At 68.2% G+C, this 57,139-nt stretch carries 49 protein-coding genes and 2 tRNA genes (1 of these 51 running past the window's edge); 23 read left to right on the top strand and 28 right to left on the bottom strand.

Annotation, left to right across the window (positions count from 1 at the left end; all coding sequences use genetic code 11):
- The 7 genes from K2L43_RS08805 to gltS all read right to left on the bottom strand — a co-directional run.
- Positions 1–885 carry the 5' portion of a pirin family protein gene (locus tag K2L43_RS08805; RefSeq protein ID WP_220638893.1) on the bottom strand. Its footprint begins 21 nt before the window's first position, so 885 of the gene's 906 nt are visible here — the first part of the coding sequence; it begins with the start codon at positions 883–885; its stop codon lies beyond the left edge, outside the window.
- Positions 882–1,286: an OsmC family protein gene (locus tag K2L43_RS08800; protein WP_220638892.1), complete on the bottom strand. Its 405-nt coding sequence runs from the start codon at positions 1,284–1,286 to the stop codon at positions 882–884. The genes K2L43_RS08805 and K2L43_RS08800 overlap by 4 nt, the downstream gene beginning before the upstream one ends.
- A gap of 361 nt (positions 1,287–1,647) precedes the next feature.
- Positions 1,648–4,170, bottom strand: a complete 2,523-nt coding sequence (locus tag K2L43_RS08795) for a penicillin acylase family protein (protein ID WP_220638891.1) — start codon at positions 4,168–4,170, stop codon at positions 1,648–1,650.
- A gap of 90 nt (positions 4,171–4,260) precedes the next feature.
- Entirely contained in the window at positions 4,261–5,247 is a 987-nt protein-coding gene (locus K2L43_RS08790; RefSeq protein WP_196995488.1) for an LD-carboxypeptidase, read from the bottom strand.
- Positions 5,240–6,325, bottom strand: coding sequence for a tRNA adenosine(34) deaminase TadA (gene tadA, locus K2L43_RS08785; protein WP_220638890.1), 1,086 nt, complete (start codon positions 6,323–6,325; stop codon positions 5,240–5,242). Before tadA ends, K2L43_RS08790 begins: the two co-directional genes overlap by 8 nt.
- Positions 6,326–6,378: 53 nt before the next feature.
- Positions 6,379–6,615 (bottom strand): hypothetical protein, encoded by a 237-nt coding sequence (locus K2L43_RS08780; RefSeq protein WP_015913150.1) that lies wholly within the window; start codon positions 6,613–6,615, stop codon positions 6,379–6,381.
- 28 nt (positions 6,616–6,643) lie between these two features.
- Positions 6,644–7,858, bottom strand: a complete 1,215-nt coding sequence (gene gltS, locus K2L43_RS08775; protein ID WP_220638889.1) for a sodium/glutamate symporter — start codon at positions 7,856–7,858, stop codon at positions 6,644–6,646.
- Between the two features lie 205 nt (positions 7,859–8,063).
- Here gltS and K2L43_RS08770 point away from each other — a divergent pair, with 205 nt between their 5' ends.
- Positions 8,064–10,067: a U32 family peptidase gene (locus tag K2L43_RS08770; protein ID WP_220638888.1), complete on the top strand. Its 2,004-nt coding sequence runs from the start codon at positions 8,064–8,066 to the stop codon at positions 10,065–10,067.
- Positions 10,068–10,359: 292 nt separating this feature from the next.
- Positions 10,360–11,640 carry an O-acetylhomoserine aminocarboxypropyltransferase/cysteine synthase family protein gene (locus K2L43_RS08765; RefSeq protein WP_220638887.1) on the top strand — a complete coding sequence of 427 codons (1,281 nt, stop codon included), beginning with the start codon at positions 10,360–10,362 and terminating at the stop codon, positions 11,638–11,640.
- 68 nt (positions 11,641–11,708) lie between these two features.
- Here the strand turns inward: K2L43_RS08765 and egtB are convergent, their stop codons facing one another.
- From egtB to K2L43_RS08745, 4 genes are all read right to left on the bottom strand, one after another.
- The gene (gene egtB / locus K2L43_RS08760; protein WP_220638886.1) at positions 11,709–13,073 is read right to left on the bottom strand and encodes an ergothioneine biosynthesis protein EgtB; all 1,365 of its coding nucleotides are present in this window, start codon (positions 13,071–13,073) and stop codon (positions 11,709–11,711) included.
- A 19-nt stretch (positions 13,074–13,092) separates the two neighbouring features.
- Positions 13,093–14,094 carry an L-histidine N(alpha)-methyltransferase gene (gene egtD / locus K2L43_RS08755; protein ID WP_220638885.1) on the bottom strand — a complete coding sequence of 334 codons (1,002 nt, stop codon included), beginning with the start codon at positions 14,092–14,094 and terminating at the stop codon, positions 13,093–13,095.
- A 246-nt stretch (positions 14,095–14,340) separates the two neighbouring features.
- Positions 14,341–14,928, bottom strand: a complete 588-nt coding sequence (locus K2L43_RS08750; RefSeq protein ID WP_011805496.1) for an OmpW family protein — start codon at positions 14,926–14,928, stop codon at positions 14,341–14,343.
- 153 nt (positions 14,929–15,081) lie between these two features.
- The gene (locus K2L43_RS08745; protein WP_220638884.1) at positions 15,082–16,080 is read right to left on the bottom strand and encodes a DUF808 domain-containing protein; all 999 of its coding nucleotides are present in this window, start codon (positions 16,078–16,080) and stop codon (positions 15,082–15,084) included.
- A gap of 115 nt (positions 16,081–16,195) precedes the next feature.
- Here K2L43_RS08745 and K2L43_RS08740 point away from each other — a divergent pair, with 115 nt between their 5' ends.
- Positions 16,196–16,627 (top strand): hypothetical protein, encoded by a 432-nt coding sequence (locus K2L43_RS08740; protein WP_220638883.1) that lies wholly within the window; start codon positions 16,196–16,198, stop codon positions 16,625–16,627.
- Positions 16,628–16,646: 19 nt separating this feature from the next.
- Here the strand turns inward: K2L43_RS08740 and purL are convergent, their stop codons facing one another.
- Positions 16,647–20,681, bottom strand: coding sequence for a phosphoribosylformylglycinamidine synthase (purL, locus tag K2L43_RS08735; protein ID WP_220638882.1), 4,035 nt, complete (start codon positions 20,679–20,681; stop codon positions 16,647–16,649).
- A 178-nt stretch (positions 20,682–20,859) separates the two neighbouring features.
- Between purL and map the strand changes: the two genes are divergently transcribed.
- Complete coding sequence (gene map, locus K2L43_RS08730) at positions 20,860–21,675, top strand: type I methionyl aminopeptidase (RefSeq protein WP_011805500.1); 816 nt, start codon at positions 20,860–20,862, stop codon at positions 21,673–21,675.
- 59 nt (positions 21,676–21,734) lie between these two features.
- Positions 21,735–24,389 carry a [protein-PII] uridylyltransferase gene (locus tag K2L43_RS08725; protein WP_220638881.1) on the top strand — a complete coding sequence of 885 codons (2,655 nt, stop codon included), beginning with the start codon at positions 21,735–21,737 and terminating at the stop codon, positions 24,387–24,389.
- A 58-nt stretch (positions 24,390–24,447) separates the two neighbouring features.
- Here the strand turns inward: K2L43_RS08725 and def are convergent, their stop codons facing one another.
- Positions 24,448–24,987, bottom strand: a complete 540-nt coding sequence (gene def / locus K2L43_RS08720) for a peptide deformylase (RefSeq protein ID WP_011805502.1) — start codon at positions 24,985–24,987, stop codon at positions 24,448–24,450.
- A 105-nt stretch (positions 24,988–25,092) separates the two neighbouring features.
- On the opposite strand from def, the gene K2L43_RS08715 reads away from it, so the two are divergent.
- The 3 genes from K2L43_RS08715 to K2L43_RS08705 all read left to right on the top strand — a co-directional run bounded on the left by K2L43_RS08715 (position 25,093) and on the right by K2L43_RS08705 (position 25,788).
- A complete protein-coding gene (locus K2L43_RS08715; protein ID WP_220638880.1) occupies positions 25,093–25,512 on the top strand; it encodes a YbaN family protein in 420 nt (139 codons plus the stop codon).
- Positions 25,513–25,584: 72 nt separating this feature from the next.
- A tRNA-Asn gene (locus tag K2L43_RS08710) sits at positions 25,585–25,660 on the top strand.
- A gap of 52 nt (positions 25,661–25,712) precedes the next feature.
- Positions 25,713–25,788 (top strand) — tRNA-Asn (locus tag K2L43_RS08705).
- Between the two features lie 123 nt (positions 25,789–25,911).
- Here K2L43_RS08705 and icd read toward each other — a convergent pair.
- A complete protein-coding gene (gene icd / locus K2L43_RS08700) occupies positions 25,912–27,171 on the bottom strand; it encodes an NADP-dependent isocitrate dehydrogenase (protein WP_220638879.1) in 1,260 nt (419 codons plus the stop codon).
- Between the two features lie 275 nt (positions 27,172–27,446).
- On the opposite strand from icd, the gene K2L43_RS08695 reads away from it, so the two are divergent.
- Both K2L43_RS08695 and K2L43_RS08690 read left to right on the top strand, forming a co-directional pair.
- Positions 27,447–27,710 carry a hypothetical protein gene (locus K2L43_RS08695; protein ID WP_015913128.1) on the top strand — a complete coding sequence of 88 codons (264 nt, stop codon included), beginning with the start codon at positions 27,447–27,449 and terminating at the stop codon, positions 27,708–27,710.
- Between the two features lie 86 nt (positions 27,711–27,796).
- A complete protein-coding gene (locus tag K2L43_RS08690; RefSeq protein ID WP_370567783.1) occupies positions 27,797–28,312 on the top strand; it encodes a DUF192 domain-containing protein in 516 nt (171 codons plus the stop codon).
- A gap of 221 nt (positions 28,313–28,533) precedes the next feature.
- Here K2L43_RS08690 and K2L43_RS08685 read toward each other — a convergent pair whose 3' ends face one another.
- The 3 genes from K2L43_RS08685 to xseA form a co-directional block, all read right to left on the bottom strand.
- The gene (locus K2L43_RS08685) at positions 28,534–30,768 is read right to left on the bottom strand and encodes an NADP-dependent isocitrate dehydrogenase (RefSeq protein WP_220638878.1); all 2,235 of its coding nucleotides are present in this window, start codon (positions 30,766–30,768) and stop codon (positions 28,534–28,536) included.
- Positions 30,769–31,111: 343 nt separating this feature from the next.
- Positions 31,112–31,693, bottom strand: coding sequence for a superoxide dismutase (locus tag K2L43_RS08680; RefSeq protein WP_135147742.1), 582 nt, complete (start codon positions 31,691–31,693; stop codon positions 31,112–31,114).
- Between the two features lie 145 nt (positions 31,694–31,838).
- A complete protein-coding gene (gene xseA, locus K2L43_RS08675; protein ID WP_220638877.1) occupies positions 31,839–33,176 on the bottom strand; it encodes an exodeoxyribonuclease VII large subunit in 1,338 nt (445 codons plus the stop codon).
- A gap of 376 nt (positions 33,177–33,552) precedes the next feature.
- Here xseA and K2L43_RS08670 point away from each other — a divergent pair, with 376 nt between their 5' ends.
- The 6 genes from K2L43_RS08670 to adk all read left to right on the top strand — a co-directional run bounded on the left by K2L43_RS08670 (position 33,553) and on the right by adk (position 37,429).
- Entirely contained in the window at positions 33,553–34,191 is a 639-nt protein-coding gene (locus K2L43_RS08670; protein WP_011805510.1) for a MotA/TolQ/ExbB proton channel family protein, read from the top strand.
- Positions 34,192–34,222: 31 nt separating this feature from the next.
- Positions 34,223–34,648 (top strand): biopolymer transporter ExbD, encoded by a 426-nt coding sequence (locus K2L43_RS08665; protein WP_011805511.1) that lies wholly within the window; start codon positions 34,223–34,225, stop codon positions 34,646–34,648.
- Between the two features lie 10 nt (positions 34,649–34,658).
- The gene (gene lpxK, locus K2L43_RS08660) at positions 34,659–35,675 is read left to right on the top strand and encodes a tetraacyldisaccharide 4'-kinase (protein WP_220638876.1); all 1,017 of its coding nucleotides are present in this window, start codon (positions 34,659–34,661) and stop codon (positions 35,673–35,675) included.
- A gap of 8 nt (positions 35,676–35,683) precedes the next feature.
- The gene (locus K2L43_RS08655) at positions 35,684–35,866 is read left to right on the top strand and encodes a Trm112 family protein (protein ID WP_011805513.1); all 183 of its coding nucleotides are present in this window, start codon (positions 35,684–35,686) and stop codon (positions 35,864–35,866) included.
- A complete protein-coding gene (gene kdsB / locus K2L43_RS08650; protein ID WP_220638875.1) occupies positions 35,863–36,651 on the top strand; it encodes a 3-deoxy-manno-octulosonate cytidylyltransferase in 789 nt (262 codons plus the stop codon). The genes K2L43_RS08655 and kdsB overlap by 4 nt, the downstream gene beginning before the upstream one ends.
- Before the next feature lie 121 nt (positions 36,652–36,772).
- Positions 36,773–37,429: an adenylate kinase gene (gene adk, locus K2L43_RS08645; RefSeq protein WP_011805515.1), complete on the top strand. Its 657-nt coding sequence runs from the start codon at positions 36,773–36,775 to the stop codon at positions 37,427–37,429.
- 87 nt (positions 37,430–37,516) lie between these two features.
- Here the strand turns inward: adk and K2L43_RS08640 are convergent, their stop codons facing one another.
- Entirely contained in the window at positions 37,517–38,488 is a 972-nt protein-coding gene (locus tag K2L43_RS08640; RefSeq protein ID WP_220638874.1) for an asparaginase, read from the bottom strand.
- A gap of 82 nt (positions 38,489–38,570) precedes the next feature.
- Between K2L43_RS08640 and lexA the strand changes: the two genes are divergently transcribed.
- The 3 genes from lexA (at position 38,571) to K2L43_RS08625 (ending at position 40,430) form a co-directional block, all read left to right on the top strand.
- Complete coding sequence (lexA, locus tag K2L43_RS08635; protein WP_011805517.1) at positions 38,571–39,245, top strand: transcriptional repressor LexA; 675 nt, start codon at positions 38,571–38,573, stop codon at positions 39,243–39,245.
- Between the two features lie 161 nt (positions 39,246–39,406).
- On the top strand, positions 39,407–39,808 hold the full coding sequence (locus K2L43_RS08630; protein WP_220638873.1) for a hypothetical protein: 402 nt from the start codon (positions 39,407–39,409) through the stop codon (positions 39,806–39,808).
- Positions 39,809–39,929: 121 nt separating this feature from the next.
- Positions 39,930–40,430 carry a pyridoxamine 5'-phosphate oxidase family protein gene (locus K2L43_RS08625; protein ID WP_135147814.1) on the top strand — a complete coding sequence of 167 codons (501 nt, stop codon included), beginning with the start codon at positions 39,930–39,932 and terminating at the stop codon, positions 40,428–40,430.
- A 231-nt stretch (positions 40,431–40,661) separates the two neighbouring features.
- Here the strand turns inward: K2L43_RS08625 and hrpA are convergent, their stop codons facing one another.
- Both hrpA and K2L43_RS08615 read right to left on the bottom strand, forming a co-directional pair.
- Complete coding sequence (gene hrpA, locus K2L43_RS08620; protein WP_220638872.1) at positions 40,662–44,687, bottom strand: ATP-dependent RNA helicase HrpA; 4,026 nt, start codon at positions 44,685–44,687, stop codon at positions 40,662–40,664.
- Between the two features lie 47 nt (positions 44,688–44,734).
- Entirely contained in the window at positions 44,735–46,075 is a 1,341-nt protein-coding gene (locus K2L43_RS08615; protein ID WP_135147813.1) for an NAD(P)H-dependent oxidoreductase, read from the bottom strand.
- Positions 46,076–46,369: 294 nt separating this feature from the next.
- Here K2L43_RS08615 and K2L43_RS08610 point away from each other — a divergent pair, with 294 nt between their 5' ends.
- Positions 46,370–47,557 carry a metallophosphoesterase gene (locus K2L43_RS08610; protein ID WP_196995631.1) on the top strand — a complete coding sequence of 396 codons (1,188 nt, stop codon included), beginning with the start codon at positions 46,370–46,372 and terminating at the stop codon, positions 47,555–47,557.
- A gap of 183 nt (positions 47,558–47,740) precedes the next feature.
- On the opposite strand, the gene K2L43_RS08605 is transcribed toward K2L43_RS08610, so the two are convergent.
- From K2L43_RS08605 to K2L43_RS08580, 6 genes are read right to left on the bottom strand one after another with little or no spacing between them, the layout of a single operon-like run.
- Positions 47,741–48,439, bottom strand: a complete 699-nt coding sequence (locus tag K2L43_RS08605; protein ID WP_103738749.1) for a nitroreductase — start codon at positions 48,437–48,439, stop codon at positions 47,741–47,743.
- A gap of 2 nt (positions 48,440–48,441) precedes the next feature.
- Complete coding sequence (locus tag K2L43_RS08600) at positions 48,442–49,611, bottom strand: thiolase family protein (protein ID WP_220638871.1); 1,170 nt, start codon at positions 49,609–49,611, stop codon at positions 48,442–48,444.
- On the bottom strand, positions 49,608–51,092 hold the full coding sequence (locus tag K2L43_RS08595; RefSeq protein ID WP_220638870.1) for an AMP-binding protein: 1,485 nt from the start codon (positions 51,090–51,092) through the stop codon (positions 49,608–49,610). The genes K2L43_RS08600 and K2L43_RS08595 overlap by 4 nt, the downstream gene beginning before the upstream one ends.
- Positions 51,089–51,673 carry a biotin transporter BioY gene (locus K2L43_RS08590; RefSeq protein WP_220638869.1) on the bottom strand — a complete coding sequence of 195 codons (585 nt, stop codon included), beginning with the start codon at positions 51,671–51,673 and terminating at the stop codon, positions 51,089–51,091. The genes K2L43_RS08595 and K2L43_RS08590 overlap by 4 nt, the downstream gene beginning before the upstream one ends.
- Positions 51,674–51,709: 36 nt before the next feature.
- Entirely contained in the window at positions 51,710–52,303 is a 594-nt protein-coding gene (locus K2L43_RS08585; protein ID WP_220638868.1) for an energy-coupling factor transporter transmembrane protein EcfT, read from the bottom strand.
- 17 nt (positions 52,304–52,320) lie between these two features.
- The gene (locus tag K2L43_RS08580) at positions 52,321–53,103 is read right to left on the bottom strand and encodes an energy-coupling factor ABC transporter ATP-binding protein (protein ID WP_220638867.1); all 783 of its coding nucleotides are present in this window, start codon (positions 53,101–53,103) and stop codon (positions 52,321–52,323) included.
- Here K2L43_RS08580 and K2L43_RS08575 point away from each other — a divergent pair.
- Positions 53,102–53,353, top strand: a complete 252-nt coding sequence (locus K2L43_RS08575; RefSeq protein WP_220638866.1) for a hypothetical protein — start codon at positions 53,102–53,104, stop codon at positions 53,351–53,353. The two genes, K2L43_RS08580 and K2L43_RS08575, sit on opposite strands and share 2 nt — an antisense overlap.
- A 68-nt stretch (positions 53,354–53,421) precedes the next feature.
- Positions 53,422–54,630 carry an MFS transporter gene (locus tag K2L43_RS08570; protein ID WP_220638865.1) on the top strand — a complete coding sequence of 403 codons (1,209 nt, stop codon included), beginning with the start codon at positions 53,422–53,424 and terminating at the stop codon, positions 54,628–54,630.
- 80 nt (positions 54,631–54,710) lie between these two features.
- Here the strand turns inward: K2L43_RS08570 and K2L43_RS08565 are convergent, their stop codons facing one another.
- A complete protein-coding gene (locus tag K2L43_RS08565) occupies positions 54,711–55,058 on the bottom strand; it encodes an ankyrin repeat domain-containing protein (RefSeq protein WP_011805530.1) in 348 nt (115 codons plus the stop codon).
- A gap of 168 nt (positions 55,059–55,226) precedes the next feature.
- Here K2L43_RS08565 and K2L43_RS08560 point away from each other — a divergent pair, with 168 nt between their 5' ends.
- Complete coding sequence (locus tag K2L43_RS08560) at positions 55,227–55,832, top strand: trans-aconitate 2-methyltransferase (RefSeq protein ID WP_220638864.1); 606 nt, start codon at positions 55,227–55,229, stop codon at positions 55,830–55,832.
- A gap of 100 nt (positions 55,833–55,932) precedes the next feature.
- On the opposite strand, the gene K2L43_RS08555 is transcribed toward K2L43_RS08560, so the two are convergent.
- Complete coding sequence (locus tag K2L43_RS08555; protein ID WP_103738335.1) at positions 55,933–56,907, bottom strand: tripartite tricarboxylate transporter substrate binding protein; 975 nt, start codon at positions 56,905–56,907, stop codon at positions 55,933–55,935.
- Positions 56,908–57,139 lie beyond the last annotated feature (232 nt).

The following is a 57,139-nucleotide window of genomic DNA, read 5'->3' as shown; positions in this document are numbered from 1 at the left end:
CGGCAGGGGAATGCGTTCGCTCTCGCCCGGGATGTGGCCCGTGGCGTCGCGCTCCCAGTCATCGGCGGCTTGCACGATGCGCTCCTTGCGGCTGGAAACGAAGTTCCACCAGATGTGGCGCGGGCCGTCCAGGGCGGCGCCGCCGATCACCACACACCGCGCCCCCGCCTTACCCGCGCGCACGCTGGTGGAGCGGCCGGGCTCCAGCAGCGCCAGCGTCTGCGCGGGCAACGCCTCGGCGTCCAGCCACAGCCCGTCGCTCACGGTGTAGAGCGCCATCTCGTCGGCGAGCGCGGGCAGGTCCAGCGCAGAACCCGGCTTCAGCCGCACATCCAGCAGCAGCGTGGGCGCAAACGTGGCCACGGGCGACTGGCAGCCGAAGGCCGCGCCAATCAGCACCCGCACTGCTGCGCCGCCATGCTGGTAGGCCGGGATCTGGTCCGCAGGGGTATGGGCGAAATGCGGCGCCGCTTCCTCATGCGCCTGCGGCAGCGCCGCCCAGAGCTGGATGCCGTGGTTCACATAAGTGCTGTGCGCCAGCGCGGGCGGGCGCCGCTCGGAATGCACGATGCCGCGCCCCGCCGTCATCCAGTTGATGGCGCCGGGCTCAATCTGCTGCAGCGAACCCAAACTGTCGCGGTGCAGGATCGCGCCCTCGAACAGGTAGGTGACCGTGGCCAGCCCGATGTGCGGGTGGGGCCGTACGTCATAGGCGGATGCAGGCGCCACCGTCGCGGGGCCGAAGTGGTCGAAGAACACGAAGGGCCCCACCGACCGGCGCTGCAGCGCCGGCAGCAGGCGGCGCACGGTGAAGCCGCCGCCCAGGTCCTTGAAGTGCCCGCTCAGGCGCAGCGAGGCCTGCGGCGTGGTGGCGCCGGCGCTCATGCGCGCTCCACCACGGTGGTGATCTCGGTGGTCACCTGGGTCATGAGCTTGTGCACGGGGCATTTGCCGATCGCGGCCTGCAGCTCGGCGATCTGCGCATCGCTCAAGTCGCCCTGCACTTGCAGCCGTGTGGCCAGGCGATAGGTACCGCTGCGCTCCTGCGAGGCATCACGCTCCACCACGGTGCGCACGTCCTGCACGTCCCAGCCCTTGCGTCGCGCGTACCACAGCAGCGTGAGCGCCTTGCAGCCGCCCAGCGCGGCGTCGTACAGGTCGTGCGGGTTGGGGCCGGTGTCGTCACCGCCTTCGGCGGCCGTGCCGTCCACCACCCATTCGTGGCTGCGGATGGCGAGGCGCTGGGCCATGGGGGTGCCCTTGATGCGCTGCAACTGGATGGTCATGGACGGCTCTCCTTCAGGGTTGTCCGTGCCACTGTAATGCGACAGGCGTGACAAACGTGACAAGCGGCACCGCGGCGTGCGCCCGCCCGGTGTCTAGGGCCTGTTCACACTATTTTTGCCAGATGCGTTGCGATCAAAAAGGGCCAGGCGCAAGGCGCCAAACGAAGCTGGGGTGCTACCCCAGCGAGGCTTGGCAACGCCGCGAATGGCCCTTTTTGATCGCAACCCGGAGGGAACGGAGTGAAAACCGCGCCATTCGTCGTTGCCCTCCTAGCCAAGGCCCCGGCCTTGGCGTCGTCACGCGCCTAGATTGGCGCGGTTTTCACGCCATTCGCACTGGCAAAAATAGTGTGAACAGGCCCTAGGGGCGCAGCTGCAACTGGTGCACGTAGCGGCGCGGCCGGCGCTGCAGGGGACGGTAGCCGCCGCCGGCCCAGGCCTGGGCCATGTCGGCGTGGCGCGGCGAGAACACCAGCCCACTCTGGCCCGTCTGGTAAATGAACAGCGAACGCTCCGGGTCCTGCAGGTCGTACAGCGCGCGCAGCGAGGCCGCGTGCCGGCTGGCGAAGGGCTCCACGGGCTGCGTAGCGTTGTACTGGCCCACGTTGACGCTGTACGCATCGCCCCCCGAGGGCACGCCCACGTTGAACCAGCGCGACAGCACGGGCACGCTGCCCAGCGGCTTGTGCACGGAAAGCGCCGGATGCGCCGCGCCCCACGCCCAGCGCTCGGGCTGGTTGCCATAGCGCGCGGCCAGGCGCTGCACGGTGCGCTCCAGCGCCGCGCCGGCATGGGCGGCGCAGCCGTGGGGCGGGCACCACCAAGTGTCGCCGCGCTCCAGCATGCCTTCCAGGCCCGCACGGAAGTCCCGCCGGCCGTAGGTGGCGGCAAAGCGCTCCTCACCCACGCGGGGCACGACCAGTGCGCGCGTGAGCTCGTCGGCCCACACCGACAGGATGAGCGGCGCCGCGCGGTCGGCGCGCATGTCGCCGTCAAAGCCGCGCAGCAGCGCCTGGGCCTGCCGCGCCAGCGGCTGCGAAACCGGAGCCGCCAGCAAATGGGGCAACAGGCGCAGCGCGGCGGAGGACACCGTGTCGCCCTGCAGCGCGCGCAGGGACGGCAGGTCGTGCAGGCGCCGTGCCTCCAGCTGCTGCTCTATGCGCTGGTAGCGGTAGGGCAAGGCCCAGTCCTGTGTCAGGAAGTGCGGATAGCCCGGCGCCGTGATGCGCTGGTTGGCCGTGGCGACCCAGCCGCGCGCGCCGCCGTCGTCCTGCGGCGCCTGCGCCAGGGGCAGCCAGCCCTGCCAGTCGTAGCGCGCCTCCCAGCCCAGCGCGGGGGCCACACCGCGCAGGTCGTTGCCGGCCGCACGCAGGGGCACGCGCCCAAAGGCCTGGAAGCGGATCGCGCCATGCACGTCCGCCGCCACCACGCTTTGCATGGGCGAGTGGTAGTGCGCCATGCCTGCGAAGAGCTCCTCCACCGAGCGCGCCTGGTTGCTCAGCAGGCCCGCCAGCACGGTGTAATTGTCGGCATCCAGTGCGCTCCAGCGCAGCGCGATGACATGGCGGCGCAGGTCCAGCACGCTGCCGTGCAGCGCGGGCTGCGCATCGCTGATCACCGGCCCATGGCGCGTGCTGCGCACAGTGTGGCGCACGTCGGGGCGGCCCTTCACGCGGATCACGTGCTCGCGCTGCTCGAAGGCCTGCCAGCCCTCGGGCGTGCGGTAGCGCGTGGGGTCGTCGGGGTGGATGGCCTCGATGTACAGGTCTTGCACATCGGGCGCGGTGTTGGTGAAGCCCCAGGCCACCTCGGCCGTGCGGCCCAGCACCACGAAGGGCAGGCCCGGCAAGGTGGCGCCGATCACGTCAATGGCCGCGACGGGCGTGCCGTCGGACGCCCTGCCCTGCGGCGCCTTCAGGTGCGCGAAGTACCACAGCGCCGGCGCGCCCAGGCCCAGGTGCGGGTCGTTGGCCAGCAGCGGCCGGCCGCTGGCCGTGCGCGTGCCGTCCAGCACCCAGTTGTTGCTGCCGCGCCCGCCGGGCGTGCCCAGTCCCGCCACGAAGTCCTGCGACCAGGCCTGGAGCGCCTGCGCCGCGCCTTCGCCTGCGCCTGCGCCTGCGGACTCGGCATCGGCCTGCGGGGCCGGTGCAGCCGCCTGCGGCGCGCGGTACACGCCCAGCGACCGGTACAGCGCCTGCAGATCCACCGCCGTCGCGGGTGCCTCGCCAGGATAGGGCGGCATGAGCTGCCACAGCCGCTCGGTGGGCAGCGCGGCCGCCAGCGACAGGCGCGCGAACTCGTTGCCCCAGTTGCCGCCCAGGTCCAGCGCCATCATCAGCGCCCAGGCCACGCTGTCCTCGGGCGCCCAGGCCACGCCCTGCGCACCGCCGGGCCGCGCACCCAGCAGCAAAAACTCCGGCGGCAGCGCCTGGGTCCGCGCCGCGTGGAAGGACTGGATGCCCCGGCTGTAGGCCTGCAGCGCCTCGCGCGCGAACGCGGGCAGCGCGGCGTACTGGCGGCGCGCCGCACCCATGATGTTCAGCGTGCGCATGAGCTTGTCGGTATCCAGCGTGGCGGGGCCGAGGATCTCGGACAGCTCGCCGTGCATCAGCCGGCGGTTGAACTCCAGTTGCCAGGTGCGCTCCTGCGCATGCACGTAGCCCATGGCAAACCACGCGTCCCAGGGGGTCTGCGCCTCGATGTGCGTCACGTCGGCTTCGTCGCGGCGCACCGCCACGGCGTGCTGCAGCCCGGCGGCGCGCAGTGTCCCGTCCAGTTGCGGGAAGCTGCGCAGCGCATACACCGCGGCCACGCTGCCGGCCAGCAGCAGCGCTGCCACCAGCGCCACCACGGCGCCCGCGCCGATGCGTTGCAATCTGCCCATGCCGCCTCCCCCGCCGTCGCGGCGTTTCAAGCCAAAACCTGCCATCGCGCCCACCCTTCAAGCGCTGGCAGCTCTTAAATCAATAGCATCTCAGTGGGCATGGCCCCAGTAGATGAGCGCGTCGCGCCCTTCGACCGACAGCGACACCTCCGCGCCCACGGGCAGCAGCACCTTGGTGGGCACATGGCCGAACGGCAGGTTGGTGAGCACGGGCGCCTTGATCTGCGTGCGCAGCCAGTCCAACACGCTCTGCAGCTTGAAGCCCTTGTCGTGCGGCGTGAGCTTGTATTCATTGAACTGGCCCAGCACCACGGCCTTTTGCTGGGCCAGCACGCCGGCGTGCAGCAACTGGGTGAGCAGGCGTTCGACACGGTAAGGGTGCTCGCCCACGTCCTCCAGGAACAGCACGCCGCCCTTGACCTGCGGGAAGTACGGCGTGCCCACCAGCGAGCACAGCACGGCCAGGTTGCCGCCCCACAGGGTGGCCTTCTTCACGTAGATGTCGCGCACGGCGGGCTGGCCGTCGGCGCGGGGTTTCTCGGCGTTCATGCGCCAGCCGCTGCCCTCGCCGTGGCCGGTGAGCAGATCGTCCAGGCAGGCCAGCATGATGTCGTCGGGCTCGCCCGGCACGCCCAGGTCTCCCACCAGCGCCGGGCCGGCCCAGGTGGTGGCGCCGGTCTTGGCCAGCAGCGCGGACTGGAAGGCCGTGAAGTCGCTCACGCCCACGAACTGGGTTCCGCGCTCCACCGCCTTGGCCACGGCCTTGTACTGGATGCCCGGCAGGATGCGCGTGAGGCCGTAGCCGCCGCGGCTGATCAACGCCACGTCGGCGCCGCTGGCGGCCGCGCGGTGGATGGCGGCCAGGCGCGTGGCATCGTCGCCGGCAAACCGCGTGTGGGACGCGAGCGCGTCCGGGTCCACCTCCACCTCGTGGCCCATGGCCTGCAGGCGGGCAATGCCGCGCTTGAACGCGGCCTTGTCGCGCACCGCGCCAGAAGGGGAGTAGATGTAGATGTGCCGGGGGCCGTGAGGGTGATCGCAGTGATCGTGGCCGCAGTCGTGGGGGTGGTTAGGCATAGCGGGTGAAGTATTCCATAGCGCGCAGCGCCGAGGCGGCGCTGGCGTCCGGCACGGTGAGGAGCGGCGCGGCATCGGCATCGGCAAAACGGGCGAAGGCGCGCGGCCCGGCGCGATGGCCGGCATCGGGGAACGGCGCGGCATCGCAGGGCGCGCCCCCCCGCACATGCAGCACGCGCACCAGGGGCGCCGACGCCGCATCAGGCAGCAGCGGCGCGCCGGGCTGCGCCACCTGCACCACGCCGCGCAGGGCCAGGCGCTGCACCAGCTCGGCCAGCACCTGTCGATGCCAGTCGAGGCGGTGGGCGGCTTCTTTCTTGGGTTTGTCGCTGCGGCCGAAGCCGATCAGGTCCGGCGCCACCACGCGGTGGCCGGCCTGCGCGAAGGCCGCCAGCATGGGCTGCCAGCCATGGCTCCAGCCAGGGCTGGCATGCAGCAGCAGCCAGGTGCGGGCGGCGTCGCGCGGGCCTTCGTCCAGGTAGTGCAGGCGCAGGCCGGCCAGCGCGGGCAGATCGCTCACGTAATGCGGCGCGGGGCCGTCCAGATGGGCGAACGCGGCGTCGGGCGTGCGCAGCGCGTCCTGGCGCAGCGGGTGGGCGGCCAGTTGCTGCGCCCGCTGGGCGCGGCGGCGGTCGCGGAAGAAGTCGCTGAGCAGCGCGCCACATTCATCGGCCAGCACGCCGCCTTGCACTGCGGTCTGGTGGTTGAGACGCGGCTCGGCGAACAGGTTGACCACCGAGCCCGCCGCGCCGGTCTTGGCATCCGCCGCGCCGTAGACCACGCGCGGCAGGCGCGCGTGCAGCATGGCGCCGCTGCACATGGCGCACGGCTCCAGCGTGACGTAGAGCGTGCAGCCGTCGAGCCGGTAGTTGGAGAGCTGCGCCGCGCCGGCGCGCAGCGCGGCCATCTCGGCATGCGCCGTGGGGTCGTGCCCGGCGATGGGGGCATTGCGCCCGGTGGCGATCACCTGCCCATCGCGCACCAGCACGGCGCCCACGGGCACCTCGCCCGCCTGCTGCGCGGCGCGCGCCTGGGCGATGGCCTCGCGCATCCAGTGGGCGTCGTCGGATTCGCTCATCTTTCAATAGCTGCTCGCGCTTGATGGGTAAGCGCTAGAGGCCATTTTGGCCATCAATCTTCGGGCAGGGTGCGTGGCTGCTGCATCAGTGCGTCCATCTGCTGCTTCACCTGCTGCTGCACCTGCTGGCTTTGCGCGCGCACCGTGGAGGCAGCGCCCTCCGCCGGCGCCGGCAGCCCCTGCACGGCGGGCGGCACGGCGACGCGCGTGGCGCCCATCTGCTTCTTGACCAGCACGGCCACGAGGGCCAGGGCCAGCAGCAGCCCGATCAGTCCGAATCCTGTACGCACCGCCTGCCCTCCGCGCCGTGGTGGGCGCTTAGCCGAACACGTTGATGAAGACCTGGATGGCCACGGCATTGACCAGGTCGATGAAGAACGCGCCCACCATGGGCACGATCAGGAAAGCCTTGTGCGACGCGCCGTACTGGTTGGTAATGGCCTGCATGTTGGCCACCGCCGTGGGCGTGGCGCCCATGCCGAAGCCGCAATGCCCCGCACAGAGCACGGCCGCATCGTAGTTGCTTCCCATCAGGCGGAAGGTGACGAAGCCCGCGTAGGCCGCCATGACCAGCGTCTGCACGCCCAGGATGATGACCAGCGGACCCGCCAGCCCTGCCAGCTCCCACAGCTTGAGCGACAGCAGCGCGATCGCCAGGTAGACGGACAGCCCGGTGTTGCCGAACACGTCGATGGCGCGATCGAACACCTCGAAGTTGAAGACGTAGTCCAGCACGTTGCGGATCAGCACGCCCCCGCCCAGCGCCCACACGAAGGTGGGCAGTTGCAGCGCCGTGCCCTTCGTCAACTGGCTCATGAACTCGGCAAAGGCCAGGCAGCCGGCAAACAGGGCCATGGTTTCGATGGCCGCGTCCGCCGTGATCAGGCGTGTCTTGTGCGGGAACTCGAAGTTGGGCGTGCCCGCCTCCAGCGCGCCGGCATCGCCCGTGCCCTGCGGGTGCTTCAGCCCGTGGCGCTGGATCAGCCATTTGGCCAGCGGCCCGCCGATCAGCCCGCCGATGACCAGGCCGAAGGTGGCACAGGCAATGCTCAAAGTGATGGCGCCAGGGATGCCGTGGTCGTTTTCCAGCACCGAGCCCCAGGCCCCGGCCGTGCCGTGCCCGCCCACCAATGTGATGGAGCCTGCGATCAGGCCGATCAGCGGGTCCAGCCCCAGCGCGGTGGCCAGCGCCACGCCCACGCTGTTCTGCACGCCGATGAACACCACCACGACCAGCAGGAAGACGATCAGCCCCATGCCGCCCTCGCGCAGCTTGAGGAAGTTGGCGCTCAGCCCGATGGAGGAAAAGAACACCAGCATGAAGGCGGTCTGCAGGCCGGTGTCGAACGACGCACGCACATCGAACGCGGCGTTCAGCCCCCAGGAGATGAGCGCCGCCACCAGGCCGCCCGCCACGGGTTCCGGAATGTTGAATTCGCGCAGCCAGCGGATGCGCTGCACGAGGAACTTGCCCACCAGTAGCACGATGGCCGCGAAGATCAGGGTGTAGTAGGTGCTGAACTGTATATCCATGTGATCTCAAAGGAAGAACCACGCCGGCGGACGCAACCCAGCCGTGCCGCTGGCGGTGGAAGCGGCAGGCGCACAAACCACACGCGCGCTAAGCGCCCTGTCCATGAACCATCCGGGAAAACCCGCAATTTTGCCAGACGCGTACCTGCCGCCGGGTACCCCCGCCCCGGCACGGCCGGGCGCAGACCGGGATAATTCACGCCCTATGTCCCTCCTGCCCCACCAGCTCGAACTGCTCTCCCCCGCGCGCGACGCCGACATCGGCATCGAGGCCGTGAACCACGGCGCCGACGCCGTCTACATCGGCGGCCCCGCCTTTGGCGCGCGGGCCACGGCGGGCAACGACATCCGCGACCTGGAGCGGCTCATCCAGCATGCGCACCGTTTCAACAGCCGCATCTTCATCACGCTGAACACCATCCTGCGCGACGACGAGCTGGAGGGTGCCCGCCAGATGGCCTGGCAGGTGTACGAGGCCGGCGCCGACGCGCTCATCATCCAGGACATGGGCCTGCTGGAGCTGGACCTGCCGCCGATTCAGCTGCACGCCAGCACGCAGACCGATATCCGCACGCCCGAGAAGGCGCGCTTTCTGCAGGACGCAGGCCTGTCGCAGATCGTGATTGCGCGCGAGCTGGATCTGCAGCAGATCCAGGCCATTCGCGAAGCCACCGACCCCAGCCGCACCACCATTGAATTCTTCGTGCACGGCGCGCTGTGCGTGGCCTATTCGGGGCAGTGCTTCATCAGCCATGCCCACACCGGGCGCAGCGCCAACCGGGGCGACTGCAACCAGGCCTGCCGCCTGCCCTACGAGGTGCTGGACGGCGCCGGCCGCATCATCGCGCACGAGAAGCACGTGCTGTCGATGAAGGACAACAACCAGAGCGACAACCTGCGCGCGCTGATCGACGCCGGCGTGCGCAGCTTCAAGATCGAGGGCCGCTACAAGGACATGGGTTACGTGAAGAACATCACCGCCCACTACCGCAAGCTGCTGGACGAAATCATCGAGGAGCGCGAGTTCACGGGCGAGCCGCTGGCGCGCTCGTCCAGCGGCCGCACCACCTTCACGTTCGAGCCCGATCCCGACCAGAACTTCAACCGCGAGTTCACCGACTACTTCGTCAACGGCCGCAAGGAGGACATCGGCGCCTTCGACACCCCAAAGACGCCGGGCCGCGCCATCGCCTGGGTGACGCAGATCGGCGACAACTGGTTCGAGCTGGAGGTGAGCGACAAAGCCACCGCACTGCACAACGGCGACGGCCTGTGCTACTACGACCTGCAAAAGGAACTGGTGGGCGTGCACATCAACCGCGCCGAATGCGTGGCGCCCAAGAAGGGCATCTGGCGCGTGTTCCCCAAGAACGAGATCACCGAGTTCAAGGACCTGCGCAAGGGCTTGGAGATCAACCGCAACCGCGACATGGACTGGGTGCGCACGCTGGAGAAGAAATCCAGCGACCGTCGCATCGGCCTGTGGGCCCATCTGGCCGAGACCGCCGACGGCTTTGCGCTCACGCTCACCGACGAAGACGGCTTCGTGGGCAGTGCGTCGGTCATCCAGCCCCACCAGCCAGCCACCGATGCGGTCAAGGCCGAGGCCACGCTGCGCGATCAGCTCGGGCGCTTTGGCGCCACCCGCTTCGCCGTGCACGCCATTGCGCTGCAGCTCTCGCAGCCGTGGTTCGTGCCCGCATCGGCACTGAACCAGTTGCGCCGTGACGCCGTGGTCGCGCTGGAGGACGCGCGCACCGCCGGCTTCGTGCGCCTGCCGCGCGCCGTGCCGGTGCAGCCACCCGTGCCCTTCCCCGAAGACACGCTGACCTACCTGGCCAATGTGTTCAACCACAAGGCGCACGACTTCTACGTGAAGCATGGCGTGAAGGTGATCGACGCCGCGTACGAATCGAAAGAGGAAGAAGGTGAAGTCAGCCTGATGATCACCAAGCACTGCGTGCGCTTCTCCATGAGCCTGTGCCCCAAGCAGGCCAAGGGTGTGATCGGCGTGAAGGGCACCATCAAGGCCGAGCCGCTGCAGCTCATCAACGGCAAGGAAAAACTCACCCTGCGCTTTGACTGCAAGCCCTGCGAGATGCACGTGGTGGGCAAGATGAAGAAGTCGGTGATGAACCAGCACCTCAAGGACATGCAGGCCCAGCCCCTGCAGTTCTACCGCACGCGACCGGCGCCCACCTCCGCCTGATCCTGGCCTGCTGCCCAAAACATGGGCATCGCGTGCCAGGCCATGACTGGCGCGGCTTCGCGCAGTTGCCCACGGGGTTTTCCACAGCACAGCCCACAGGCTGCGGGGATAACGCAACGCCCGCCCGGCGCCGCGCGGGCGCATATCGACATTGCCAATGCATCGTTGGCCTGTGGAGGGTGGACCGCCATAATCGCGCGGCTATCTCCGCCCCAGGGCGCCCAGGGGCTCGCACTAGGAAGCGCCCCAGGACGCCGGGCCTCGCCCTCCCCTTCACCCGCAAAGGAAGCACATGCGCATCGAGACATTGGCCGTCCACGCCGGCTATTCGCCCGACCCCACCACCAAGTCCGTGGCCGTGCCCATCTACCAGACGGTGGCCTACGCCTTCGACAGCGCCCAGCACGGCGCGGACCTGTTCGACCTGAAGGTGCCCGGCAACATCTACACGCGCATCATGAACCCCACCACCGACGTGCTGGAAAAGCGCGTCGCGGCGCTGGAGGGCGGCATTGCCGCCGTGGCCGTGGCCTCGGGCATGGCGGCCATCACCTACGCCATCCAGGCCATCGCCGAGGCGGGCGACAACATCGTCAGCGCCAGCACGCTCTATGGCGGCACCTACAACCTGTTTGCCCACACCTTTCCCCAGCAGGGCATCGAGGTGCGTTTTGCCGACGCACGCGATCCCGCCAGCTTCGGCCAGCTGATCGACGCGCGCACCAAGGCCATCTTTGTCGAATCCATCGGCAACCCGCTGGGCAACGTGACCGACATCCGCGCCCTCGCCGACGTGGCCCATGCGCATAGCGTGCCGCTGATCGTGGACAACACCGTGCCCAGCCCCTACCTGCTGCGCCCCATCGAGCACGGCGCCGACATCGTGGTGCACGCCCTGACCAAATACCTGGCCGGCCACGGCAACAGCATGGGTGGCGCCATCGTGGACAGCGGCAAGTTCCCCTGGGCTGAGCACAAGGCACGCTTCAAGCGCCTGAACGAGCCCGACGTGAGCTACCACGGCGTGGTCTACACCGAGGCCCTGGGCCCGGCCGCCTATATCGGCCGCGTACGCGTGGTGCCGCTGCGCAACACGGGCGCTGCCATCTCGCCGCACAACGCCTTTCTGATCCTGCAGGGCATCGAGACGCTGGCGCTGCGCATGGACCGCATCTGCGAGAACACGCAGAAGATCGCCGAGGCGCTGCAGGGCCACCCCAAGGTGGAGTGGGTGCGCTACGCCGGTCTGCCGGACCACCCGGACCATGCCCTGGTGCAGCGCCAGATGAAGGGCCGCGCCTCGGGCATCCTGTCGTTCAGCCTGAAGGCCAGCGGCGACCCGCGCGCCGCCGGTGCGCGCTTCCTGGACGCGCTGCAGCTGTTCACTCGCCTGGTGAACATCGGCGACGCCAAGTCGCTGGCCACACACCCGGCCTCCACCACGCACCGCCAGCTCAATCCCGAAGAACTGGCCCAGGCGGGCGTGACCGAGGGCATGGTGCGCCTGTCCATCGGCATCGAGCACATCGACGACCTGCTGGCCGACCTGCACCAGGCGCTGGACGCGGTTTAAGCGATTTTCGGCTCTAGCGCTTTCCTGGCAAGCGCTAGCAGCTCCTGATTTAGGAGCATACCCACTGCTCAGCGGGCATCGCGTGCCAGCCGCAGGCCCGTGAACTGCCAGCGCGCCGTGGCGGGAAAGAAGTTGCGGTAGCTGGCACGCACATGGCCGGGCGGCGTGGCGCAGGAGCCGCCGCGCAGGATGTACTGGTTCACCATGAACTTGCCGTTGTACTCGCCTACGGCACCGGGCGCGGGCGCGAAGCCGGGGTACGGGGCGTAGCTGGACTGCGTCCATTCCCAGACCTCGCCGCCCATCGGCTGGAAGGGATCGGCGCCGACCGCCGGCGCCGCTGGGCGGGGATGCAGCCGGCCGCCGTCGTCCAAGACATCGGCATCAGCGGGATGGCCCACGCAGCCCGCGGGCCCGGCACAGGCCGCCGCGGCGGCCACCTCCCACTCGGCTTCCGTGGGCAGGCGCGCGCCGGCCCAGCGGGCAAAGGCATCGGCCTCGTAGTAGGACAGGTGCACCACCGGTTGCGCAGGATGCAGCGGGCGCTCGCCTGTCAGCGTGAATTCGCTCCAGCCGCCCGGCCCGCCGCCTTGGCCGCACTCCCCATCACCGCGCCAGTAGATGGGGTGCTCCAGCCCTTGCGCACGCCGCCAGTCCCAGCCCTCGGCCAACCAGTGGGCCGGCTCGCGGTAGCCGCCGGCCTGCACAAAAGCCAGGTACTGCGCGTTGGTCACCGGTCGGGTGGCGATCTCGAAGGGTTGCAGGAAGACGGTGTGGCGCGGCGTCTCGTTGTCGAAGGCGAAGCCCTCGCCATCGTGGCCGATCTGCGCCAGGCCGCCCTCCAGGCGCCGCCACGCGGTGTCTTGCGCCGCAATGGCGTCCGCCACCACGGCCGCGGCTGTGCCCTGGTAGGCCGGCCACAGCGGGTTGCACCAGAGCAGGTGCTTGACGTCGGTGAGGATCAGCTCCTGGTGCTGCTGCTCATGCTGCAGGCCCAGTTCCACCAGCGCCAGCACGTCACCCGGAACTTCGGGCTGCGACAGGAGCTGCTGCATGCGAGCATCCACGTCGGCGCGGTAGGCCCGCACGGTGGCCAGGTCGGGCCGCGTGATCAACCCACGCTGCGGGCGCGGGTGCTGCCGCCCCACGCCGTGGTAGTACGAGTTGAACAGCACGCGGAACGCCGGATCGAATGCTCGGAAGCCGCTCTCGTGCGCCTCCAGGACGAAGGTCTCGAAGAACCAGCTCGTGTGCGCCAGGTGCCATTTGACGGGGCTGGCGTCGGGCATGGACTGGGCGCAGCAGTCCTCGGCCGAGAGGGGCCGCGCCAGCGCCTCGGTGGCCGCGCGCACCGCGGCGTAGCGCAACGCCATCGAGGGTTGCGACTGCTGCGGCGACGACGGCAGCGTGGGAGTCGAGGGTGGCAAGCGCATGTGGTATCCCCTGGCGGCATCACGCCTGGGCATGCACCATGGCGAACCAGCCGCGATCGTCCGTCCAGGCCTGCGTGCGCGTGAAACCCGCTTCATGCAGCAACGCGGTGAAATCCGGCAGCGGGTACTTGTAGCTGTTCTCGGTATGGATGCGCTCGTCCGCCGCAAAGTCGCGCCCGCCGCCCGGCCAGCGCACGCGCTGCGGCCCCGCGGCCTCCAGGTGCATCTCGATGCGCGAGGCATGGGGGTTGAAGAAGGCGCGGTGGCGCCACTGCGCGGGCACGAAGTCGCTGCCGACCAGGCGGTTCACGTGGGCCAGCGCGTTGCGGTTGAAGGCCGCGGTCACGCCGGCGGCGTCGTCGTACGCGGCCTCCAGCACGGCTACGTCTTTGGGCAGGTCGAACCCGATCAGCAGGCCGCCATCGTCCAGCGCCAGTTCGCGCATGTGCCGCAGCAGGGCCAGTGCCTGGGGTGGGTCGAAGTTGCCGATGGACGAGCCGGGGTAGAAGACGAGGCGGCGCGCGCCGGGAACGTCCGGCGGCAGGTGCACACCCCGGGTGATGTCCGCGCCCACGGCGCGGGCATGCAGGCCCGGCAGTGCCACGCGCAGGCGCGCGATGGCATCCCGCAGGTAGTCGGCGGAGATGTCCACGCCCACGAAGTGCGTGGCCCGCACCAGCGCGCAGAGCTCGCGCGCCTTGTCGCAATTGCCCGCCCCGGGCTCGATCACCACACGCGCCGGGCCTACGGCCTGGGCAATGGCGTGCCCGTGGCGCCGCAGCAAGGCACGCTCGGTACGCGTGGGGTAGTACTCGGGCAGTCGGGTGATGGCCTCGAAGAGTTCCGAGCCCCGCTGGTCGTAGAAATACTTGGGTGAGAGCGCCGCCTGCGGCTGCAACAGGCCGGCCAGGATCTCGCCGCGTTCGGCGGCCGAGGCCACATCCGCGGGCGGTTGCGGCGGTGCCAGGCCGAGGTGGTGAAGGACGCCGTCAAGCCGAGCAAGGGGAGAAACTGCAGACATAGCGCTGCAGCGTAGGCCACGCGCGATCTGCAGGGCAATCCACAGTGCACCTCTTGTGCCGGATTGCCCGCTGTGGTTGGCTTTTTCGCTGCCCTGCCAATAAAGGATCAAATCAGGCGGAAGCGCTTGCCCACCAAGCGCAAATAGCTCCTTCAATGAGAGCATCAATTTACCGTCCGCCGAGGATAAAAAAAGGGCCGGCGCATGCGCCGGCCCACCCCACCATGAAGAACGGAACTTGCGTGCTTAGAAGCGGTAGCCCACGCCCACGCCGAACAGCACCGGGTCGACCTTGAAAGTGCCCACGCCGCGCACGTCGGTGTCGATGTACACCTTCTTCACGTCCACGTTCAGGGACCAGTTCTTGTCCAGCGCATAGTCAAAGCCGACTTGCAGGGCACCGCCCCAGCTGTTGCGCTTCACGTCCAGGCCCGCGGGCAGCTTCACGCTGGAAAAGCGCGTGTAGTTGACACCAGCGCCGACGTACGGCTTGAACGCGCCGAAGTTCGTGAAGTGGTACTGCAGCAGCAGCGAGGGCGGCAGGTGCTTGAGCGAGCCGATCTTGTCGCCGTTCAGGCGCACGTCGTGCTTTTGCGGATAGGTCAGGACCAGTTCGGCAGCGAGGTTGGGCGTGAAGAAGTACGAGACGTCGACTTCAGGAATCCACTTGTCGTTGATGCTCACGCCCGCGTCGCCGGCGGCACCGTTGTTGGCGCTGTCCAGATGCACCGCGCGTGCACGCACCAGCCAGGAACCTTCCGCAACCTGCTGCGCGAAGGCAGCGCCGGAGGTCATCGCACACAGAACGGCCAGGGCCAGAAGATTCTTTTTCATGTTGACTCGATACGTTGGGTTGACCGGGGACGACCCCCGTGCACGTATTAAGCCCACGAGTAATATGGTCAATATTGCTGCAGATCAAACCCAGAATCTGTGTGTCTATTCGTATGTGTCTATTCCGTCACAAACGGCGGCATATGGCCTCATTCAATGCGTGCCATTGGCAGCCGCCTTGCCGCGCAGCCGCCCCACCAGCGTCCACACGGCCAGCACCACGGCGCCCGCCACCAAGCCCACCACGGCATTGAGCAGGTTGGTCACCAGCACCGACCACAGTCCGCCCAGCGGCCAACCCTGCACCGCCGCGCCCACGCCCTCGACGGCATGGTGCAGCGCCGGCACGCCATGCACCAGGATGCCCCCGCCGACGAGGAACATGGCTGCGGTGCCGACCACCGACAGCGTCTTCATGAGCCAGGGTGCGGCCGCGACGATGCCGCGGCCCAGGGCCTGTGCCGCGTTGCTGGCCTGGCGGCTGAGCCACAGGCCCAGGTCGTCCAGCTTCACGATGCCCGCCACGAGGCCATAGACCCCCACCGTCATCAGGACGGCAATGCCCGCCAGTACCGCCACTTGCTGCGCAAAAGGCGCGCCCGCGACGGCGCCCAGGGTGATGGCGATGATTTCGGCAGAGAGGATGAAGTCGGTGCGCACGGCCGCCTTGATCTTGTCCTTCTCCACCCGCGCCAGGTCCACGTTGGGATTGGCGTTGGCCTGCGCATGGATCGCGTGTTGCACGGCGTCTTCCTCGGGCGTGTGCAAAAGCTTGTGCGCGAGCTTTTCGCAGCCTTCGAAGCACAGGAAGGCACCGCCCACCATGAGCAGCGGCGTCACGGCCCACGGCGCGAACGCGCTGATGAGCAGCGCCGCCGGCACGAGGATGGCCTTGTTCACCAGGGACCCCCGGGCCACGGCCCACACGACGGGGATCTCGCGCTCTGCCCGCACGCCGGTGACCTGCTGGGCATTGAGCGCCAGGTCGTCGCCCAGCACCCCTGCGGTCTTTTGCGCCGCCACTTTGGTCATGACGGACACGTCGTCGGCCATGGCGGCGCTTTTCTTGGCGGCCACCTTGGTCATGAGGGCCACGTCGTCCAGGATGGTGGCGATGTCGTCAAGCAGGGTCAGAAGGCTGGCGCCGGCCATGGGTGAGTTCCTTTCAAGAAGCCGCCATTCTGAATGAAAACACCCCTAACGCATGTGGGACAAGCGCTGACAGCTATTGATTTTGCAATACGGTGGGCAGGCGTACCATGGCGGCATGCCCTCTCGCACTGCGTCCTCGCGCCCCGTGCGCACCGCCGCCGCGCTGGCCGCGTTGGTGCTGTCCGCCTGCGCCGGCCCGTCGGCGCGCCTGGGCGTGGGCGTGCCGGTGGGGCCGTTCAGCGTGGGCGTCGGCGTGGGCTCGGGCGGCGTATCAGCCGGGGTGGGCACCGGCGTGGGGCCGGTAGGCGTCGGAGTGGGAGTGCACCCAAGCGGCCAGGTGACTGGCGGCGTGGGCGTGGGTGCCTCGGTTCCCATGGGCGGCGCACACGTCGGAGCCGGCGTGGGCTCATCCACCGTGCTGCACGATCCGTACCGGCCGCCGCAGCCACCCGCGCCGGCGGCGCCGTCTTCCGACAGTCCGCCGATGCAGTGGCGCGATGCGCATGGGCGCATCGTGCCCGAGTGCCAGGTGCGCGGCGGCTGCTAGCCGCGCGCCGCGGCGCCGATCACCCCACCCACTTGCGTGCGTTGCGCCACACGCGCATCCAGGGGCTGAACGCGTCCTTGCCCCCCGTGGCGGCCAGATCGGTCCAGCTCATCTGGATGTTGCGGAACACACGCTCGGGGTGCGGCATCATGGCCGTGAAGCGTCCGTCCGCCGTCGTCACGGCCGTGAGCCCGCCGGCGCTGCCATTGGGGTTGAACGGGTAGCGCTCGGTCGGCTGGCCATGGTTGTCCACGAAGCGCATGGCACGCACCACCTTGGCGGCATTGCCACGGTACTGGAAGTTGGCATAGCCCTCGCCGTGCGCCACAGCGATCGGCAGGCGGCTGCCGGCCATGCCCTGAAGGAAGATGCTGGGCGATTCCAGCACTTCGACCATCGACAGGCGCGCCTCGAAGCGGTGGCTCTGGTTGGTGGTGAAGCGCGGCCAGTCCTGCGCGCCAGGGATGATGTCGGCCAGTTCGGCAAACATCTGGCAGCCGTTGCACACGCCCAAGGCGAAGGTATCGCCACGCGCGAAGAACTGCTGGAACTGGGCCGACAGGCGCTCGTTGAACGTGATGGAGCGCGCCCAGCCGATGCCCGCGCCCAGCGTGTCGCCGTAGCTGAAGCCGCCGCAGGCCACCACGCCAGCAAACTGCGCCAAGTCGGCACGGCCGGTCTGCAGGTCGGTCATGTGTACGTCGAACGCCTCGAAGCCCGCCTCGGTGAAGGTGTAGGCCATCTCCACATGCGAGTTCACGCCCTGCTCGCGCAGCACCGCCACACGCGGGCGCGCGCCTGTGGCGATGTACGGCGCGGCCACGTTGTCCAATGGGTCGAACGTGAGCTGCACGTGCATGCCGGGGTCTGCGGGATCACCGGCCGCGGCGTGCTCGCTGTCAGCGCAGGCGGGGTTGTCGCGCTGCTGGCAGATCTTCCAGCTCACCGCGTCCCACACCTGGTGCAGGTCCGGCAGACTGGCGCTGAACACGGCCTTGGCATCGCGCCACACCTGCAACTCGCCCTTGCCCGCATCGATGGGCGAGGACAGCGGGCGCGTCTTGCCCACGAAGTGGCTGCAAGTGGACAGGCCGTGCGCGCGCAGCGTCTGCATGACCTCGTTGCGCTCGCTGGTCCTCACCTGCAGCACCACGCCCAGTTCCTCGTTGAACAGCGCGCGCAGCGTGCGCTCCTCGCGCCGGCCGCTGATCTGGGCGCCCCAGTTCTTGCCCTCGCCGCTGTCCATGCGGCTGTCGGTGATGCCGTCGCCCTCGGTGATGAGCATGTCCACATTCAGCGCCACGCCCACCTGACCGGCAAAGGCCATCTCGGCCACGGTAGCCAGCAGGCCGCCGTCGCCCCGGTCGTGGTAGGCGAGGATCGCTCCTTTAGCGCGCAGCGCGTTCACGGCGTCCACCAGGGCGATCAGGTCCTTGGCGTCGTCCAGGTCGGGCGTCTCGTCGCCGGTCTGGTTCAGCACCTGCCCGAGGATGGAGCCGCCCATGCGCATCTTGCCGCGGCCCAGGTCGATCAGCACGAGGGTCGTGTCCTCTTCCTTGGCGTCGAGCTGCGGCGTGAGCGTGCCGCGCACGTCGGCCAGCGTGGCGAACGCGGTGATGATGAGGCTGACGGGCGAGGTGACCTTCTTGGTCTCGCCGCCCTCGCTCCACTGGGTGCGCATGGACAGGCTGTCCTTGCCCACGGGGATGGAGATGCCCAGCTGCGGGCACAGCTCCATGCCCACGGCCTTCACGGTCTCGTACAGCGCGGCGTCTTCTCCGGGCTCGCCGCAGGCCGCCATCCAGTTGGCCGACAGCTTCACGCGCGGCAGTTCGATGGGTGCCGCCAACAGGTTGGTGATGCTTTCCGCCACCGCCATGCGGCCCGACGCGGGCGCATTGAGCGCCGCCAGCGGCGTGCGTTCGCCCATGGCCATGGCCTCGCCGGCAAAGCCACGGAAGTCGGCCAGCGTCACGGCCGCGTCGGCCACGGGCACCTGCCAGGGGCCCACCATCTGGTCGCGGTGGGTCAGGCCGCCCACGGCGCGGTCGCCGATGGTGATGAGAAAGCGCTTGGAGGCCACCGTGGGGTGGGCCAGCACCTCGATCACGGCCTTCTCCAGCGGCAGGCCGTCCACGTTCAGCGGCGCGAAGCTGCGCTGCACGCTGGTCACGTCGCGGTGCATCTTGGGCGGCTTGCCCAGCAGCACGTCCATGGGCATGTCCACAGGATATTTCTGGTCGCCGGACGTGACCGCCGTGTCTTCCAGCACCAGTTGGCGCTCCTCGGTGGCCGTGCCGATCACGGCGAAGGGGCAGCGCTCGCGCTCGCAGAAGGCCGTGAACTGCGCCAGCGACTCGGGCGCGATGGCCAGCACATAGCGCTCCTGGCTCTCGTTGGACCAGATTTCCTTGGGCGCCAGGCCGGACTCCTCCAGCGGCACGGCGCGCAGGTCGAAGCGCGCGCCGCGGCCCGCGTCATTCGTCAGCTCGGGGAAGGCGTTCGACAGGCCGCCCGCGCCCACGTCATGGATGGCCAGGATGGGGTTATCCGCCCCCTGCGCCCAGCAGTGGTTGATGACCTCCTGCGCGCGGCGCTCGATCTCGGGGTTGCCGCGCTGCACGGAGTCGAAGTCCAGCTCCGCCGCGTTGGTGCCCGTGGCCATGGAGCTGGCGGCGCCGCCCCCCATGCCGATGCGCATGCCGGGGCCGCCCAGTTGGATCAGCAGCGTGCCGGCGGGGAACAGGATTTTTTGGGTGAGCCGCGCGTCGATCGTGCCCAGGCCGCCCGCGATCATGATGGGCTTGTGGTAGCCGCGGATGATGGCGCCCTCGCCCGTTCCGACCACCTGCTCGTATTCGCGGAAGTAGCCCGTCAGGTTGGGCCGGCCGAACTCGTTGTTGAACGCGGCGCCGCCCAGCGGCCCCTCGGTCATGATCTGCAGTGGGCTGGCGATGTGCTCGGGCTTGCCCACCTCGCTGCCCCAGAGCTTGGACACGGTGAAGCCCGTCAGGCCCGCCTTGGGCTTGGAGCCGCGGCCGGTAGCGCCCTCGTCGCGGATCTCGCCGCCCGCACCGGTGGCGGCACCGGGGAACGGCGAGATGGCCGTCGGGTGGTTGTGCGTTTCCACCTTCATCAGAACATGGTGGGTTGCACTACGCTTTTGATAGCTTGGAGCGCTTACCTGTTGGGCGAAAGACTCGAATTTGGCGATGAATTGCTCGACCTCACTGCCTTCCATGATGGAGGCGTTGTCGGCATAGGCCACCACGGTATGCTGGGGCGACACGGCTTCGGTGTTGCGGATCATGCCGAACAGGCTCTTGTCCTGCGCCACGCCGTCGATGGTGAACTGCGCGTTGAAGATCTTGTGGCGGCAGTGCTCGCTGTTGGCCTGGGCGAACATCATCAACTCCACGTCGGTGGGGTTGCGCGCCAGGCCCGTGAAGGCGTTGACCAGGTAGTCGATCTCGTCGTCGGCCAGGGCCAGGCCCCAGGCCTTGTTCGCAGCCTCCAGCGCCGCACGCCCGCCCTGCAGCACGTCCACGAAGGCCATGGGCTCGGCCTGCAGCTCGGTGAACAAGCGCTGTGCCTCGTCCAGCGTGGTGACCACCGATTCCGTCATGCGGTCGTGCAAGAGCGCCGCAACCTGCTGCAGCTGCTCAGTGCTCAACTCGGGCTTGCCACCCAGCAGGCCGCCCTTGAGGCTGATGCGGTATTCGGTGATGCGCTCGATGCGGCGCACCGCCAGGCCGCAGTTGTGGGCGATGTCCGTGGCCTTGGACGCCCAGGGCGACACCGTGCCCAGGCGCGGAGTGACATACAGCACCATGCCGTCCCGCGGGCCGGCGTATGGGTCGCCGTAGGTCAGCAGCGCGGCCAGGCGCTCGCGCGCGGCGGCATCGGGTGCGGCGTCGCCAGCTACCAGGTGCACGAAGCGCGCCGCAATGCCGTCGATCTTGGGATGAATGGCCGCCAGGGCGGGTTGCAGTTGCTGGGCGCGGAAGGTGCTGAGGGCATTGCCGCCCTCCAGCGGGGTGATGTGCAAGGTCACGGTAGCGGCCTGTGTGGTGGCAGAAAGAGGCGTTTCGCCCGCTGGTTGAGGCAGCCGCTGAATGGGGCCGCCGCGCCGGCAGCGCGTGTTGGTGGGAGCCCGCTATTTTAGCCCGCGGCACCCGCCCTTGCCCGCCCCTCGCCCACAGGGGGCAAAGGCCGATGGGATAATTTGCGCCATGAGCATCACCATCAAAGACGCGCAGGGCATCGCCGGCATGCGCGAGGCCTGCCGCCTGGCGTCCGAAGTGCTGGACTACATTGCCCCACACATCAAGCCCGGCATCACCACCGCAGAGATCGACCGCCTGGGCGCGGAATGCATGGCCGCCCAGGGCACCGTGTCCGCCACCATCGGCTACCAGCCTCCGGGCTACCCGCCCTACCCCGGCCACCTGTGCACCTCGGTCAACCATGTGGTCTGTCACGGCATTCCCAACGACAAGCCGCTCAAGAAGGGCGACATCGTCAATGTGGACGTCACCGTGATCACCAAGGACGGTTGGTATGGCGACAACAGTCGCATGTACCTCATCGGCGAATGCTCCATTGCGGCCAAGCGGCTGTCGCAGCTCACGTTCGAATCCATGTGGCTGGGCATCCAGCAGGTCAAGCCGGGCGCGCGCCTGGGCGACATCGGCCACGCCATCCAGAAGTTCGCCGAGGGCCACGGCCTGTCGGTGGTGCGCGAGTTTTGCGGCCACGGCATCGGCCAGAAATTCCATGAGGACCCGCAGGTGCTGCACTATGGCCGCCCCGGCACGGGCGAGGAGCTGGTGCCCGGCATGACCTTCACCATCGAGCCCATGCTCAACCTGGGCAAGCGCGACATCAAGGAGCTGGGCAAGGACGGCTGGACCATCATCACCAAAGACCACAGCCTGTCGGCGCAGTGGGAACACACCGTGCTCGTGACCGAGACCGGCTACGACGTGCTGACCCTCTCCGCCGGCTCCCCCGCGCTGCCGGCCTTCGTCACCGCCACCACGACCTGAGCCAGGCCGCCGCGCCCAGAGCGCCGCAAGGCATGCACGGTTCTTGCTAAACGTCCTCCATGCCTTCCATCCCCCCCTGCCCCCCCGCCACCGCACCGGATCTCGCGCAGCTGCATGCGCTGCGCGACGCCTACCGCCAGGACAAGGCCGCCCTGCTGGCGACCCTGCGCGCGCCCGGAGCGTCCACGCGCGGCGTGCGCAGCCTGCTGCATCGCCTCTCCTCGCTGACCGACGGCCTGCTGTGCCGGCTGTGGGACCGCGCGCAGTTGCCTGAAGGCATGGCGCTGGTCGCCGTGGGGGGCTACGGACGCGCACAGCTGTTCCCTTATTCCGACGTGGACGTGCTGCTGCTACTGCCGGACGGCATGAGCGTGGCCGCGGGCCATGCAGGTGCGGCGCCCTGCACGCCGATCGAGACCTTCATCGGCAGCTGCTGGGACGCGGGGCTGGAGGTTGGGTCCAGCGTGCGCAGCGTGGCCGAATGCCTGAGCGAGGCCGCCGCCGATGTGACGGTGCAGACATCGCTGCTGGAAGCGCGCCTGCTGTGCGGCAACACCGCACTGTTCGATGCGTTCCGCCAGCGCTACGACGCGCAGATGGACCCGCGCGCCTTTCTGGTCGCCAAGACGCTGGAGATGCGCCAGCGCCATACGAAGTACGAAAACACCCCCTACGCGCTGGAGCCCAACTGCAAGGAGTCGCCCGGCGGCCTGCGCGACCTGCAGCTCATCCAGTGGGTGGCGCGCGCCGCGGGCCTGGGGCGCAATTGGCGCGAGCTGGCGGCCAGTGGCCTGGCCACACCGTTCGAGGTGCAGCAGATCGAGCGCAACGAGGCGTTGCTGTTCCTGATCCGCGCACGCCTGCATGCGCTGGCCGGCCGGCGCGAAGACCGCCTGGTGTTCGATCTGCAGACCGCCGTGGCCGAGACCTTCGGCTACCGCTCCACCGCACCGGACGGCCAGCGCCTGGCGATGCGTGCCAGCGAGACGCTGATGCGCCGCTACTACTGGGCCGCCAAGGCCGTGTCGCAGCTGTGCCAGATCCTGCTGCTGGGCATCGAGGAGCGACTGAACCCCTCCACGCATGAACTGCGTCCGATCAACCCGCGCTTCTTCGAGAAGGCCGGCATGATCGAAGTGGCCAGCGACGACCTGTACGAAAGAGAACCCCACGCCGTCCTGGAAACCTTCCTTCTCTACGAGACCACCGTAGGGCTCAAGGATCTGTCGGCACGCACGCTGCGAGCGCTCTACAACGCGCGTGGCGTGATGGACAGCGAATTCCGGCGCGACCCCGCGAACCGCGCGCTATTCATGCAGATCCTGCAGCAGCCCGCAGGCATCACGCACGCCATGCGGCTCATGAACCAGACCTCCGTGCTGGGCCGCTACCTGTGGCCCTTCCGGCGCATCGTGGGGCAGATGCAGCACGACCTGTTCCATGTCTACACGGTGGACCAGCACATCCTGATGGTGCTGCGCAACGTGCGGCGCTTTTTCATGGCCGAACACGCGCATGAATACCCGTCGTGTTCACAGCTCGCCGCAGGCTGGGACAAACCGTGGATTCTCTACATCGCTGCGCTGTTCCACGACATCGGCAAGGGGCGCGGCGGCGACCATTCACAGATCGGCGCGCAGGAAGTGCGGCGCTTTTGCCGCCAGCACGCGGCGCACGGCATCACGCGCGAGGACGCGCGGCTCATTGAATTCCTCGTGGCCGAGCACCTCACCATGAGCCAGGTGGCGCAAAAGCAGGATCTGTCCGACCCCGACGTGATCGCCGCCTTCGCTCGCCGCGTGGGCAACGAGCGCTACCTCACCGCCCTGTACCTGCTCACCGTGGCCGACATCCGCGGCACCAGCCCCAAGGTGTGGAACGCCTGGAAGGGCAAGCTGCTGGAAGACCTGTACCACGCGACGCTGCGCACCCTGGGCGGGCGCGCACCCGACGCCGCCGCCGAGATCGAGGCGCGCAAACGCGAGGCGCTGGTGCTGCTGGCATTGGCCTCCCAGCCCCACGAGGCGCACAAGAAGCTGTGGGATACGCTGGACGTGAGCTATTTCATGCGCCACGAGGCGGCGGACATCGCCTGGCACACCCGCCACCTCTCGCGCCACGTGGGCGCCGGCAAGCCGGTGGTGCGCGCACGCCAGTCGCTGGCGGGTGAAGGCCTGCAGGTGCTGGTGTATGCGCCCGACCAAAGCGACCTGTTCATGCGCATCTGCGGCTACTTCGACCGTGCGGGCTTTTCCATCCTGGATGCGCGTGTGCACACCGCCAACAACGGCCATGCGCTGGACACCTTCCAGGTCGTTGCCTCCAGCCAGCCAGGCGCCTACCGCGAGCTCATTCACATGGTCGAGAACGACCTGCTGCGCGCCATCGAAGACCCGCGGCCGCTGCCCGAGCCTACGCGCAAGCGCGTGTCGCGTCGCGTCAAAAGCTTCCCCATCGCGCCGCGCGTCACGCTGCGCCCTGACGAAAAGGCCCAGCGCTGGCTCATCAGCATTTCCGCCAGCGACCGTGCCGGCCTGCTGTACCTGGTGGCGCGCGTGCTCTCGCGCCACGGCCTCAGCGTGCAGTTGGCCAAGGTGAGCACGCTGGGCGAGCGGGTGGAAGACGTGTTCCTGGTGCAGGGCCCGGAGATGCAGAACAACGCGCGACAGATCCAGATCGAGACCGAGCTACTGCAGGCGCTGGCCGATCAATGACTATGATTTCGATAGCTGCTTGCGCTTGCCACAAGGGCGCTACAGCCTGATTGAGCGCTCAATCGTCTTCTACCGCACCAATCTCCGGAAACAACACCTCCGTGTAACCGAACTGCGTGAAATCGCGCACGCGCATTGGGTAGAGCTTGCCGATCAGGTGGTCGCACTCGTGCTGCACTACCCGCGCGTGGAAACCTTCCGCCACACGGTCGATGGGCGCGCCCAGCAGATCGACGCCGCGGTAGTGGATGCGCGCAAAGCGCGGCACCTTGCCGCGCAGGCCCGGCACGGACAGGCAGCCCTCCCAGTCGTCCTCCTCGTCGGCGCCCAGCGGCGTGATCACGGGATTGATGAGCACCGTGGGCGGCACGATGGGGCGGTCGGGATAGCGCGGGTTGCGCTCGCCGGAGCCGAAGATCACCACCTGCCAATCCTCCCCGATCTGCGGCGCCGCCAGGCCCGCGCCGTTCACGGCCTGCATCGTCTCGCGCATGTCGTTCACCAGTTGGTGCAGCGCGGGCGTATCGAATGCGGTAACGGGTTGGGCCACCCGCAACAGTCGCGGGTCGCCCATCTTCAGGATGGTGCGGATGGTCATGGTGGGTCTGCGGGCTGCAGCCGCCAAGCGCAGGGCATGGCGAAAGGCATGGCGGCGTCCCTGCCTTGGAGCATAACGCCCGGCAACACCTGCACAATGGCAGGCATGTCCCCGCCGTCCGAGCCACTGCCGCCCGTCCCTGGGCAAGCGCCCCTGCCCGCGCTGGCGCGCTGGCTCTTGCTGGTGTTTGCCGCACTCTGCCTGGCGATGGGGGTGATCGGCATCGTCGTGCCGGGCCTGCCCAGCACGGTGTTCATCCTCATGGCGGGCTGGGCGGCCGCGCGCAGTTCGCCGCGCCTGTACCGCTGGCTGTGGTTCCACCCGCTGTTCGGCTCCATGCTGCGCAACTGGGCCAACGGCGGGCGCGTGAGCCGCCATGCGAAGTGGAGCGCCACCTTCCTGATGGCCCTGTGCGCGCTGGTGCTGTGGGTGGTGCATATACCACGCTGGGCGACCATCAGCGCGGTGGTCAGCATGGCCTGCGTACTGGTGTGGCTGTGGCTTCGCCCTGAGCCGCAGCGCTGACATCGCCCTTCGCATCCCTTGCACAGCACAGCGTCAAGGCGGCACTTTTTATGTATATAATCTAAGTCTTGTTCCTCGATAGCTCAGTCGGTAGAGCGACGGACTGTTAATCCGCAGGTCCCTGGTTCGAGCCCAGGTCGAGGAGCCAAAATCCAAGCCTTGCAATTGCACAAGGCCTGCCAAAAACAAACACCGATTATTCCTCAATAGCTCAGTCGGTAGAGCGCCGGACTGTTAATCCGTAGGTCCCTGGTTCGAGCCCAGGTTGAGGAGCCATTCAAGGCCATTCCAGCATCTGTTGGGATGGCCTTTTTGCTGGGCGCTGACCTTGCGCTAGGGCAAAAAAAAACCCGCCGACCAGCGGCGGGCCCAGTCACGCACCCGTGGTTGCCGGGGCGCTTACATGTGGTCGATCATCACCTGCCCGAAGCCCGAGCAGCTCACCTGCGTGGCCCCGTCCATGAGGCGCGCAAAGTCATAGGTCACCTTCTTGCTCTGGATGGCCTTCTCCATGGAACTGATGATCAGGTCGGCCGCCTCGGTCCAGCCCATGTGGCGCAGCATCATCTCGGCCGAGAGGATCTCGGAGCCCGGGTTGACATAGTCCTTTCCCGCGTACTTGGGGGCCGTGCCATGGGTGGCCTCGAACATCGCCACGCTGTCGGACAGGTTGGCACCCGGGGCAATGCCGATGCCGCCCACCTGCGCCGCCAATGCGTCGGAGATGTAGTCGCCATTCAGGTTCAGCGTGGCGATCACGCTGTACTCGGCCGGGCGCAGCAGGATCTGCTGCAGGAAGGCGTCGGCAATGCTGTCTTTGATGGTGATGTCCTTGCCGGTGCGGGGATTCTTGATGCGCATCCACGGGCCGCCGTCGATCAGCTGCGCGCCAAATTCCTGGACTGCCAGTTCATAGCCCCAGTCACGAAAGCCCCCTTCGGTGAACTTCATGATGTTGCCCTTGTGCACCAGGGTCACGCTGGGCCGGTCATTGTCGATGGCGTACTGGATGGCTTTGCGCACCAGGCGCTGCGTGCCCTCGCGCGACACCGGCTTGACCCCGATGCCCGATGTCTCAGGAAAGCGGATCTTCTTGACGCCGAACTCCTCCTGCAAGAACTTGATGAGCTTCTTGGCCTTGTCCGACTCGGCCTCGAACTCGATGCCGGCATAGATGTCCTCGGAGTTCTCGCGGAAGATGACCATGTTGATCTTCTCGGGCTCACGCACCGGCGAAGGCACGCCCTTGAAGTAGCGCACCGGGCGCAGGCAGACGTACAGGTCCAGCTCCTGGCGCAGCGCCACGTTCAGCGAACGGATGCCGCCGCCCACGGGCGTGGTGAGCGGCCCCTTGATGGAAACCACGTAGTCGCGCACGGCGTGCAGCGTCTCTTCGGGCAGCCACACGTCGGGGCCATAGACCTTGGTGGACTTCTCGCCGGCATACACCTCCATCCAGTGGATCTTGCGCTGCCCGCCATAAGACTTTGCCACAGCCGCATCCACCACCTTGAGCATCACGGGCGTGATGTCCATGCCCGTGCCATCGCCCTCGATGAACGGGATGATGGGCTGGTGGGGCACGTTCAGCGACATGTCGGCGTTGACGGTGATCTTCTGGCCCTGGGGCGGAATCTGGATGTGCTGGTAGCTGGTCATGAAGAAGGTCTCCTGTAGGTGCGTGCGCAAGGCGACGGGCTGCTCGCGCAGGAACGGGGCCCAAAGATTCTAGGGCAAGGCTGCAGGGTGGCCCGCCCCGCAGCGCATGTCGGCCCGGCATGATGCCCCGCGAAGGGGCGCTGTCAACGCGCGCTCCGGGAAGCCGTTGAGACAGGGCGTGCAACAGGCTCCGCGGCCGACGCACGCATCCGTGCCATGCGGCCTGGCCGCCTGGCGTATACCGGTATACCGACCCTTCCAAGGAATTGGCACATATGAAAAAACTCCTCGCTATCCTGGCCGGCGGTCTGCTCGCAACGGGGGCCTTCGCGCAAGCGACCCCTGCCACGCCAGCAGTTCCCGCCACCCCGGCCGTTGTGGCCGCCCCCGACACGGCCGCCCCTGCGGCCGCCGCACCGGCTCCGGCCGCCGCCACCAAACCCGCCAAGCTGCGCAACCACCACGCCAAGGCGCCCGCCAAGCACAAGAGCGCCAAGGTCGCCAAGAAGACCGCCAAGCGAAGCAAGACGGCCGCCTGATCGCCGCGGCCACTGCTGAACAGCCCGCTTCGGCGGGCTTTTTGTTGCCTGCTACGCTCAGGGTTCCGCATTGCCCCTGCCAACCCATGTCTTCCATGCCCATGTTTTCGCTCACCGCACCTGCCATGCCCATCGCGCGCTTGCTGCGCAGCTTTCTGTCTCCCCTGCTGGCATACGGCGTGGCCTTAGGCCTGTGCGCAGCCGCAGCGGCGCAGGGTGTTCCGCAAATGAACCTGCCGCGCGTGGAGTTGCAGGCCGGCATGCACCGCATCGACGCCCAGGTCGCCACCGCGCCGCAGGAGCGCCAAGTCGGCCTGATGCACCGCCGCGACATGCCCATGCACGAGGGCATGCTGTTCGTCTTCGAGCAGCCGGCCACGCAATGCTTCTGGATGCGCAATACGCTGCTGCCGCTCACCGCGGCCTTCGTGGCCGACGACGGCACCATCGTGAACCTGGTGGACATGCAGCCGCTGTCCGAAGAATCGCACTGCTCCAAGCGGCCGGTGCGCTTCGTGCTGGAGATGAACCAGGGCTGGTTCGCCAAGCGCGGACTGAAGGCGGGCAGCAGGCTCAGCGGAAGACCGTTTACGCAGCGGTAGCGCGCTATTTATTCAGGAGCTGGCAGCGCTTTTCCCGCAAGGATTTCATGAGATATTTACCTTGAAACCATTGCGTATCAAGCGCGAAGAGCTTCATTTTTCATAGCATCCCTGTCCGCGATTGCGAGGGTCCACCCCACCCAAAGGCCGTGCAAAAAGAAACCGGCCTCCCCTTGCGGGAAGGCCGGTGACGGCCAGGATGACACCCGGCCGGTGCTCCGTCAGGCGAGCGCTGCGATGGCCGCGTTGAACGTGGCGCTGGGGCGCATCACGGCGTCCAGCTTGGACAGATCGGGCAGGTAGTAGCCACCGATGTCGGCGGGCTTGCCCTGCACCACGCGCAGTTCCTCGACGATCTCGGCCTCGTTATCGGCCAGGGTCTTGGCCAACGGAGCGAACTTGGCGGCCAGCGCGGCGTCCTCGGACTGCGCGGCCAGGGCCTGGGCCCAGTACAGCGACAGATAGAACTGGCTGCCGCGGTTGTCGATCTCGCCCACCTTGCGCGAGGGCGACTTGTTCTCGTCCAGCAGCTTGCCGGTGGCCTGGTCCAGCGTCTTGGCCAGCAGCTTGGCGCGGGGGTTGTTTTCCTTCAGGCCCAGGTCTTCCAGCGACACGGCCAGCGCCAGGAATTCCCCCAGCGAGTCCCAGCGCAGGTAGTTCTCTTCGACCAGCTGCTGCACGTGCTTGGGAGCGGAGCCGCCCGCGCCCGTCTCGTACATGCCGCCGCCGGCCATCAGGGGCACGATGGACAGCATCTTGGCGGAAGTGCCCAGTTCCATGATCGGGAACAGGTCGGTCAGGTAGTCGCGCAGGATGTTGCCGGTCACCGAGATGGTGTCCAGGCCGCGCGCCACGCGCTCCAGCGTGAAGCGCATTGCACGCACCTGGCTCATGATCTGGATGTTCAGGCCGGTAGTGTCGTGGTCCTTCAGGTACTTCTCGACCTTCTTGATCAGCTCGTTCTCGTGCGGGCGATAGGGGTCCAGCCAGAACACGGCGGGCATGCCGGAGTTGCGCGCGCGGGTCACGGCCAGCTTCACCCAGTCGCGGATCGGAGCGTCCTTGACCTGGCACATACGCCAGATGTCGCCGGTTTCCACGTTCTGCGACAGCAGCACTTCACCCGTGGCGATGTCCACGATGTTGGCCACGCCGTCTTCGGCGATCTCAAAGGTCTTGTCGTGCGAGCCGTATTCCTCGGCCTTCTGCGCCATCAGGCCCACGTTGGGCACGGTGCCCATGGTGCGGGGGTCGAAGTTACCGTGCCACTTGCAGAAGTTGATCATCTCCTGGTAGATACGGGCAAAGGTCGACTCAGGCATCACGGCCTTGCAGTCGTAAGGCTTGCCGTCGGCGCCCCACATCTTGCCGCCCTGGCGGATCATGGCGGGCATGGAGGCGTCCACGATGATGTCGTTGGGCGAGTGGAAGTTGGTGATGCCCTTGGCGGAGTCCACCATGGCGAGCGCCGGACGGTGCTCCTGGCAGGCGTGCAGGTCGCGGATGATCTCTTCACGCTTGGAGGCGGGCAGCGTCTCGATCTTCTCGTACAACGTGGCCATGCCGTTGTTGACGTTGATGCCCAGCTCGTCAAACAGCGCGCCGTGCTTCTCGAAGGCTTCCTTGTAGTAGATCTTCACGCAGTGACCGAACACGATCGGGTGCGAGACCTTCATCATCGTGGCCTTCACGTGCAGCGAGAACAGGATGCCGGCTTCCTTGCAGTCGGCCAGTTCCTTCTCGTAGAAGGCGCACAGGGCCTTCTTGCTCATGAACATGGAGTCGATGATCTCGCCGTCCTTGAGCGCGACCTTTTCCTTCAGCACCACGGTCTTGCCGGACTTCGTCTCCAGCACCATCTTTACGTCGCGGGCCTTGTCCAGGGTCAGGGACTTTTCGCCATGATAGAAGTCGCCCTCGTGCATGTGGGACACATGCGTCTGCGACCACTGCTTCCACTCGCCCATGGAGTGCGGGTGCTTCTTGGCGTAGTTCTTCACCGCGGCAGGCGCGCGGCGGTCGGAGTTGCCCTCGCGCAGCACCGGGTTCACGGATGAGCCCAGGCATTTGCCATAGCGGGCCTTGATGGCCTTTTCCTCGTCGGTGGTGGGGTTCTCGGGGTAGTCGGGCAGGTTGTAGCCCTTGCCTTGCAGTTCCTTGATGGCGGCGATCAACTGCGCCACGGACGCGCTGATGTTGGGCAGCTTGATGATGTTGACGTCGGGCTCGAGCGTCTTCTTGCCCAGTTCAGCCAGCGTATTGGGTACGCGCTGCTCGGGCGTCAGGAAGTCGGGGAACTCACCCAGGACGCGCGCCGCCACGGAGATGTCGCTCTCGGCCACTTCGATACCGGCCACCGACGCGAAGCTGCGCACGATGGGCAGGAAGGAGGCCGTGGCCAGGCGGGGAGCCTCGTCGGTCAGGGTATAGATGATGGTGGGTTTCTGGGTGCTCATCTCGTCTCTCAGGTAAACAAAACAGAGGTCTTGCGCCGCCGGTCCGCGGCCTCGCGCGCAGTCATCCGATGTGACAGTCCGGATTGTGCGCGAGTCGTTGCGCGGAAATCGTGTAATTTGCAATCGAATATCGCATTGCAAAAAATTGACAGGGGAACTGGCACTTTTTTTTGCAAGTCTTCTACAAGACTGTCGTCCCGCTGCCAAATTACCCAGGGAGGCCGTACCCAATGAGGCCGCCGCCCGGGCCGTCAAGCCAGACGAAAAAACGGCCCGCAGATTCCTCTGCGGGCCGTTTGTCTTTGGGTCGCTCAACGCCGCAGGGCGCGGCGTGCATTTCGGTTCAGGCGAAGTTGGCTTCGGCGAACTTCCAGTTCACCAGCTTGTCCAGGAAGGTCTCGACGAACTTGGGACGCAGGTTGCGGTAGTCGATGTAATAGGCGTGTTCCCACACGTCCACCGTCAGCAGCGCCTTGTCGGCCGTGGTCAGCGGCGTGCCGGCGGCGCCGGTGTTCACGATGTCCACCGTACCGTCGGCCTTCTTGACCAGCCAGGTCCAGCCGGAGCCGAAGTTGCCCACGGCGCTCTTCACGAACGCTTCCTTGAACGCGGCGTAACTGCCCCACTTGGCATGGATCGCCTGGGCCAGGGCGCCGCTGGGCTCGCCACCGCCGTTGGGGGCCATGCAGTTCCAGAAGAAGGTGTGGTTCCAGATCTGCGCGGCGTTGTTGTAGATGCCGCCGGACGACTTCTTGACGATCTCCTCCAGCGTCATGTTCTCGAACTCGGTGCCCTTTTGCAGGTTGTTCAGGTTCACCACGTAGGCGTTGTGGTGCTTGCCGTGGTGGTATTCCAGCGTTTCCTGGCTGTAGTGCGGGGCCAGGGCATCAATCGCGTAGGGCAGCGGAGGCAGGGTATGTTCCATGGTCAAGTCCTTCGTGGGTTGGGATGGGGGAGATCGCGGCCACCAGGGCGCGGCGATGCAACGGGCATTGTAGGAAAGTAATAGCACTCGCCGCTGTAGGCGGGCGGCGACTCCTGCCCTCTGGTACGGGATTGACCCGCGCCGTTCACAGCAAGCGGCGCTGCGATACCGTCAGGTCCAGTTCACCCTCGGCCAACTGGGCATGCACGGCGTCGCCCAGGCGCACCTGGGCGGGGCGCGTCACGGGTTGCCCCTGCGCATCGGTCAGCAAGGCATAGCCGCGCTGCAGCACCAGGCGCGGATCCAGCAGTTGCAGACGCAGCGCCGCGCGCTCCAGGCGCTCTCTGCGCTGCACCAGGCTGCGCTGCACGATTTGAGGGAAATGACCCTGCAGCGCTTGCCCCGCATGTGCAAGCCGCTGCGTTTTCAATAGCAATCCGTGGCGCAGGCGCTGTTCCAGGCCGCTCAGCCGCAGTTGCTGCCGCCCCACGAAACCCGAGGGCCGGCCCAGCCGCTGGGCCGCCTGGTCCAGCCGTTGGTGCCGCAGGTCCACCTGGCGCTGTACGCCGTCGGCCAGCCGTTGCGCCAGCAGGTCGAGTGCCCCCAGCCACACGGCACGCGGCTGTGCCACCAACTCGGCGGCGGCCGTGGGCGTGGGCGCGCGCAGGTCGGCGCAGAAGTCGGCGATGGTGAAGTCGGTCTCATGCCCCACACCGCTGACCAGCGGCACCGGGCTCTGCACGATGGCGCGGGCCACGCGCTCGTCATTGAACGCCCACAGGTCTTCGATGGAGCCACCGCCGCGCACCAGCAGGATCACATCGATGGCTGGCGGCGCCCCGGCATTCATAGCCAAATCACCGCCCAGCGCCCGCCCCTCCTGCGCAAGCAGATACATTTTTGATAGCGCTTCGGCAATCGATGCCGGCGCCTGCGCCCCCTGTACCAGGGCCGGCACCAGCACCACGGGAATGTGCGGCACGCGCCGGCGCAGTGCCGTCACCACGTCATGCAGTGCTGCAGCGCCCGGCGACGTGACCACGCCGATGCCGCGCGGCATGGCCGGCAGCGCGCGCTTGCGCACCGCGTCGAACAGGCCTTCGGCCTCCAGTTGCGCCTTGAGGCGCATGAACTGCTCGAACAGCGCCCCCTGCCCCGCGCGCTGCAGGCTGTCGACGATGAGCTGCAGGTCGCCGCGTGCCTCGTACACGCCCAGCCGGCCGCGCACTTCGACTAGTTCGCCGTCGCGCGGGGTGAAATCCAGCACGCCCGCCGCACGGCGGAACATGGCGCAACGGATCTGACCATTTCCATCCTTCAGCGTGAAGTAGCAGTGCCCGCTGGACGCGCGCGAGAAGCCCGTGATCTCCCCGCGCACCGCGACAGGATTGAACCGCGCCTCCAGCGCATCAGCAATGGCGCGGCATAACGCGCCAACCTCCCAGATTCGCGGCGCCACGCCTGTATCTGCACGCTCAAACACAGGCCGCTCCACGCTTGTACGCGCACCGGGCCGGTGCACTAGTCCACAGATCCGGGCATCCGGCGCCACGGCGGAAGGCCATGCGCCAACCCGGCCCCATACCACAAGAGTACGTGCAACCCATTGATTTCAAAGGTTTTTTTGATGCGCAGTTTTTCATCAAACTAAGCAAACCACGTAACGGCGCCGCTTCGCGACGGGTATGCACGTGGTTTCCCACAAAGTTATCCACAGAAAATGTGAGTCTCCCCGGCGACTCTACGTGCCCCGGCCCTGTGCTCCGAACAGGGGTGGCGTAAAGCAGACGATGCGCCCAAAGGCCGGGTTGGAAGGTGCGCCATAATCCCCGCTGCTTTTTACGTGAGCGGAGTGAGAATTGCTGTCGATCATACAAGCCGCGGGCTGGCCGATCTGGCCCCTGATTGCCTGTTCCATCCTGGCGCTGGCGCTGGTTTTTGAGCGCTTCGTCGCACTGAAGACCGCCCGTGTGGCCCCCCCGAAGCTGCTGGACGAGGCCATCTCGGTCTCCTCCAAGTCCATTCCCTCGCCCGACGTGGTGAACCAGCTGGCGCAGAACTCGGCCCTGGGCGAAGTGCTGGCCAGCGGCCTGCGCACGCTCAACAGCAACCCCCAGAGCACCGAGGCCGACGTGCGCGCCGCCATGGAGGGCGCCGGCCGCGCCGTCGCCCACCGGCTGGAGAAGTACCTCAACGCCCTGGCCACCATCGCCTCGGCCGCACCGCTGCTGGGCCTGCTGGGCACGGTGATCGGCATGATCGAGATCTTCGGCTCCCAGGCCGGCACGGGCGCCGTGGGTGCGACCGGCGGCGGCAACCCCGCGCAACTGGCGCACGGCATCTCCATTGCGCTGTACAACACCGCCTTCGGCCTGATCGTGGCCATCCCGGCGCTGATCTTCTGGCGCTACTTCCGCAGCCGCGTGGACGCCTACCTGCTGACGCTGGAACTGGCATCCGAGCAATTCGTGCGGCACATCAACCGCCTGCGCAAGTGAGCGGCGCCAGCGCACAGAGGCACGTTTCGCCATGAACTTTCGCCCCCGCCAAAAGGAAGAGCCGGAGATCAACCTGATCCCCTTCATCGACGTGCTGTTGGTGATCCTCATCTTCCTGATGCTGACCACCACCTATAGCAAGTTCACCGAGCTGCAGCTCACCCTGCCCGTAGCGGACGCTCAGCAGTTGCGCGACCACCCCAAGGAAGTCATCGTGGCCGTGGCCGCCGACGGACGCTACGCCATCAACAAGACCACGCTGGAGGGCCGGCAGGTCGACCAGGTGGCGCGGGCGCTGGCCGATGCCGCCACTGCGGGGCCGAACAGCGTGGTCATCATCAGCGCCGACGCATCGGCCCCCCACCAGTCCGTGGTCACGGTGATGGAAGCCGCGCGCCGCGTGGGCCTGTCGCAGATCACCTTTGCCACCCAGTCGTCGGCCACGGCCGGCAAGTAAGCCTGCGCCGATGGCCGCGCCCGGCCGCCCGTCCCCCCTGGCCGAGCGGCTGCGCGGCGCCTGGCAGCACCGTGGCGCGCTGGCCCTGGCGCTGTGGCCGCTGTCGCTGCTGTACGGCGTGCTCACGGCGCTGCGCCGCGCGCTCTATCGCACGGGTCTGCTGCGCAGCGAGCGACTGCCCGTGCCCGTCATCGTGGTCGGCAACGTGATCGCCGGCGGCGCCGGCAAAACGCCCGTGACCCTGGCCGTGGTGCGCCACCTGCAGGCCCGCGGCTGGCGGCCGGGCGTCATCTCGCGGGGATACGGCCGCGCCACCGCAGACTGCCGCGAAGTGCTGCCCGCCAGCAGCGCGGCCGAGGTGGGCGACGAGCCGCTGCTCATCGCCCGCGCCAGCGGCGCCCCGGTCTTCGTGGCGCGCAGGCGTGCCCAGGCAGGGCGCGCGCTGCTGGCCGCCCACCCCGCCACCAACATCCTGGTTTGCGACGACGGCCTGCAGCACCTGGCCCTGGCGCGCGACCTGGAAGTCTGCGTCTTCAACGACGAAGGCGCCGGCAACGGCTGGCTGCTGCCCGCCGGCCCGCTGCGCGAGCCCTGGCCGCGCGCGGTGGACCTGGTGCTCCACGCCGGCTCCCCGCCCGGAGGGGGCGCGCCGCAATTCGCGCTGTCACGTGAACTCGCCGCCCATGCCGTGAATGCCAGCGGGCAGCACCTGCCGCTGGAGCAATTGCAGGGCGAACCGTCGCACGCACTCGCGGCGATCGCGCGGCCGCACGACTTTTTTGCGATGCTGCACGCCAGGGGCATTCAGCCCGAGAGCGAGGAAGCACTGCCCGATCACTATGATTTTTGTAGCTGGAAGCGCCCATCGAATAAGCGCTTACGGCTGATTTGCACCGAAAAAGACGCCGTCAAGCTCTGGCCCGCGCACCCGGACGCGCTGGCCGTGCCGCTGGCCGTGCGGATCCCGCCGGCCTTCTTCGACGCGCTCGACGCCCGCCTGGCGTCGCTATCATCGTCCGGCCATTGAGGAACACCATGGATCCCAAACTGCTTGAACTGCTGGTCTGCCCCGTCACCAAGGGCCCGCTGACCTACGACCGCGAACGCCAGGAACTCATCTCGCGCAGCGCGCGGCTGGCCTATCCCGTGCGCGACGGCATTCCCGTGCTGCTGGAAAACGAGGCCCGCCCCTTGAGCGACGAGGAGCTGGAACAGTGAGTCGCGCCGCACCGTTCACGGTGCTGATACCGGCGCGCCTGGCCTCCACCCGCCTGCCCAACAAGCCCTTGGCCGATATCGCCGGGCTGCCCATGGTGGTGCATGTGGCCCGCCGCGCCAGCCAGAGCGGCGCCCAGCGCTGCGTGGTCGCGGCGGACGACGCGCGCATCGTCCAGGCCTGCCAGGCGCACGGGGTGCAGGCTCTGCTGACGCGCGCCGACCACGCCAGCGGCAGCGATCGCCTGGCCGAGGCCTGCGAGCTGCTGGGCCTGGCGGGCGAAGACATTGTGGTGAACGTACAGGGTGACGAGCCCCTCATCGACCCACGGCTGATCGACGCCGTGGCCGCACTGCTGCATGCGCGCGGCGATGCCAGCATGGGCACCGCCGCGCACGCCATCGACAGCGCGGAGGACTTTGCGAACCCCAACGTGGTGAAGGTGGTGCTGGACGCGCAGGGCCTCGCGCACTACTTCAGCCGCGCCCCCATCCCCCACGCACGCGACCACGCGCCGGGCAGCCTCTGGTGGCAGCCGGGCCAACCGGGGGTGCCCGTGGGTTTCGCACCGCTACGGCACATCGGCATCTACAGCTACCGGGCAGGCTTTCTGCGCCGGTTTCCACAGCTGCCAGCGGCGCCGACCGAGCAACTGGAAGCGCTGGAGCAGCTGCGCGCCCTCTGGCACGGCCACCGCATCGCCGTGCACGTGACCGGCAGCGCACCCGGTGCGGGCGTGGACACGCCAGCCGACCTGGAGCGCGTGCGCACCCTCCTGGGCGGCTAGCGCGGCCGTCAGCTTGGCGCATGGCCCGCGTGCTATCCTTGTTCGCAACAAGAGCACCTGTCCCGCGCTGGCGCGCCGACGGCAAGCGTGCCCGCTGATTTCAAAACACTAGAGGACATCCATGAGACTGATTCTGCTCGGCGCTCCCGGCGCCGGAAAGGGTACGCAGGCCGCGTTCATCTGCCAGAAATTCGGCATCCCCCAGATCTCCACCGGCGACATGCTGCGCGCCGCCGTCAAGGCCGGCACGCCCCTGGGCCTGCAAGCCAAGGCCGTCATGGATGCGGGCCAGCTCGTCAGCGACGACCTGATCATCAACCTGGTGAAGGAGCGCATCGCCGAGCCCGACTGTGCCCAGGGTTTCCTGTTCGACGGATTCCCACGCACCATCCCCCAGGCAGACGCCATGAAAGCCGCGGGCGTGAAGCTCGACTATGTGCTGGAGATCGACGTGCCGTTCGACGCCATCATCGAACGCATGAGCGGCCGCCGCTCCCACCCGGCTTCGGGCCGCACCTACCACGTGAAGTTCAACCCGCCCAAGGTCGAAGGCAAGGACGACGTGACGGGCGAGCCCCTGGTGCAGCGCGAGGACGACAAGGAAGAAACCGTCAAGAAGCGCCTGCAGGTCTACAGCGACCAGACCCGCCCGCTGGTGGACTATTACTCCAGCTGGGCCAAGACCGATCCCGCCAACGCGCCCAAGTACCGTGCCATTCAAGGCACCGGCAGCGTGGAGGAAATCACCCAGCGCGCCCTGACGGCACTGTCAAGCTGACGAACCCGCCGCCGGCGCCCGCCAACGCCCCGCAACGCGGGGCGTTGTGCTGTGTGCCCAGGCAAGCGCCTCGGCCCATGACGGTGCTTATGAATTAGCGGACTGCATCAACTCCAGCAGCAGGCTGACCCGTGCCTTCATAGGGCTCAGCCCATCCGCATCACGCCAGGGCGTGCCCGTCAGGTCCATCATCCGCCCCTGCGGGCAGCGCGAAGCCACGCGCACCTGCACCCCGGCCGCCACGGCACGCGCGAGCGCGGCCTCCAGCGCATGGTGCAGCGTACCATTGCCGGTGGCGGCCACCACGATGCCGTGCACGCCCTTCTCCACCAGCCAGTCCACCAACGCGCCATCCGCGCCGGCGTGGCTGAGGACGATTTCCACGCGTGGCCAGGCGGCATCTGGCAGGATCGGCACCAGCGCGCCATGCGCAGGCTGTTCCACCTGCGGCGCAAGGCCGCGGGCCCAGCGCACGCGCCCCGCTTCCATCCAGCCCAGAGGCCCGGCATCGCCGGAGTGGAACGCGTCCAGCCGCAGCGGGTGCACCTTGCTCACCTCGCGCGCCCCGTGCACCACGCCGGCGGCCGCCATCAGAACCCCCCGCGCTGAGGGGTCGGCCGCTAGTGTGACGGCATCCAGCAGGTTCTGCGGCCCGTCCGGCGCGAGCGCCGTGGCCGGACGCATGGCACAGGTCAGTACCACCGGCTTGGCGGTGGTATCGAGCAGGTTGTGCAGCAGCCAGGCGGTTTCCTCCAGCGTATCCGTGCCGTGGGTGATGACGACGCCGGCCACGGCCGGGTCGGCCAGGTGTGCGGCGCAACGACCGGCCAGGCGCGCCCACACGTCAAAGCCCATGTCCTTGCTGTCCAGCTGCACCACCTGTTCAGCCACCAGCGCGCCGCCCGCGGCCTGCACCAGCCCGGGCACCGCGGCCAGCAATTGCTCCACGCCGATCTGCCCGGCCGTGTACCCCACGTTCGCACCTTGCACCGCGGAAGAGCCCGCAATCGTGCCGCCGGTGCCCATAACGACGATTTTTCTTGCAGCTGCCACTTGCATCCCTCCAAAAACTGTTCAAAAATACAGATACTGGATTAAAAAACAGTAACCCACTCAACCACCGACCGCATTGGATCGCACCATGCTCGACAGTCCCAAGCTCACCGCCCGCCAGCAGCAGATCCTGGACCTGATCCAGACCGCCATCGCGCGCACCGGCGCCCCGCCTACCCGCGCCGAGATCGCGGCAGAGTTGGGTTTCAAGTCCGCCAACGCGGCCGAGGAGCACCTGCAGGCGCTGGCCCGCAAGGGCGTGATCGAACTGGTCAGCGGCACCTCGCGCGGCATCCGCCTGCGCGGCGAAACCGTGCGCAACATCAATGCGGCGCGCGGCGCCCAGTTCAACCTGCCGATACCCGGCCTGTCGCAGCTCACGCTGCCGCTGGTGGGCCGCGTGGCGGCCGGCTCGCCCATTCTCGCCCAGGAGCATGTGGACCAGACCTATACGGTGGAAGGCAGCCTGTTTGCGCACAAGCCCGACTACCTGCTCAAGGTGCGCGGCATGTCCATGCGCGACGCGGGCATCATGGACGGCGACCTGCTCGCCGTACAGGCAACGCGCGAGGCGCGCAACGGGCAAATCATCGTGGCGCGCCTGGGCGATGACGTCACGGTCAAGCGCCTGCGCCGCACAGGCAGCGCCATCGAACTGCTGCCCGAGAACCCCGACTACCCGGTGATCCGCGTCGAGCCGGGCGAACCTTTCGAGATCGAAGGGCTGGCCGTGGGCCTGATACGCAACACCATGCTCATGTAGTCCGTTGAATGCAGCGCCACCGCAGGTGGCGGGCGTCTGGCAGGCGGTAGCCCGGGCATGCCCCGTGGCTGCCGCATGCCAACCCTGCGGATGCGCGCTTGACGTCCTTGGCAATCCTGCCTGTGTTCCACCTTCATGCCCTGGCATGCCGGAGTCTTCACATGGGATTTGCCCTCTTTGCCTTTGCCTCCCTTACCCGCCCCTTGCGCCGCCTGCGCCGATGGGGACTGGCTGCACGCCATATGTCGCGCGGCGCGGCAACCTCTGCCTGCACCACGCACGGACGCGCCGATGCACTCCAGGGAGCGACGCCCAACGCCGGCCCTCTCGATAGCCCCGCCGTGGCGGGCATGGCGCAAGAAAATCCGGCCCGCCACCGCGCCTTTGCCATGCCTGCCGCGGATGCGGCCATGCAGCACACAGGTCTGCGGCCTGCGATCTCCACCCGTTCGCTCCCCCTGCGCGTGATCCTGCGCCATGACACCGACGACGCCTGCAAGCTCGTGATTTCCGGCCGCATGGCCGATGTGTGCGCGGAACTGGAGCGCCTGGCCCTGCGCTGACCGCGGGGCACTGCTGCGACCACTTCTGACACTTTTCGAAGGCGTCGCGGCAGCAGCGCGTTCATCGCAGGCCCGTTTCTACAATGCACGGCACTTGCAACTGCCCGCCCCCAAGCACGCCATGACCCACGAGTCCCGCCTGGACCGCTTGCTGCGGCAACTGCTGTGGGGCCGGCGCACGGCCGCGCTGGCAACGCTGCAAACCCTGCCCGGCGCGGAATCGGTGCCATTCACAACGCCGGCGGTGTCGTTCGTTCCGTATGCCATCGACTCCACGGCCCAGGTGCTGGTATTGCATGTCAGCGCCCTCGCCGCCCATACCCGCAACCTGCGGCAATCGCCCGCGGTTTCTCTCCTGATCACGGCGCCCGAGGACGCGGCCCAGCCCGTGCATGCGCTGGAGCGCGTTGCCATCCAAGGACAAGCCGTACTGCTTGCGCCCGAGGCAGCCGCCAGCGCGCGCGCCGCCTACCTGCAGCGCTTCCCTGAGGCAGCGCCCATGACGGCGCTGGGCGACTTCCAGTTCGTGCAGATCATCCCTTCGGTGGGCCGCCACGTGGCAGGGTTTGGCGCGGCGCGGGATTTATCTGCCGAGGAGCTGAAGGCGCTGCTCACGTCTTGACGCTGGGGCGATCGGCGCCGTCAGCAGTTGGATGGCAAGGGCCGTTCCGCCCAGGCGAGCGCTGGCGGCCGCAAGCCCGGTGCCTGGGAAGGCCACACGGGTCGCTGCCAGGGCCGGTTTGGTGACGGGTTGGCGGACGCTCGCCGTGCGCGCCAAAGCATGAACGGCCCCGCCCACGGCGGCTGGTGGCAGCACATCTGCCCCGACGGCCTGTCCCCGCGCGAGAGCCCCTCAAGACACCAGTTGCGACCAGACCTTGTCCAGCCGCTTGCCGCTGACCGGATACGGCGTGCGCAACTCCTGCGCGAAGAAGCTCACGCGCAGTTCCTCCAGCATCCAGCGGTACTCCTGCATGCGGGCATCCACCTGGCCCTTGCGCTCGGCCACCAGGCGCCAATAGCGCTGCTCCAGCGGCTGCAGTTCCTTGAGCTTGGCGGCATCGCGTGCCGGGTCGGCGCGGTACTTGTCCAGGCGCGTGGCGATGGCCTTGAGGTAGCGCGCGTAGTGCTGCAGCTGCGCCCAGGGCGCGGCGGCGATGAACTGCTTGGGCATCAGGCGCTGCAGCTGCTGTGACGCGTCGGCCGTGGCCTCGGGAGCGTTCTTGGTGTCCTTGATCTTGCGCTGCGTGGCGGCGTATTCGATGAGGATGGCCGCCGCCATGCGCGCCACCTCGTTGGCGATCAGCGTGAGGCGCCCGCGCCCGTCCTGCACGCGCTGCTTGAACTGGGCCTCGTTGCTGGGCAGCGGCTCTTGCAGGAAGGCGCGGTCGATGGCCACGTCGATGATTTGTGCGCGCAGCTCCTCCTGCGTGCCCAGCGGCATGAAGGCCACAGCCATCTTCTGCAGATCGGGGATGTTCTTTTCCAGGTACTTGAGCGCGTCCTTGATCTGAAGCGCAAACAGCCGGCGCAGGCCCACGCGGTGGCGCGCGGCGGCGACTTCGGGTTCGTCGAACACCTCGATGCCCACCGCATCGCCGTGGTCGATGAGCGCGGGGAAACCGATCAGCGTCTGGCTACCCTTGGCGATTTCCATCAGCTCGGGCAGTTCGCCAAAGCTCCAATCCTCGTAGCGGGCATCGGCCTTGCGGGCCGCGGGCGCGCCGACGAGTGGTTCTTTTTTGATAGCTGCTGGCGCCCGTTTTTCCTTGGTTTCAGATGGTTTTCCACCGGAATCTGGCTTCTGGTGAGCGCCACCAGCTATCTTTAATGAAGCAAGCGCCTGGAACGCCCCACGAGCCTTGCTCCCCCACTCCGCCTTGAGCGCGCCCAGGTTGCGTCCCTGGCCGAGCTGGCGGCCGTGCTCATCCGTCACGCGAAAGTTCATGAACAGGTGCGGGCTGAGCATGTCCAGCTTGAAGTCCGCGCGCTTCACGTCGAGCGAGGTTTCATCGCGCACTTGCTTGAGCAGCGTGTCGATCAAGCTGCCCTGGGCCCAACGCTCTTCCTCGGTGAACAGCGACGCCAGCCGCGCAGCACTTTCCGGCAGCGGCACGAAACGGCTGCGCGGGCGCTGCGGCAGGCTCTTGAGCAGCGCCTGGATCTTGTCCTTGAGCATGCCGGGCACCAGCCATTCCGCACGCTCCTCGCTCACCTGGTTCAGCACGAACAGCGGCACCGTGACGGTGACCCCATCGCGCGCGTCACCGGGGCTGTGCAGGTAGCTGGCCGTGCAGTCCACGCCGCCCAGCTTCACCGTCTTGGGAAAGTTGTCGGTGGTGATGCCCGCGGCCTCATGGCGCATCAGCTCGTCGCGCTTGAGAAGCAGCAGGCCGGCGTTCTCCTTGCCGGCACTGCGGAACCACTTGTCGAACGTGGCGCCGCTGTACACGTCTTTGGGAATCTGCTGGTCGTAGAAGGCGAAGATCAGCTCGTCGTCCACCAGCACGTCCTGGCGGCGGCTCTTGTGCTCCAGCTCCTGCACCTTGCGCACCAGCTTGAGGTTGGCGCCCAGGAACGGCCAATGCGTCTCCCACTCGCCCTCGACCAGCGCCTGGCGAATGAACAGGTTGCGCGCCTCGTACGGATCCACGCGGCCATAGCTCACGCGGCGGCCGCTGTAGACCACCAGGCCGTAGAGCGTGGCGCGCTCGAGCGCCACCACGTCGGCCTGTTTCTTGGACCAATGCGGGTCCAGCAGCTGCTTCTTGAGCAGATGGCCGCCCACCTCTTCCAGCCATTGCGGTTCGATCGCCGCGATACCGCGGCCGTACAGGCGCGAGGTCTCGACCTGCTCGGCTGCGACGATCCAGCGGCCGGGCTTCTTGGACAGGTGCGCGCCCGGGTGCGGGTGGAACTTGATGCCGTGCGCGCCCAGGTAGGCCTCGCTCTCCTCGGCCTTGTAACCAATGTTGCCCAGCAGGCCCGACAGCATGGACAGGTGCACGGCCTCGTAGCCCGCGGGCTCGGTGTTCACCTGCCACTGGTGCTCCCGCACCACGGTGAGCAGCTGCGAATGGATGTCGCGCCACTCGCGCACGCGGCGGATGTTGATGTAGTTCTGGCGCAGCAACTGCTCCCACTGCCGGTTGCTGAGCTTGTGGGTGGCCTCCTCCGCATCGGCGGGGTGGAACTGCGCCAGGCGCTCCTCGCCTGCGGCTTCCGCTTGCGCGCCGCTGCTGCGCTGGCTCACGGGCAGGAAGGCCGTGTTGCGCGCTTGGGCCGCGGGGGCGGTCTGGGCCGCCATCTCCTTGCGCGTCTTGGCGACGATCTTGCCGCCGCGCGCATCCTGCAGCCACTTCCACAGGCGCAGGTAGCCGGTGAACTCGCTTTTCTCGTCGTCGAACTTGGCATGCTGCTGGTCGGCCTGCTGCTGCGCCTCCAGCGGCCGGTCGCGCACGTCCTGCACGCTAAGGGCCGAGGCAATCACCAGCACCTCGGCCACGGCGCCGCGGGTGCGGGCCTCCAGGATCATGCGGCCCACGCGCGGGTCCAAGGGCAGGCGCGACAGTTCGCGGCCCATGGGCAGCAAATTGCCGCGCTCGTCCACGGCGCCCAACTCCTGCAGCAGTTGATAGCCGTCGGCGATCGCACGGCCCGAGGGCGCCTCGAGGAACGGGAAGTTCACCACGTCACCCAGGCCCAGCGACTTCATGCGCAGGATGACGCCCGCCAGGGACGAGCGCAGGATTTCGGGGTCGGTGAAGCGGTCGCGCTGGTGAAAGTCCGCCTCGTCGTACAGGCGGATGCAGATGCCGTTGGCCACGCGGCCGCAGCGCCCGGCGCGCTGGTTGGCCGCCGCCTGGCTGATGGGCTCCACCAGCAACTGCTCCACCTTGCTACGGAAGGAATAGCGCTTCACGCGCGCCGTACCTGCGTCAATGACGTAACGGATGCCCGGCACGGTGAGCGAGGTCTCGGCCACGTTGGTGGCCAGCACGATGCGCCGGCCGGTGTGGCCGTCGAAGATGCGGTCCTGCTCGGCCTGCGACAGGCGCGAGAACAGGGGGAGTACCTCGGCGTTCCTCAGCACTGGCGAGTGCTGCAGGTGCTTGCGCAGGTGGTCCGCCGCCTCGCGGATCTCGCGCTCGCCGGGCAGGAAGACGAGGATGTCTCCGCCCTTGCCGCCCGCCCACAACTCGTCCACGCCGTCGGCAATGGCATCGTTGAGGTCAAAGTCCTTCTTTTCTTCAAAGGGCTTGTAGCGCATCTCCACGGGATAGGTGCGCCCGGACACCATGATGACCGGCGCCGGACCGGCCTTGCCCTCGAAGTGCTTGGCGAAGCGCTCCGCGTCGATGGTGGCCGAAGTCACGACCACCTTCAAATCGGGCCGCTGCGGCAGGATCTGCTTGAGGTAGCCCAGCAGGAAGTCGATATTCAGGCTGCGCTCGTGCGCCTCGTCGATGATGAGCGTGTCGTAGGCCTTGAGCAGCGGATCGGTCTGCGTCTCGGCCAGCAGGATGCCGTCGGTCATCAGCTTGACCGAAGCGCCCTTTTGCAGCGTGTCCTGAAAGCGCACCTTGTAACCCACCACCTCGCCCAAGGGGGTGTTCAGCTCCTCGGCAATGCGCTTGGCCACGCTGCTGGCGGCAATGCGCCGCGGCTGGGTGTGGCCGATCAGGCGCCCGCGCGTGCCCTCGGGCGCATTGCACTTGCCGCGTCCCAGGGCCAGCGCTATTTTTGGCAGTTGCGTGGTCTTGCCCGAGCCCGTCTCGCCGCAGACGATGATGACCTGGTGCTCGGCCATGGCCGCCATGATCTCGTCGCGGCGGCTGGAGACGGGGAGTTGCTCGGGAAAGGTGATCGTGAGGGGCATAGGGGCGGGAATTATCCCAGCCCCCAGGCACCCGTGCCGCACCAGGGTCAGGCGGGGAACATGGCCTCCATCTCCCGGCGCACCCGATAGGCGTGGGTGGTGGTGTCCATCTCCACATCGTCCCAGGACAATGCCTGGCCTTTTGCCACCGGGCGCACCACGCGCGCGCTGTGCGCCAGGCCCAGCGGCAGGCCCCTGAGGCTGCGCGACGTCGCAGCCGGCAGCAGCTTGCCCCAGACGGTGTAGCCGCCCTCGCCATCCAGCAGGTCGCCCGGGCGCAGGTCACGCTTGGCCGTGGCCACCACATCGGCGTTCCAGCCCTGGGGCACGCCGGTGGGCTCGCCGCGCAGCGCCACGCTGGCCACCGACATGCCCACCTCCAGCCCGATGAGGTGCCAGCGCTTGTACAGCGTGAAGTAGCGGCCCGTGGGGTCGGTGTGGGCGTTGTATTCCTCGAAACAGTGGCGGATGTAGTCAGTCTCGCCTTCCACCGTGACCCACACGCCCATGCGGATGTCGTAGGGGATCCGGCGGCCGTCCTTCTCCAGCGACGAGATCACTTCCACCATGCCTTTTTTCTCTAGCACTCCGCCCTCGCCCACCGGGCGCGTGACGTAGGGAATGTCCTCCACACTGGCGGGCGGGTACTGCAGGCCGTTGCTCGGCACGGCCAGGCCCGTGGCGTTGGAGACGGCCGTGCTCTCGATGCTGGGCTTGGACCCGTCCAGGAAGCTGTTGAACATCTTGGGGTTCAGGCCGCCACGCTGCGCCTGCTCGGGCGTCAGGCCGTAGTAGCCCCACACCGTCTCGGGCGTGGATTCGCAGAAATGCGGCAGCCACTTGTGCCCGCGCCCGGCCGCCACCACCGGAAAGCCGCAGGTGCGGGCCCAGTCCACCAGCTCGCAGATCATGGCGGGCTGGTCGCCGTAGGCCAGCGAATAGACCACGCCCGCGGCCTGGGCCTTGCGCGCCAGCAGCGGGCCGCAGAAAGCGTCGGCCTCCACGGTCACGTTCACCACATGCTTGCCGTGGGCGAAGGCGTCGAGGATATGGTCCACCGCCGCCAGCGGGTTGCCCGTGCATTCGACGATCAGCTCGATCTGCGGGTGGCGCACCAGGGCCTGCCAGTCCTCGGTGATCCAGGTCGTGCCCTGCTCCAGCGCCTGCTGGGCCGACGCGGCCTCCGACTGCTCGGGCGCCCATCCCACGCGCGCCAGGCTGGCGCGGGCGTTGGCCGGCGACAGATCGGCAATGCCCACCAGGTGCACGCCCGGCATGCGCGGCACCTGCGCCAGGTACATGGCGCCGAACTTGCCCGCGCCGATCAGCCCAATGCGGATGGGACGCCCTTGCCGGGCACGCTGCAGCAGTTTCTGGTGAAGGTTCATGGGTATGGCAAACGATAGAAGTGCGCCGCTGCGGCGCGAAACCCCGGCGCCTGCTGGCGCGCGGGCCGGTGGGAATCCCACGGCCACCGTAGCGCAGGGTACGCCCCACGTCTCTTGGGATACGCCCTAGGGCCGGGACACCGCCCAGTACCCCACCGCCTGCAAGGCATTGAAAAGGACCGTTATCCTGCGCACGTTCTCGGCCGGCGGGGCGCACCCTTTTGTCGCCGCGCCGCCCCCCCACGCCGGCCCCATACGTCGGTGCCGCTTTCTTCTTTGCATCCCCGGCTTTCCATGGTGTCTCTTGCTGCGTTGGTGATTCCGCTGCTGGCGGTCTGGCTCTGGGGGCCCGTGCGCGGCATGTCGCGCCGGGCGCGCCTGGTGGCCATTGCGCTGACCGCCCTGCTGGGCGTGACACCGGCCCTGCTGCTCAAGCTCTTGCAGGCCGGCGCCATGGATTACGCCACGCTGGCCTATCTGCAGGTGCCCGGCGGCTGGGTGTTGGGCACGCTGGTGCTGATCATTGCTTTTCTTCTGGCGCGTGATGCCGCATGGCTCGCGGCGCGGGCCGCCGCGCTCATGGGCGGGGGCGACACATGGCACCTGCGGCTGCGCGGCAGGCGGTTGACCGGCACCGCCGTGGCGCTGGCGCTGGGCGCGGCGGGCTTTGGCACGGCGCAGGGCCTGCAGCCGCCCACGGTGCGTGAACAGTTGGTACACCTGCCGCAATTGCCCGAGGCCCTGGATGGCCTGCGTGTGGCCGTGCTGGCGGATATCCACGCGAGCCCCATCAACCATACCGCCTACGTGCAGAGCGTGGTGGAGCGCACCCACGCGGCGCGGCCCGACCTGATCGTGCTGCCCGGTGACCTGGTGGATGGCGACGTAGGCAGCAGCGCCGCCTTCGTAGCTCCACTGGCGCAACTGCGCGCACCGCACGGCGTATGGGCCGCGCCCGGCAACCATGAGTACTACGGCGGCTACGACGCCTGGATGGCGGAATTTCGCCGCCTGGGCCTGGGCGTCTTGGCCAACCAGACCCAGGTGCTGCAGGTGAATGGCGCGCGTCTGGCTCTGTCCGGCGTGGGCGACCCGGTCTACGGCCGCACCTCTCACCACAATGCCGACCCGCGCGTGCCCGAGGGCGTGCCCCCCGATGTACCCGCGGTGGCCCGGCAGGCGCGCGCGGCGCAGGCCGACTTCCACCTGCTGCTGGCGCACCAGCCCAAGCTCGCGCGCGACAACGCCGCGCACGGCGTGGACCTGCAGGTCTCGGGCCACACGCACGGCGGGCTGATCAGCGGCATGGACCGCTGGCTGGTCGCTCCGTTCAACAACGGTTTCGTGCGCGGGCAATACGACGTGGACGGCATGCGCCTGTTCGTGAGCGCGGGCGCGGGCCTGTGGGCCGGCTTCGCAGTGCGGCTGGGCGTTCAGCCCCATATCGACCTGTTGGTGCTGCGCCGTGGCACAGCGTCGTAAGACCGCGCGACGGCCCGGCGCCGTCAAATACTGAATAAGTCGGCACGAGGGTACTGCCTGGGCTGCGAGGGGACGCACCTCGCACGCAAAGCCCCGCCATCACCATCGCGATCGTTATGCAACGCAGCAGGCCGCAGAAAAGGTGGGGCTCACGACACGCGAGGGAACGTGTTCCGCATTGCCTCAGCGCAGCACGGTGAAGTAGCGCTCCAGCGCCTCGCGCTCGGTGCGCGTGCGGTTGACGGGTGCGCCCGCGTCTTCCCAGCCCAGCGCCATGCCGCAGACGACCACCTCGCTGGCCGGCAGGCCCAGCGCGTCGCGCACGATCTGCGGGTAGCTCGCCAGCGCACCAATGGCACAGCTGGCCAGCCCCTGGGACTGCGCGGCCAGCATCAGTCCGTGCAGGCACATGCCCAGGTCCATGAAGCCACCTGCGCCGAAACCGCGGTCGATGGTGACGATCAGCGCCACGGGTGCATCAAAGAAGCGGTAGTTGCGCTCGAACTGCGTGGCCCGACCCGCGCCGTCGCCGCGCGCCACACCCAGCGCCCCGTACAGCGCCTGCGCGGCTGCCACCTGGCGTTTGCGCAATGCCAGCGGCATGGGGCGGGGGAAATAGCCATAGTCCTCGGCCTCAGGCACCTGGTCGCGCCACGCCTGGCACAGCGCGGCACTCAGGCGTTCGCGCACCGCGCCCTCCACGGCCCAGAAGCGGCCCGGCTGCAGATTGGCCCCGCTGGGCGCCAGCCGCGCCGCAGCCAGCAACCGCTCCAGCAGCGCGAGGGGCACGGGCCGCGGCAGGAAGGCGCGCACGGAATGGCGCGCCTGCGCCAGCGTCTCGAAGGCGTCCTGCGCCACAGGCATCACCAGGGGTTCGGTCATTCTCACTCCGGTATTTCCACCCAGGTGGCCGCACCCAGGCCGCCCGCACCCGCAATGCACGCCATGCCGCGCAGCGTGCGGTCGGTGCGGTCGGCACCCTGCCGCTGCGCCATCTGCGCCAGCACGCGCACCAGCGCAATGGCGCCCGATGCACCGATGGGGTGCCCGCGCGCCAGGCCGCCCCCGCCCCGGTTGATGGCACCGAGCGGCAAGCCCAGCGCATTGCAGAACGCCAGGCCCTGCGCCGCAAAGGCGTCGTGCAGTTCCAGCGCCTCCAGCGCCGCCCAATCCCAGCCACAGCGCTGCTGCGCGGCGCGTGCCACGTCGACGGCGCAGAGCATGGGCGACTCGGGCGCACCGCCCACGCTGACGCTGCCGCGCCACTGCGCACGCGGCCGCACGCCCCAGCGCGCGCAGGCCGTGGCCGTGGCCAACAGCAGCAGGGCCGCGCCGTCCGCCTTGGGCGACACGGCGACGGTGCTGAGGCTGCAATCCTGGCCGTCCACCGACTGACCGCTGGCCACCGCAGGCATGCGCGCCACACGCGCGGCGCTCAACAGGCGCGGGTAGGCGTCGTGCGCCAACCCCCGCAGCGGCACGATTTCATGGGCCATGGCAGCGCGCGCCGCCACGCTGCGCGCGTGGCTGGCCATGGCGTACGCATCCTGCGCGTGGCGCGTGAGCCCCAGGCGCCGCGCGCCGTCCAGCGCGGCCAGCAGCATGTCGGGGTCGCGCGCGGGCCAGGGCGTGAAGGGTGGCCGGTCATAGGGCACCGGTGCCTCCTCCGCCTGCAGAGGCCGGTGCATGCGCAGGGGTGCGCGGCTCCACGCCTCGGCCCCGCCGGCAATCACGACATCGGCCTGGCCCAGCGCCAGCAGACCGCAGGCATGGGTGACGGCATCCAGCCCCGCGCAGCACTGGCTGTCCAGCGTCACGGCGGGAATGCCCTCGGGGAGGCCGGCCGCCAGCGCCAGCATGCGGGCGGGGTTGCCCCCGGCGCCCAGGGCGTTGCCCAGCACCACGGCATCGACGGCCTCGGCCGGCAACCCGGCATCCGCCAGCATGCGCGCCACCAGCGGCGCCGCCAGATCGTGCGGCTGGCAGGCCGCGAGCACCCCGCCGACCGGCGCCACCGGCGTGCGCGCCCAGGCCAATATGGGAATAGCGTTCACCGCCAGCGCTCCAGCGAGGGCGACGGCGCCTGCAGCGCGCGGGCGATGGCTGCGTGGTCGGTCTTGCCGCTGGCCGTCTGCGGCCAGTCGCCCACCCACACCCACCAGTGGCGCGGCGCCTTGTAAGGCTCCAACACCGCGCGGCACCAGGCCGCCAGCTCCAGCGATCCGGGTGGCGGCGCGTCGCCCTGCCACTGCAGCACCGCCTGCACACGCAGGCCGCGCAGGCCGTCGGCCACACCCTGCAGGCTGGCCTGCGCCACCTGTGGGTGGGCCAGCAGGCGCGCCTCCACTTCCTCGGGGAACAGGTTCTTGCCTTGGGTGACGAGCATGCGGTTCTCGCGCCCGCACAGGTGCAGCAAACCGCTGTCGTCCACGTAACCCATGTCGCGCACCGAGAGCCAGTCGCCCTCGCGCAGGGCGGCGGTGCCGTCGGCGGCGTTCACGTAATCCATGAACAGCATGGGACTGCGCACCCAGATCAGCCCCGGCACGCCCTGCGGCAGCGCGGCGCTGCGGGGATCGGGGCCGATGTGCAGGTCCACGTTGCTGAACGGCCGGCCCACGGCCTGGGCCGGTGCGCCCGGCTCAGCATCCATCCAGGCGACGTAGCTGGCCTCGGATGCACCGTAGAACTCCACGATGCGTGCGCGCGGGAACAACCGGCGCAGCGCGGGTGTGCGCTCGCGCAGCCAGCGCGCGCCGCTGATCAGCACCAGCTCCACCCCCTCGATAGGTGCCAGCTGCCGCCGCTCGGTCCACTGCAGCATCAGCACAAGCTGGCTGGGCACCGCCACCAGCAAGGGCGCGCCGCCCGCGCGCAGGGTGTCCAGCGCGCGCGGCGCGGAAAAGCGCTCCTGCAGCACCGCGCCAGCGCCCGTCCACAGGCCCAGCAGCGCGCCGAACAGGAACAGCGAATGCGACATGCGGCCCGGCGCCAGCACGCGCGTGGCCGCCGCGACACCAAAGTCCTGCAGGCTGACGCGAAAGCTCTCCACCCAGGAGCGGTGGTGGCGCATGAAGCCCTTGGGCAGGCCCGTGCTGCCCGAGGTGAAGCCCACGTAGAACGGCGACTGCGGCGTGGCCGCTGCCGGGGCTCCGGAGCCCAGAGGCAGCCGCCCGGCAACCGCCCGGGCCACACCCGCCGGCCACTGGGGATCTCCCATCGCCGCGCAGCGCCCGCTGGCGATCACGCCCAGGAATTCCACCACCCCCTCCAGCGTGCCGGCATCACCGGGCAGCAGCACGGTGGCCGGCGCGCCTTGCGCATCCCACTGGCGCGCACGCTCCTGTACACGGTCGTTCAGCGTCGCGAAGTCCCACCGGGTGGTTTCATTGGCCAGCGCCAGGCAGTGCGGCCGCGTGCGAGCCCAGTGCGCCAGGGGGCCATGTACCCACTCGAACAGCTCAGGCAGCGCATCGCCCGTCAGCAGTTGCGGCAGGGGCGCCAGCGCCTGCCGCTTGCAAGGGTGGGTGTTCAACGTTCGCGCCCACCAAACGGCCAGTCTGGCAGCGCCTTGGCCACGGTATGCACCACCACCGCGCAGAGCGCGCACTTGACCAGGTCACCGGGCACGAAGACCAGGTCCGCCAGAAAGGCCTTGTCCAGCGGCATCTGCGCCAGCAGCACGAGGCCGGCAATGCCCATGGCATGCAGGAAGACCAGCCCGCCAAGCACGGAAGCGATGAACGCGCTCGCGGCCGTGCGCAGCGGCGTGCCCTGCGGCAGTGTGCGCATCAGCGCGCCTGTCACCCATGCCGCCAGCGCGTAACCCACCAGGTAGCCGGCCGACGGCGCCATGAACACCCCCAGCCCGCCCCGCCCGCCCGACAGCAGCGGCAGGCCGGCCGCCACGGCCGCCAGGAACAGCAGCATGGACTGAAAGCCCCGGCGCGCGCCCAGCAGGCAGCCGGCCAGCATCACGCCCAGCGACTGCAGTGTGATCGGCACGCCCAGCGGTAGGTCGATCTTGGGAATGAGCCCCATCACGGCCATGAGCGCGGCGAACAGCGCCACCAGCGCCATGGAGTGAGAGGCTTTGCGGGATATGGCAGCAGTCATACAACTCCTTGGGTCGACAAGAAAAAACAGGAATAGTCAGCCGCCCAAACGGGCGTAGAGGGCATCGGCCACACGCTGCGCCCCCTGCAGCATCTGCACGGTGAGCGGCGCGATCAGCCGCAGGCCGCCGGCGCGGCCGGTGCGCAGGCGGTGGGCTTCGTCCAGCTTCTTCCACTGCACGAAGAAATGTTCGGTGAACCGCAGCATCAGCGCCAGTTGCAACGACACGCGCTCCGGCCGCAGGCCGAGGTGCGCCAGGGGCCGCAGCAGCGCATCCAGCACCTGCAGCAAGTCCGTGGGACGCGTGCTCACGGTGAGCGCCACCCCCAGTGTGGAGGCGCAGGCCAGGCGCAGTGCGCTCACCGCCGCCACCTCGGGCCGTCCCATCCACAGGTGAAAGCCCGCCACCAGCGCCGCGGCGATGAGCACCGACACGATGAGCCGGCGCGCCACGCGGGTGGCCGGCCCCAGGCTCCACCACAACAGTGCGCACGCCACGCCCGCCGCCGCCAACGCCCCCGGCGCGGACAACACGAACAGCAACGTGCCCAGCACCGCCATGCCGGCCAGCTTGCCCCCCGCGGGCCAGCGGTGCAGCCAGGTGAGGTGTTCGCTGTAGAGGCTACCCATGGCATTGCATCCTTCGCTCAGGCCGCGGCGCGCATACGGGCAGGTGGCATGCCCGCCGCGGCGCGGGCCCGCGCCACCTGTTGGGCAACGGCGGCTTCATACGCCGCGCACACATCGTGGCCGCGCCCGTCCGCCTGCACCCGGCCTTCATGCAGCCAGACCACGCGCGGGTAGTCGCGCACATGCTCCAGCACATGGGTGGACACCACCACCTGCCGCCCGCAGGCGGCAATGTCATCGGCCAGCCGTGCCTGCCCCGGCAGGTCCAGGCTGGCGAAGGGTTCGTCCAGCAACAGCGTTCGCGGCCCGGCGAGCAGCAATGCAAGCCAACAAACGTGCTGGCGCTGGCCCTGGCTCAACGCCCCGACCGCGCGCGCGGCCCAGTCGGCAAGGCCCCGTTCGGCCAGGAAGGCGCGGGCGCGCGCCAGCGCATCACGCCGGGACAGGCCCTGCGGTTGCAGGCCCAGGGCGAGCTCCTCTTCCACCGTGGGAAAGATGATTTGATCGTCGGGGTTCTGGAACATCATGCCCACGCGCTGGGCCCGCAATTGCCCTTGCGGCAGTGCCTGCAAGTCCTGCCCGTGCGACAGCACCTGGCCTTCGTCGGGCACCTCCAGCGCGCACAACAGCCGCAGCAGGCTGGTCTTGCCTGCGCCGTTGTGGCCGATCAGTCCAATGCGCGGCTCGGCCAGCATGAGATCAAGCCCGTCAAAGACCTGCGTGACACCGCGGCGCAGGCGCACCTGCCGCACTTGCAGCACGGGAGCGTCAGGGGGGTGAGAGGAACAGGAGGGGAGCATGCCAAGAAAGCCAAGCAAATTCGCCGCGGATTCTACGCCCCTTAAAAATCCTTTTCTTTCAGCAAAAAGCATCTATTGCAAATCAATTTCCGCCAATAAGCAGGCAAATCACATCCGCAACCTTCAGCAAAAGAGCACAAAAATCCGGCCCTTTCAACGCAGTTATCTTCAACTGGGCTCATTTGCAACAACCCACCCTCTTCATGCCACCATCTGCATCCTTTATCGCGTCATCTACCGCGAAAAATGATGCATGGTCTATCCCGAAACCGTACATCCAGCGAAGACAATAGGTGTCCTGTTCGCCGCCTCCCGCCCATGAAGACCTCTTCCACCGCTCTTGAACGCCGCAATCTCGGCTTGCTGGTCGCCGCCCAGTCATTAGGCGGCGCCTCGCCCCCCATCATCATTTCGCTCGGGGGCTTGGTGGGCCAGATGCTGTCGAGCACGCCTACCGCCAGCACGCTGCCCGTGAGCCTGTACCAGCTGGGCCTGGCCCTCTCTACCCTGCCCGCGGCATGGCTCATGCACCGCACGGGCCGCCGCACGGCCTATCTGCTGGGTGCGGTGCTGGGCGTGCTGTCGGGCTTGATCGCGGCCTGGGGCATCAGCCAGTCGGACTTCCTGCTGTTCTGCCTGGGCACGACGCTGGCGGGCTTCTACGGCGCCTGCGTGCAGAGCTACCGCTTCGCCGCGATCGACGCGGTGGGCGGCGACACCACGCGGCACGCCAGCGCCATATCGCGGGTCATGGTGGGCGGGCTGATCGCGGCCATCATTGGCCCGCAGGTGGTGATCTGGACGCGCGACAGCCTGCCAGCCACGCCGTTCGCCGGCAGTTTCTACAGCCAGGCCGCGCTTGCGCTGCTGGCGTTGCCCCTGCTGCTGGCCCTGCGCCTGCCGCCCGCGCCGCCGCGTGCCGAGTCGCATGGCGCGCGGCCGCTGTCGCAGATCGCGCGCACGCCGCAGTTCATCGTGGCGGCGATCGCGGGCGTGGTGAGCTATGGGCTGATGGCCTTTCTGATGACGGCCGCTCCCATGGCCATGGTGGGCTGCGGCCACAGCGTGGGCGAAGCCGCCCTGGGCATCCAGTGGCATGTGCTCGCCATGTTCGCACCCAGCTTCTTCACCGGCCGTCTGATCGCCCGTTGGGGCAAGCGCGCCGTAACGGGCCTGGGGCTGGTGCTGATTGCCGCGTCGGGCCTGCTGGCGCTGATGGGACTGGCGCTCACCCATTTCTGGGGCGCTCTGGTGCTGCTGGGCGTGGGCTGGAACTTCGGCTTCATCGGCGCCACGGCCCTGCTGGCCGATTGCCACCGCCCGTCCGAGCGCGCCAAGGTGCAGGCGCTGAACGACTTCCTGGTCTTCGGCACCGTGGCCGTGGCGTCCTTCGGCTCGGGCCAGTTGCTGCACAGCGTCGGCTGGGGCGGCATCAACGCCGGCATGCTGCCCATGGTGGCGGTGGTGCTGGCGCTGCTGGGCTGGCAGAGCCTGCGCCAGCGCCGCGGGGCCGCTACCCAAGGCTGATTACTCCTTTTTTTATAGCTGCCAGCGCTTTATCAGTAAGCGCTACAGCACAAAAACGCCTTGACGCTACGCCCCGTGCGCTACAACGGCAGCCAGCGCCGCCACGCTGCCACGCGCCTGGGCGGCGGCACGTCGCGCGCACCCCGGCTGCGCAGCAGTGCGGCCAGCTCACCGCGGCCATGGCGCAGCGCAGCCTGCAGCGGCGTGAGCCCGTCGAACTCCGACAGCAGGTGCGGATCCGCCCCGTGCTCCAGCAGGTAGCGCGCCACCGCATCGTGGCCCTGCACCAGGCTGGCGACGAGCGGCGTGCACAGCACCTCGGGGTGCTGGTAGTTGGGATCCACGCCCGCGCTGATGTGATAGCGCACCCGGGCCAAATCCCCCGCGGAGGCGGCGGCGTACAGGTCTTTCCAGTCTCCGGCGGACATGGGCGCTCCTTTCATCGGGTTCTCATACGGCACTGCCGCGCAATATAGATGCCGCAGTACGTGCGGCACACAGGGGAGCCCCCATGGCAACCGCCCGCCATCGCGATGGACTGGTCCATACTCCCGGCGAGCGGTCCCAGCCCGGCGCCGCCTTCTTCAGGAGCATGCGTGCAATCGGCGAGTGAGCAGTGGTTTGACGAGGCGTACTACCAGCGCTACTACTTCGACAAGAAAACCAGCGTGGTGGACCCCGGCCATGCGCAGCGGCTGGGCAGCTTCGTCTGCAGCTATCTGCACTACCTGCGCGTGCCCGTGGCACGGGTGCTGGACGTGGGCTGCGGCATCGGCCTGTGGCGGGACATGGTGCAGCACCACCTGCCCGGCGCGCTCTACCAGGGCGTGGAATACAGCCCCTACCTGTGCGAGCGTTTTGGGTGGGAGCGCGGCTCGGTGGTGGACTACACGGCGCGCGAGCCTTTCGACTTCGTCATCTGCCAGGGCGTGCTGCCCTACCTGGGCACGCGGGACCTGGCGCGCGCGCTGGACAACCTGGGGCGCCTGTGCCGCGGCGCGCTGTACCTGGAGGCCGTCACGCGCGAGGACTACGAGCGCGACATCATCGACGAAGACCTGACCGACCCGCGCCTGTACCGCCACCGCGCGTCGCTGTACCGCCGCGGCCTTGCGCGGCACTTCATCGACATGGGCGGCGGCCTGTGGCTCAGCCGCCAGGCGCAGGTGCCGCTGTTCGCCCTGGAGGCCCCGGGACAGTAGCGCTCATTGATTGATAGCTTCCCGCGCTTGACCGGTGGGCGTCAGACGCAAAAAAGGCCGTGAATCCTCACGGCCTTTCTTTGTCAGCGGGAGCAGGCGTTTAGTCCGCCGTAGCGCCCGATGCCTTGACCGCAGCGCCCCACTTCTGAATATCGGCGGCGATCAGCTTGGCAAAGTCGGCCGTGCTCAGGCCATAGGCCTCGGCGCCCAGGTCGGAGATCTTCTGCTTCACGTTCTCCTGGGCCAGGATCTCACGCACGTATTTGTTCATGCGCTCGGCCAGGTCCTGGGGCAGGCCCTTGGAGCCGATCATGCCGTACCAGGGCTCGGCCTCGAAGCCGGGAAAGCCCTGCTCCGCCAGCGGCTTCACGCCCGGGAACTTGGGCGAGGCGGTCTTGCTGGTGATGGCCAGCGCCTTGATCTTGCCGGCCTCGATCTGCGGCTTGAGCGGCACGGGGTTGTCGATGGCGTACTGCACTTCGTTGGACATCACGGCCAGCACCAGCGGCGCGGAGCCCTTGTACGGCACGTGCATGGTCTTGGCCTTGGCCTGCATGTGGAACATCTCCACGATCATGTGCTGGGGCGAGCCCGCGCCGGCCGAGCCGAAGTTGATCTTGTCGGCCTTGATGAGCTTGAGCAGCTCGTCCACCGAGTTGATGCCCGAGTTGGCGCCCGTGACCAGCAGGAACGGCGCCTTGGCCAGCGGGGTGATGGGCGTGAGGTCCTTCACCGGGTCGTAGGGCACGTTCTTGTACAGCGTGGGCGAAATCACCACCGGGCTGCTGGAGCCCACCAGGAAGGTGCCGCCGTCGGGCTTGGCGCGGCTCACGTAGGCGGTGGCGATGTTGCCGTTGGCACCGGCCTTGCTTTCCACGATCACGCTGGCAGTGATGCGCTTTTCCAGCTCGTTGGCGATGATGCGCGCCAGCATGTCGCTGGTGCCGCCGGGTGCGTAGGGCTGCACCAGCGTGATGGTCTTGACCGGCCAGGCATCCTTGGCCAGCGCCATCGTGGGTGCGCCTGCGGCCAGGGCCAGGACTGCGCCAGCGGCAAGAACGGTTCTGCGGAACATAAGCTCTCCTTCAGTGAGGGCCCTTGTGGGGCCGGTGTACGAGGCCCGCGAAGGGCCGCTTGCAGAAAAGAAAAAGCGTCCGCTGGGGCGAACGCATCATCAGGGTTAACCCTTTGATGGTAACCGGAAAGACAATTTCACCGTCTCCGCCATGGGCCCCGCGTGCCCGCGGTCACGCCACGGTTGCTTGCAGCGGAACTTCGCACCCGCACGAAAGTCATCACCCTGAATC

Source organism: Diaphorobacter sp. MNS-0, assembly GCF_019602835.1.
In the GTDB taxonomy this organism is placed as follows: Bacteria; Pseudomonadota; Gammaproteobacteria; order Burkholderiales; family Burkholderiaceae_C; genus Diaphorobacter; species Diaphorobacter nitroreducens.
This window is presented reverse-complemented; position numbering and strand designations above follow the sequence as displayed.

Coding starts and splice junctions, on each gene's coding strand:
- K2L43_RS08680 (WP_135147742.1), bottom strand. CDS start 31,693: ATGGAACATACCCTGCCTCCGCTGCCCTACGCGATTGATGCCCTGGCC.
- K2L43_RS08800 (WP_220638892.1), bottom strand. CDS start 1,286: ATGACCATCCAGTTGCAGCGCATCAAGGGCACCCCCATGGCCCAGCGC.
- def (WP_011805502.1), bottom strand. CDS start 24,987: ATGACCATCCGCACCATCCTGAAGATGGGCGACCCGCGACTGTTGCGG.
- K2L43_RS08685 (WP_220638878.1), bottom strand. CDS start 30,768: ATGAGCACCCAGAAACCCACCATCATCTATACCCTGACCGACGAGGCT.
- egtD (WP_220638885.1), bottom strand. CDS start 14,094: ATGTCTGCAGTTTCTCCCCTTGCTCGGCTTGACGGCGTCCTTCACCAC.
- K2L43_RS08570 (WP_220638865.1), top strand. CDS start 53,422: ATGAAGACCTCTTCCACCGCTCTTGAACGCCGCAATCTCGGCTTGCTG.
- K2L43_RS08795 (WP_220638891.1), bottom strand. CDS start 4,170: ATGGGCAGATTGCAACGCATCGGCGCGGGCGCCGTGGTGGCGCTGGTG.
- K2L43_RS08690 (WP_370567783.1), top strand. CDS start 27,797: ATGTCTTCCATGCCCATGTTTTCGCTCACCGCACCTGCCATGCCCATC.
- K2L43_RS08765 (WP_220638887.1), top strand. CDS start 10,360: ATGCGCATCGAGACATTGGCCGTCCACGCCGGCTATTCGCCCGACCCC.
- K2L43_RS08750 (WP_011805496.1), bottom strand. CDS start 14,928: ATGAAAAAGAATCTTCTGGCCCTGGCCGTTCTGTGTGCGATGACCTCC.
- K2L43_RS08605 (WP_103738749.1), bottom strand. CDS start 48,439: ATGACCGAACCCCTGGTGATGCCTGTGGCGCAGGACGCCTTCGAGACG.
- K2L43_RS08665 (WP_011805511.1), top strand. CDS start 34,223: ATGAACTTTCGCCCCCGCCAAAAGGAAGAGCCGGAGATCAACCTGATC.
- K2L43_RS08770 (WP_220638888.1), top strand. CDS start 8,064: ATGTCCCTCCTGCCCCACCAGCTCGAACTGCTCTCCCCCGCGCGCGAC.
- adk (WP_011805515.1), top strand. CDS start 36,773: ATGAGACTGATTCTGCTCGGCGCTCCCGGCGCCGGAAAGGGTACGCAG.
- K2L43_RS08590 (WP_220638869.1), bottom strand. CDS start 51,673: ATGACTGCTGCCATATCCCGCAAAGCCTCTCACTCCATGGCGCTGGTG.
- K2L43_RS08585 (WP_220638868.1), bottom strand. CDS start 52,303: ATGGGTAGCCTCTACAGCGAACACCTCACCTGGCTGCACCGCTGGCCC.
- hrpA (WP_220638872.1), bottom strand. CDS start 44,687: ATGCCCCTCACGATCACCTTTCCCGAGCAACTCCCCGTCTCCAGCCGC.
- K2L43_RS08715 (WP_220638880.1), top strand. CDS start 25,093: ATGTCCCCGCCGTCCGAGCCACTGCCGCCCGTCCCTGGGCAAGCGCCC.
- K2L43_RS08575 (WP_220638866.1), top strand. CDS start 53,102: ATGCCAAGAAAGCCAAGCAAATTCGCCGCGGATTCTACGCCCCTTAAA.
- map (WP_011805500.1), top strand. CDS start 20,860: ATGAGCATCACCATCAAAGACGCGCAGGGCATCGCCGGCATGCGCGAG.
- icd (WP_220638879.1), bottom strand. CDS start 27,171: ATGACCAGCTACCAGCACATCCAGATTCCGCCCCAGGGCCAGAAGATC.
- K2L43_RS08695 (WP_015913128.1), top strand. CDS start 27,447: ATGAAAAAACTCCTCGCTATCCTGGCCGGCGGTCTGCTCGCAACGGGG.
- lexA (WP_011805517.1), top strand. CDS start 38,571: ATGCTCGACAGTCCCAAGCTCACCGCCCGCCAGCAGCAGATCCTGGAC.
- K2L43_RS08610 (WP_196995631.1), top strand. CDS start 46,370: ATGGTGTCTCTTGCTGCGTTGGTGATTCCGCTGCTGGCGGTCTGGCTC.
- egtB (WP_220638886.1), bottom strand. CDS start 13,073: ATGCGCTTGCCACCCTCGACTCCCACGCTGCCGTCGTCGCCGCAGCAG.
- K2L43_RS08615 (WP_135147813.1), bottom strand. CDS start 46,075: ATGAACCTTCACCAGAAACTGCTGCAGCGTGCCCGGCAAGGGCGTCCC.
- K2L43_RS08790 (WP_196995488.1), bottom strand. CDS start 5,247: ATGCCTAACCACCCCCACGACTGCGGCCACGATCACTGCGATCACCCT.
- tadA (WP_220638890.1), bottom strand. CDS start 6,325: ATGAGCGAATCCGACGACGCCCACTGGATGCGCGAGGCCATCGCCCAG.
- K2L43_RS08630 (WP_220638873.1), top strand. CDS start 39,407: ATGGGATTTGCCCTCTTTGCCTTTGCCTCCCTTACCCGCCCCTTGCGC.
- gltS (WP_220638889.1), bottom strand. CDS start 7,858: ATGGATATACAGTTCAGCACCTACTACACCCTGATCTTCGCGGCCATC.
- K2L43_RS08740 (WP_220638883.1), top strand. CDS start 16,196: ATGCCCTCTCGCACTGCGTCCTCGCGCCCCGTGCGCACCGCCGCCGCG.
- K2L43_RS08580 (WP_220638867.1), bottom strand. CDS start 53,103: ATGCTCCCCTCCTGTTCCTCTCACCCCCCTGACGCTCCCGTGCTGCAA.
- K2L43_RS08745 (WP_220638884.1), bottom strand. CDS start 16,080: ATGGCCGGCGCCAGCCTTCTGACCCTGCTTGACGACATCGCCACCATC.
- K2L43_RS08565 (WP_011805530.1), bottom strand. CDS start 55,058: ATGTCCGCCGGAGACTGGAAAGACCTGTACGCCGCCGCCTCCGCGGGG.
- lpxK (WP_220638876.1), top strand. CDS start 34,659: ATGGCCGCGCCCGGCCGCCCGTCCCCCCTGGCCGAGCGGCTGCGCGGC.
- K2L43_RS08725 (WP_220638881.1), top strand. CDS start 21,735: ATGCCTTCCATCCCCCCCTGCCCCCCCGCCACCGCACCGGATCTCGCG.
- K2L43_RS08555 (WP_103738335.1), bottom strand. CDS start 56,907: ATGTTCCGCAGAACCGTTCTTGCCGCTGGCGCAGTCCTGGCCCTGGCC.
- K2L43_RS08640 (WP_220638874.1), bottom strand. CDS start 38,488: ATGCAAGTGGCAGCTGCAAGAAAAATCGTCGTTATGGGCACCGGCGGC.
- K2L43_RS08625 (WP_135147814.1), top strand. CDS start 39,930: ATGACCCACGAGTCCCGCCTGGACCGCTTGCTGCGGCAACTGCTGTGG.
- K2L43_RS08655 (WP_011805513.1), top strand. CDS start 35,684: ATGGATCCCAAACTGCTTGAACTGCTGGTCTGCCCCGTCACCAAGGGC.